We start from the raw sequence: 57,671 nt of genomic DNA, 5'->3' as shown, positions 1-57,671 counted from the left end.
AAATTATTTCCTAAAGTTCATTTGATTTTGCAACAAGCAAGCCCAACTGAAATCACTGAAATGTTACTTTTAGGCGATGCTGATATTGGTATTGCTACTGAGAATCTAACTACTGAAGAAAACTTAGCAAGTGTTCCTTTTTATAACTGGAAACACAGTATTATTACGCCTCAAGGTCATCCACTTACTCAAATAGCAGCGCGAGAGATTAGCTTAGAACATTTGGCAGAGTATCCGATTATTACCTATCACGGTGGTTTTACGGGACGTTCAAAGATTGATAAAGCCTTTGAAGACTCAGGACTTGATGTTGATTTAGTGATGTCTGCGCTTGATGCTGATGTAATCAAAACTTATGTTGAATTAGGTATGGGTGTCGGGATTGTCAACGATGTTGCCTACGATACAGAACGAGATCATCGCTTAAAACAAATTAATACTGATTTATTCGGGGTGAATACCACTTGGATTGCTGTACGTAAAGGTCATTTGTTACGTGGATACGGTTACGAGTTTATTTCGCTATGTGCACCTAGTGCTGATATCAAAGCGTTAAAACGAGTAGCTTATCCTGAAGATTAACAAGCTACAAATAATAAAGGCACCATAGCGCCTTTATTATTTGCATTAACTTGCATAAAAAAACGAGCCGAAGCTCGTTTTTTTTAATTGCATCTTACCAGTGGAAGCTCACACCCACTTTACCGACTGGAAGCCACTCATATTTGTCTTTAGATTCAATTTTCGCTTCTAAAGCTTCAGCTGCATCAGCACCAGTACCAGTACCACCAACTTCAGCTAAACCTACTGAAGTAATATTTGCAGAAGGGTTACCAGTGTAATAAGCACCTACTTCACCAAATACACCGAAGTTTTTATTGATTTTAGGAGCAAAACCAAAACCTACGTATGGAGCAAAGTCATTTTTGTATGACATTTTACCATCGATGAAACCTTGACCAGATGGAGCGTTGTAATTTTTGCCATCAATCTTAACAACATCATTTGTATTGTTTAAGCGCTTAGTAACATCGTATTCATTATCGATATATGCTACACCAGCAGCCATATATAGACCTTGAGCCCATGGATTTTGACTCGCGCCCCAAGGACGAATCTCAGCATTTAAGTATGCCAAACTATTATCCATATCTAAATCGTACTTAGTACCGTCAATAGATAAATCATCAGACCAAGAGATATCACCACCGTTGTAACCTAAAGCAAGACCAACGTATGGGTTAGCAGTCCAAAGTAATGCACCACCGTAACCAGTTGTACCAACTTCAGCACGAACACCAGTAGGGATTAATTGATTAGCTTCAAATACATTACCTGTACGTACAACTTGAGTGTCCGCCATAGCGAAGCCTGAAACAGATAATGCTGTTGTAACAGCGAGTAATTTTAACACTTTCATTTTTTTCTCCTCAAAGAAATGAGTTGTTCTTTAATCATTAATGTGTTCGACTCGGAAGCATCTTAATGGAGATTTCAAAGCTGGTTAATATTCAAATTGATGCTTTTTTGTTATTTTTTGATACAATTTTGATTTAGTTGTTGTTTTATAAATAATTTGCACTTAAGTCTTTTATTAACTTTTATTAACATACTTATAAAGAATAGTCATTATTGTCGGACATTTTTTCAGGATTAATTGTAATTTTTATAATCAATTTAGTGTAAAATCTTGGAAATTTTTTTTGGAAGAGAAGATTATGTCTCAGCTTTCGTCAATCATCGAACAAGCGTTTGAAGATCGTGCAAACTTCACAGCTACAGATTGCCCTGCTGAAATTCGCCAAGCAGTCGAGGAAGCAATTGCGGGCTTAGATAATGGTTCATTACGTGTTGCTGAAAAGATTGATGGTGAATGGGTTGTTCATCAATGGTTAAAAAAAGCTGTTCTATTGTCATTCAAACTCAATGATAATAAACCAATCGAATCATGCGATCTCCAATTCTATGACAAAGTAGACACTAAATTTACGGGTTGGACTGAAGAGCAATTTAAAGCAGCTGGTGTACGTGTTGTACCGCCTGCAGTTGCACGCAAAGGTTCTTACCAAGCTAAGAATGTTGTGCTTATGCCATCTTATGTCAATATTGGCGCTTATGTTGATGAAGGTACGATGGTTGATACATGGGCGACTGTAGGTTCTTGTGCGCAAATTGGTAAAAATGTTCACCTTTCTGGTGGTGTTGGGATTGGCGGTGTACTTGAGCCTCTTCAAGCGAACCCTACGATCATTGAAGACAATTGTTTTATCGGTGCACGTTCTGAAATCGTTGAAGGTGTAATCGTTGAAGAAGGTTCAGTGATTTCAATGGGTGTTTACATTGGTCAATCAACTAAGATTTATGACCGTGAAACTGGTGAAATTCACTACGGTCGTGTTCCAGCAGGTTCAGTGGTAGTTTCTGGTAGCCTTCCTTCTAAATGCGGTAAATACAGCTTATATGCTGCAATTATCGTAAAAAAAGTCGATGCTCAGACTCGTGCTAAAACAAGTTTGAACGACTTATTACGCGCTGACTAATTTTTTTATACTTTATAGTATTTGGAGTACACTCCACATCTCTACGGTTAGTAATAATCGTAGAGATTTTTCTTTTATATAATCTCTATTTTAGTTTGGTTTTGTCGATATGAGTAATTTGCGATCTTCCGCTATTCCTGTTTCTGATCCGTCTGCGGGTTTACGTATTACGGAGATCTTCTATTCATTACAAGGTGAAGCCAACACTTCAGGCTTACCTACAGTGTTTATACGCTTAACAGGTTGTCCACTGCGTTGTACTTATTGTGATACCACCTATTCTTTTGAAGGCGGTGAACGTCAGTCTTTAGAGGATATTATCCAGACCACGCTTGATTTTAAAACACCTTATATTTGTGTTACTGGTGGTGAACCATTAGCCCAACCCAATGCGTTACCACTCATGGAGCGTCTAGCAGATTTAGGCTGTGAAGTTTCCCTTGAAACGAGTGGAGCACTAGATGTTTCAAAAGTGGATCGTAGAGTTTCCAAAGTCCTAGATTTAAAGACACCAACTTCAGGTGAAGACTCACGTAATTTAATGAGTAATTTAGACCATTTAACTCAACATGATCAGATTAAATTTGTCATATGCAATCGTGAAGATTATGAATGGTCTAAACAACAAGTGAATCAATATGAATTGCACAAGCGTGTAAGTACCGTTTGGTTCTCACCTGCGTTTGCTGTTGAAAAAGGTGCTGCAAAGTTACCGCAACTTGCGCGTGATTTAGCACAATGGATCTTAGAGGATCACTTACCAGTTCGTTTCCAGCTTCAATTACATAAGTTGCTCTGGAATGACGAAACAGGTCGTTAAAATGTAACAAATAGCTCAAATTAAAAACAGTACAGCACTTTTTGTGCTGTTTTTTAAAGAGAAAATGATCTTTTAGTGCGCTGACACTTTAATGGTCGTGCCATTTAAATTAATCCCTTTCATTGAAATATCCCCAATCTTATTATTTATTGTTGATGCATCTCCAACGCCTACTCCCCATAACATTGCATTAAAGCCATTTTGATCTCCAAGACGATTTATTTTGAGTTCCAGTCCATCTGTACGTATCGAACCTGCAACATCGAAATCAAGATTATTGATGCCGAAACGCCCTGGTTGAGTATTTTTTAAATTAATAAATTCTATTCCGAATGCGCCACCACCATCATGATCGTGGACTTTGAAGCCCTCTAAACGTAAGCCGTCTTTAAATATTCCATTCAGTTTTAAAAGACTGCCTTGAGGTGCTGAACCGAGCTGAATATTGGTAGAGAGATTGGATACATAAAATTTCATATTATCCATTATTTTAACGGGGTCACTATAGCCTCGTCCTGTTGGACTAACTTGACCCGATTTACCCACCCAAATATCACCGGTATTAATAATAATATCTTCAGGAACAAATACACCTAAATTCAGAAAAGGGCCTGTAGTACTACTCCCTCCTTGAGCATCGATTTTTAAGGTAATACTAATATCTGCCGAACCAGAAGAAAGTGATAATGGATTCTTACTACGACCATTCGCTGTACCGAAAATTAAGGCACCTGCTTTTGTGTTTCCTTCGTTGTAATCTGGCCCGAATCCACTGTTATCGTGCCAAATCAAATCAGCTTGAATGGGTCCACCTGGTAAAAGGCTAATCGTAATACCATCTTGTGCTGCATATGTTGACAATTCTTGATCTGAAAGCTCCTCAAATGCAAAAGAATTTGTACTGATCAACGCAGCAGTGGTTAAAATTAAAGTATTAATTTGATTCATTTTCATTCCGTAAAAATTATTTTTGTAAGTTTTAATCAAGTGTTTGTTAAATTATATTTAATATTTAAACAAAAACAACAACTGTTTAAACTTTATTCGACTCAAAAGAGAGTTTTATCTCATCTTCTAAAACGAACATTTCGCGTTCTTTATAATTATCTCATTTAGTTTTGTGACTTATGCAGATCTATATATTCAAAAAATTTATACCCCATTATTCTTTATATAATCAGTTATAATTCATTTTTTATTTACTTTAATTTTTTGGAGTTCTCCTATGCGCCCTCGTGCCATTGTATTGTTATCAGGTGGTTTAGACTCAACGACTTGCTTGGCTTGGGCGCAAGCACGCTATGAATGTATCGCTTTAAGTTTTATGTATGGTCAACGCTCAACAACTGAATTGGATGCTGCACGTAAACTGACACAACAAGCAGGCGTTGAACATCGCGTGATTAATATAGATTTGGGTAATTTAGGTGGTTCTGCATTAACTGATCATTCCATTGATGTTCCTGATCAAGAACAAGAAGGGATCCCTGTCACTTATGTTCCAGCACGTAATACGATTTTCCTGTCTTATGCACTTGCAGCAGCAGAAGTGTTTGACGCAGAAGCCATCGTAATTGGAATTAATGCGGTAGATTATTCGGGTTATCCAGATTGTCGACCAGAATTTATTGAAGCATTTGCCAATATGGCAAGATTAGCGACAAAAGTAGGTGTGGAAGGAAAACCTCTTAAATTTGAAACACCTTTACTACAATTATCCAAAGCAAATATTATTCGCTTAGGCATCGAACATGGCGTAGACTACAGTCAAACGGTGTCATGCTATCAAGCAGATGACCAAGGACGAGCTTGTGGAAAATGCGACAGCTGTCGTTTGCGTAAACAAGGTTTTGCAGATGCTGGCGTTGAAGACCCAACTCGTTATATACCGTAATAACAGGGTGCCATATATGAAAAATTTAAAATCAAACATTATTCTTTCAGCGATTGTTTCTGCTGCAGCACTTTTCGGTTCTGCGGCTCAAGCAAATGAGCCGAATAATAAAATGCAGCAAGCCTACAAAAGTACTAACGTAAAATCTGCACTGATTAATGTTTGTAAGGAAGAAACTGCTAAAGGGAACAAGCTTTCTGCTACTGAAGTCAGCAAATATTGTACATGTGCAATTGAAGCAGACGGCAAGCTAACTAATGCTCAAAAATGGGAAATCCAAAGTGCGATTAACCAAAAGAAAAGCCCTTCTACTTTAGCTATCGTGAAGAAACAGAACGCTGATCTTCAAGCATGCTTCGGCCCACAGTTAACGTCTAAGCTACAGTCGTTAACAGAGGAAGCAATGAAAGCAGCACAAGCTAAAAAATAATCGCAGTTTACATAAGATAGCCACCTCGTGTGGCTATTTTTTTTGAATTCCCCTATAAATGTAGTGACAAATTTTGAGGAAAATATAATGTCTACGGAAACGATTAGTTTACCCAATCAAACATTCCCAACGACTACAGGTTCTGTGAATTTAACTGAGTTGAATACAGATTGGCTCATCATTTATTTTTATCCAAAAGATTCAACACCTGGGTGTACAACGCAAGCTGTTGGTTTTTCATGTTTGAAAGATCAGTTTGATGCGCTTCATACCACTATTTTCGGTGTTTCTAGAGACTCAGTGAAAGCCCATCAAAACTTCACCGAAAAGCAATCTTTAACAATTGATTTGATTAGCGATAAAGAAGAAGTGCTTTGCCAACACTTTGATGTGATTAAAGAGAAAAATATGTATGGAAAAAAAGTGATGGGGATTGAGCGCTCAACTTTTATTTTTCATCAAGGAAAACTCGTTAAAGAATATCGTAAAGTCAAAGCTGCAGGGCATGCTGAACAAGTGCTTGAAGATTTAAAAGCTTTGCAAAGCTAATAAAAAAACCCACGATTGACGTGGGTTTCATCTATTTATACTTCTTTTTAACTACGATTAGAAATCAAAACTTACACCAAGTTTATAAGTTCTTGATCCACCAATCAGCGCATAATTCGAGTTAAAAGCACCTTCCCAATATTTTTTATCTGTAATGTTATCAACATTAGCTAAGAACGTCGTATTCACGTCACCAAGCTTGGTCTTATAACGTGCACCTAAATCGATGACAGTATAATCTGGAAGTTCCAAGGTATTGGTATCATTTAAATACTGTTCGCTGACATAACTTGCTCTGGCATTTAAATTTAATCCTTCGAGTTGTGGGACATCATAATCCACCCCAAGCGTTGCGGTAAAATCAGGTACGCCAAAAACTTGATTTCCTTGATTCATTTGAGCTTTGGAATATTTTGCATCAATATAAGCCATACTTCCCATTAGGTTTAAATCTTCAGTAATCGCTCCAGAAAATGACCACTCAATGCCGCGTGATCGAGTTTCAGCACCATCTGTTGTAATTTGATTAATTGTTACACCATTTTCTGTATAAGGTTCAATCGACTTGCTCATCGTGCTTGGTTTTTCAATTTGATAAAGTGCCAGCGTATTCAGCCAAGTTCCATGCTGATGTTTTGCACCTAACTCATATTGCTTCGTCACAAACGGCGCAAAAGTGACTTTGTCGTTTGCATCATTGACATTATCAACGGTCGATCCTTCTGATAACCCTTCTACATAGCTTGCATATAGTGACAAGTCTTCACCAAAAGGTTTAACGATGATCCCTAAACTTGGTGAAATACGGTCTTCTTGGTAATTTTTTTTGGTCTGTAAATTATTCGTTTCAATATCTTGATAACGAGCGCCTACAATCAATTGAAGCTGATCATTCAATAATGAAATTTGATCAGTCAATGTATAACTGATGTACTTATTATCTGCTAAAGGTGCAATTTCTGGACGCTGTAAAGGCATATTGCCTTCTTTACTTGGGTCATAAAGATTGGTGTTAAAATCTAAAGGAGGAGCTCCACGTCCTTTATGTTGATCCGATTTTTTATTTAAATAATCTGCACGCAATCCAACATTATGCTGTATTCCAGCAGTATCAAATTTTCCTTCAACCCCAATGTGTGCTGTTTTATTTTTTTCATTTGCACCCACTCGGTAATATTGGGAAGAGGCATCGCCGTCCTCATTCTTTACGATCATTCGTGTACCGAATAAATGACCATCATATGATTTTTCAGCATATCCTAGACCAGCAAAGGTTTTCAAATAGGGAGAAAATTGATATTCACCTGATAAGCCAGCAAATTTACTGTCAGAATTCCCTTCTAACCACGGAAAATAGTTTTGGTCACCTTTAGGCGGTGCAATGACTTTATTAACTGTATCTTTTCCACCCAGTGCAACCATTGTTGGTGACCCACCATCGCGATTTTGCTTAATAGCATAACTATCAAAATTAATTTTAAGTTTATCCGTGGTGTAATCCGCAGCGATGGAACCAAGAACTAGGCGATCATTCATATCATTAATGATATGTTCACCATCACCATATGCACCATTGACCCGAACACCAAACTCACGGTTTGCACCAAATCGTCTTGAGACATCAATACCTGATTGATAGTAGCCGCCATCTTGGTATTGTGTTTTTAGTCTTGTCATGTCTTGGTCAGCGCGTTTAGAGTTGGCAATGACCACACCACCAACGCCTCCATTCGGTGCCATACCAGCGACAATTGCATTTGGTCCTTTCAAAACTGTCACTGATTCTAAAAATTCAGTCGGCACTTTTCCGTATGGTGCAATACCATAAAATCCATTGTAGTTCATATCCTCATGATTTAAGTCAAAACCACGAATTTTGAAGTTTTCGTTTAAATGACCTTGATTTGTCGTCAGTCGAATACTGGCATCATTTTTTAAAACATCACCTACGGTGGATGCCTGTCTTTCTCGTATTAATTGCTCCTCATATTGCATTACAGTGAATGGTGTATCGATTAATTTTTTTTCACCTAAAGCACCCAACTTAGATACATTGCTTAATTTTCCATCTGCATAAGCATTTATCGCTTCAGCTTGTGTTGTAATCGTAGGAAGTTGGTTTTGATCATTTGCCCATGTGATAGTCGCTATACCGCCACTCATCATAAGAACACTTACAGATTGAGAGAGTAATTTGGTACTGTAATTTTTCATTTTCGGAACAATTAATAATAATGAGAATCATTATTATATGATTCTCATTATTATCTTTATGTGAGTTTTTGTTCATTAAATGTTGTCATCTAATCGACGTACAAGCTTTAGAGGAATTTATCTAATCAATATTCATATAATTAAGTGATAGGCGATGTACCACATGATTAAAGCAATCAAAATATCCAAGACTTGCCATGCGCGGGGATTGTGAAAGTAAGCTGATAGATATTGCGCACCAAAACCCAAACTAAAGAAAAATAACCATGATGCCGTGATCGCACCGATAGCAAACGATAATAAGTGATCTTCAAATTGCGTCGATATTGCGCCTACAAGCACGACAGTATCTAGATACACATGGGGATTCAGCCATGTGAATGCCAAGCAAACGAGAATAATTTTAAACCATGAAACAGCCGTATGATGATCAAGACTCATCGTTTTTTTGGGCGAAAATGCTTGATAAAAATGATGGACACCATATATCACTAGAAATGCAGCGCCACCCCATTGTGCATATGTCATCACTTGTGGATGGACTGAGATAAACTGCCCAAATCCAAATACACCAGCCAAAATTAAAAGTGAGTCTGAAAAGGCGCAAATGAGGCAAATAGACAGAACATATTCTTTTTTTAAGCCCTGTTTAAGCACAAAAGCATTCTGAGCACCTATCGCCATAATCAAACTTAAACTCGTTACAAAGCCATTAAAGAGTACGGATAAAGACATAAAACACCTAATATTTATCATTAGGCGGATTATGAACAATTCAATCTTAAATTGAGTATTATTAAATTAATATTAAGTTCATTAAGTTTTATTAAATCATGATGTTCAATTATAAAGACTGTGTCGCGTTTATCACCGTGGCGGAAACTGGAAGTTTTGATCTGGCTGCTAAAAAGCTTTGTCTCTCTGCGGCTGCAATTACTTTTCGAATCCAACAATTGGAACGGCAGATTGGGCAGACATTAATCCTGAGAGAACGACCTTGTCGTGTGACACATTCAGGTGAAATATTGCTTGAACATTTATTAAGGCAAAAGCGTCAAGAAGAAAATGTTCTGCAACTTATTCAGGGGAAAAATCTAAATTCTGAGTTTTATAAAATTATCATTGGAACGAATGCAGATTCATTAGAAACTTGGCTTTTGCCCACGATTGCTAAACAATTAATAGAGCATAAAATCACAATACAACTTCGAATAGATGATCAGGATCATACGCATCAATTAATGGAATCTGGCTATGTAAATGCGTGTATAAGTGCTGAATCCCAACCTAAGACAGGTTGCCACTCAGAATTTTTGTTCACGATGCGTTATCAAATGGTATGTACGCCAGAATTCAAAATAACATGGTTTAAAAACGGACTAAATCGCGATTCCTTTCGCCGTGCGCCTGCGGTCATCTTTAATGATAAAGATCATTTACATGAAACGGTTCTATTGAATCAATTTGGATTACCGCAATCTAGTTATCCATATCATTATGTCCCCTCCTCAAAGTCATTTGTCGATGCAATCCAACTCGGCTTAGGCTATGGCATGGTGCCTGAACTGCAAATTCAACACTTACTCGATCAAGGACTATTGATTTGTTTGTTGCCTGAGGCAACACAAGACGTTGATCTATATTGGCATCATTGGAAACAGCAGTCCCTACAACTCAAACATATTACTGACATACTCATGACACTAAAAAAGCAGTGAGTGAATCACTGCTTTCTTTTCATCGATTTAGTTGGCTTTCCATTGCCCTTCAAGCTTGATATTCACTTTTTCGCCAATTCCACCAATCGCTTTGCGCATACCGAAATCACTCCGGTTGATGACTGTTGAAGATTGTACATTCAACACATTTGGATTCAATGCATTTGGAGTTAAAGTTGTATCAAATGAAACTGGGCGCGTCACACCACGCATGGTGAGTTGTCCATCAAATTTGTATTTATTATTTCCTAAAGCACGAATTTGATTACTTTGAAAGGTCACAGTTTTATATTTGCTTGCATGAAAGAAACTGTCACCAAAGACCATATCCTTTAAAGAGTTTTTGCTCAGTTTAAGGCTATTCACATCCATCACAAATTTAGCTGAACCTTGATTAGGCTGTGCCGGATCAAAACTCATCTGTGATTGATACTTTTGAAATTGCCCATTTACAATCGACATTCCTGCAGATCGGATATCAAAGCTGATCTTACTGCTAGGTGATAGTGTCCATGTTTGCGCTTGAGCAAAAACAGAAGCAGACAATAGCACTGTGGCCAAACTCATTTGTGTAATAGTACGCACGATTTCCCTCGGTTTTCTTGTGTTAAACACAATCATTCAATTGATTCACTCAAACTTGTACTGTCTTGACGTTGGTATTTAGTTTTCAGTTGTTTGTAAATTTCTAAATTTTGAAACGCTTGTAAAAATTGAATGGTTCCGTGGGGAAGTTCTTTTTCCATAATTTCCCCCCGATAGTATGCTTCACGAAGTGGTGTTGCAGAAATTGCACCTTTTAAACTATCGAGTTCCAACATCTCCCATTCTGGGAAAAATTTGAGGTAATAGGATGAGTCATCTTTAAAGTGACCGATTAAGCCGACTTGATCACTTGGCTGTACTACATCCGCCACTAAAGATTTGACCAATTTTTGCCATTTTTCATCATTATAAACATCAATGACGTGTACAAATTTGATTCTTGCCTGTTGATCAGGAGAAAAGTTAGACAAAATCATCTGTTCACGTTCAATGGCTAAAAATGGATTTTTTATATTCCGCTCTAATTGAGCAGAACCAAGCGCTAAAATAACGTTCTGGCTATGCGTCAGCGCAATTTTAATGGTTTCCATATGTGCCAAATGAAAAGGCTGAAAACGTCCGATATAAACCAAATAATCAAATTTATAATTCATCGCCAAGTCACGTTTATGAACTGATCAGTTATGTCACTCTTCGCCAGAATACGACATAATAGATTTCATAAAATCTATATTAATTGAAAGCAAGGATAGTACGATGTCATTAAGTTGTATTCAACAACCTCATGAGCATTTAAATGCAAAATTAGAAGATGGTGTGCTGACCTTGGCGATTAATCGTCCTAAAGCCAAAAATGCATTATACGGCGAATTATACCTATGGATCGCCAAAGCCCTTGATGAAGCAGACAAAGATCAAGCTGTTCGTGTGGTCATTTTACGTGGCGAAGATGCGGATTTCAGTGCTGGTAATGATATGCAAGACTTCATGAAATCTGCGGCGATGAAAGATCAAATTCGTCCAGAAGATGGTCCTCCTTTTGTGCTTTTAAAATCTGCTGCTAAATTTTCTAAACCCTTGATTGCTGCGGTACGTGGTGTCGCAATTGGTATTGGCGTAACGATCTTATTGCATTGTGACTTAGTTTATGCAGATAACACTGCTTTGTTCCAAATTCCATTTGTAAGCTTAGGTCTTTCACCTGAAGGCGCATCTAGTAAATTACTAGCACGTCAAGCAGGTCATGTGAAAGCAGCAGAACTTTTATTAACTGCTGATAAATTCGACAGTGAAAAAGCATTGGCTGCAAACTTGATCAACAGTATTGAATCTGACGTTTATGCAATTGCCGCTCAAAAAGCCACTCAACTGGCTTCACTACCACTTGCTTCTCTCGTGCAATCTAAAGCCTTAATGAAACATGATGTTGATGAGATCGTGTCCTGGATTGATCATGAAGCAGTAATCTTTATGGGGCGCGTCGGTTCTCCAGAAATGATGGAAGCTGTACAAGCTTTTATGCAAAAACGTAAACCTGATTTCACACAATTTAATTAAGCTAAAAGATCCGAGTCTCACGACTCGGTGAATACTCTCTATCTAAGGAATGGATCATGACGACTGAAAAAAAACGCTACTACGAACCTGCACCACAAGGCATTGATGTTGAAAATTTCAAAAAGGTCGTGACCAGTCGTCGATCTGTTCGGAAGTTTACAGAAAAACCTATACCGTCTGATATCCTCGATCAATGTTTAGATTTAGCACTCTTGGCCCCTAATTCATCTAACTTACAACCTTGGACTTTTTATGTTGTCCAAAATCCTGAAAAGAAACAAAAGATTGTAAAAGCGTGTCTAAATCAATGGGCTGCGCGCACAGCGGCTGAATTGATTGTCTGTGTCGCACGTACAGATCGAATTAATGAAATGGCAAAGCTGAATATTCAAGAATTTCCATTTCCTGAGATTCCTCCACTCGTCAAAAAATATTACACCTATATTCCACTGAATTATAAAACGGGTTACTTAAATGCAATTGGTAACTTTAAGAAAGTAACTTTCAAAGTAGCACGTACTTTTGACAAACAAATGCCTGTTACCGCTTTTACACCTGCGGATGCCAAACTTTGGGCAGCGAAGACAACAGCTTTAGCCTGCGAAAATCTTGTACTCGCGCTCAGAGCTTATGGATTCGACAGTTGTATGATGGAAGGTTTTGACGAACCTTTAGTATGTAAAACATTGGGGCTAAATGCTAAAGAGTTTCCAATTATGGTCATTGGTGCGGGAGAGCGTGCTGAAGATGGTGTGTTCTTCCCACAATATCGTTTCGATCGAGACTTATTTATTCAAAAAGTTTAAATGTAATATCACACATTTTTGATGACTTATTTTTCGTGTTGACACTTCAAACAATTGCTTAATGTTTGTAGTGTCAATTTTTTCTTTTATCTCGATTTATATTTTTGATTGTATTTTTCCAAAAATGATTTTAAGCCAAAATATTAATTGAGAATAAGATGAAAATTAAACTTCCCTCAAGCATTGTTAAACATATAGATTATTCATCTCTTGTAAATGGTCAAGCTTTTGATCCAAACACTGCGACACACACACCTGTCGGGAAATATACCTGTGTACACTACGGGATCATGATTCCTAATCTACCTGCCCCATTCAACTTTTTAAATATGATTGTGGTTGCAGGACAACCTCTCGTTAAAATATTCAGGTCAATTCAAAGGTCAGCATATTCAGGGTCGAGGTTATATTGAGTATATTGATCCTATAAGCAATTAAGCGCTTCAAAATAAACTTTCAATAATTAAGCCTCATGAGATGGGGCTTTGACATTTAAAGACATGTTCATTCATTCAAATTATTTCTAAACTCATTTCAACATTATAATTTCAGCATTTTAAACTGAGGATAGAGCATCCTTAGTTTTTCCAATGCATGACTTGAGTCTTGAATATCGGTATGAGCGCAAGAAAAAGTAAAATCAGAACCGATGCTGGTATTTTTCCAAGCATGGTATACGAGACACTGCAAAATATGGGCGTTGATGTGGATTTAATATTTTCGCAATTAAATGCGTTACAACATCCAATCGACTGTCCTCAACGCGATTTAAGATATGACAATCGTGTTCAAAAAAAATTCTGGGAACTCACAGAAGTTATTACACAAAATTCCAATATTGGTTTAACTGTCGGTCACCATCTCCCCACTTTTCGTGGTCAACTTTTTGAATACATTTTTTTAAGTAGTGCAAATTTTGGCGATGCATTAAAAATAGCAATGAAATACTATCAATATTTCACTACAGGATTGGATATTGAACTTCACATAGAAGATGACACCGTTACCCTAAGAGGTTTTCATCACCCTGTCCGTCATTATTTAGAATGTACGATTACCATTGTTTTATCTTTTTTTGATTATATCAGTCAGGGAAAATTTCAAGCACAAGAAATTTGGCTCAGCTACGACAATACAGAATTTCAGGACTTATATCATGAGCTATGGCATTGCCCAGTTTATTTTAATCAGCCTTATGGTTGTATAAAATTCAAAGCAGAAATTCTAGAATATGCCTCTCCGTCTGCTCAGCCTGATTTATTTCTGTTACATCAATCTATCATTGAGAAGCACATTGAACTTGTAGATAAACATGAACTAGTCATTCAAATTGAAGAGGCTTTAGGCGAACAACTAAAATTAAGACAATTCGCTCTAGAAGATATCGCAAGAATTCTTAAACTCTCCCCGCGTAAAATCCAAATTTCACTCAAAGATATTGGAACTAATTACGAGAATGTTCTAACGTCATTCAGACAAAAACTTGCTCGTCAGTTACTAGCGAAAACCGCACTCAAACATGATGAAATTGTCTATTTAACAGGGTTTTCAGAGCCATCAGCCTTTTCTCGAGCCTTCAAATATTGGACAGGAGAATCTCCATCCTCGTATCGTCAGCGCATACAAAATTCAACCGATCATGGGTCAATAGAGATAATGTGTAAGAATTCAAAAGCTGGTTCTTCATAAGGATGACTGGCTTTTAATGCACGTGCCACTTCTATGGCTTTATCTTCAGGCACAATAGTTTCTACACGCCACTCTTCAACTTGTTCAAGCTCTCCGACTTGACCTATAAATGGTTGAGCCCCATTGACAGGTTTAAATTGACCTAAGCCCTTGACCTGCCAAGCACATTGCTCATAATCACCGATCCCGCCTGCACCTGCTTCAAATACTGCCTGTTTCGTCAACTCTAGATGTGATTCTGGTACAAAATAGATCAGTTTAAGCATGAATAACCTCTTCCACTCTTTTCCGCTCTGTTGTCATTTGCATAAGGGCTTCAGTAATCATTTTCAATGCAATATTGTTTGAATGACGATGATAATTCGCATATAGACCAAGCTGTGGTAATTGCTCATCTGTTTTCACAATTTTGATATTATGATTTAAAAACTTCAGGAGGTATTCGGGAGCAAAACTAAAGCCCATTCCCAAATTAATCAGATTGATATGCTGTAATACATTAGTCACCCACAGCATTTGATCATCCATCTTTTCGAAGGGAACTAGAACATTTAATTTGTCATAGAATATTGGTGAAGCATTTTGTTCACACATAATGACTGATGAATTTTTTAATTCTTGTAGTTTCAATGTCCGTTCTGAAGGATGAAGATTGTCTGCAGCCACCAAATAAATTTGTTCTGTCAAAATATGGATATCTTCATAATCTGAATGATCCATTTTGTATCGAGTAAAACATATATCAAGTTCAGCATTTCTAAGTTTTTGTATTTGCTCAGTACAAGTCAAACTGTGTAAATGAATTTTAAGATTAGGAATATTCTTTCTTAACTGCGCCAGAATGCTAGGCATCAGTTTCAGTTCAGCCACATTCAAAAATCCAATGTGAATCTGATTATTCTTTTGCTGAGCGACCTGTCTAGCTGCAGCTACAGCTTGCTTGGCATTGTCCAGCGTTAAAGCTGCGTATTTTAAAAATGCTTCCCCCTCATCAGTCAGTTTGACTTTACGAGTGGTCCGATCAAATAAAGTAATACCGACTTCCTGTTCAAGATCTTTAATTTGCTGACTGAGTGATGGTTGTGCGGTATAGAGCTTTTCGGCAGCTTTAGTAAAGCTTTGCTCTTGAGCAACAGTCATAAAATACCGTAAATGTCGTAATTCCATATCTCAATCAGCCCATCGTGCATAAGTGCACGTTCATTACTTTGAATTTTATATAGATCGATAGTTTATATGAATACGACTATAGATCACTGCACTTTTTTTCTAGACTGACTCAATTCAAAAACTCTCCCCATGTATTCAATTCATTTAGGAAAAAGCATGTCTCAACATTTTGACACTGATGTTCTTGTCATTGGTACTGGTCCTGCTGGTTCAACTCTGGGGCTTGCCCTTGCCAATTATGGCGTCAAAGTTCAATTGTTTACCCAGTTTAATTGGTTAGCCAACAGTCCTCGTGCACATATTACTAATCAACGTGCCATGGAAGTCCTCCGTGATTTAGGTATCGAAGAACAGGTGAAGGAAATCGCAACACCTTGGGAACACATGGGTGAAAGCCTGATCACAACCAGTTTAGTCGGCGAAGAAATTGCCCGTATCAGTGCTTGGGGCACAGGTGATGAGCGTCATGGCGATTATATCAAAGGAAGTCCATGCCCTTTAGTGGATCTTATCCAACCTAAAATGGAAGCGCTGCTCGTTAAAAATGCGGCAGAGCGTGGCGCTATTTTTAACTTCAATACTGAATATTTATCTCACGTACAAGATGAACACGGCGTGACTGCAACATTCCTCAATCATATTACCAATACCGAATTTAGTTTACGTGCAAAATACTTGGTGGGAATGGACGGTGCACGTTCAAAAGTTGTCGAACAATTGGGATTACCACTTGAAGGCGTTATGGCGCGAGCTGGTACAGTGTATGTGACCTTTAAGGCGGATTTATCTAAATATGTTCAGCACCGCCCTGCGATTTTGCAATGGATAGTCAATCCTGAAGCAAGTTTTGGTGATTTAGGTATGGGGCTATTGCGTGCCATCACCCCATGGAATGAGTGGATTATGGGTTGGGGCTTCGATATTTCTAAAGGCGAGCCTCAAGTGACTGCAGAGCAAGTTCGTGCACGTTTAGATGCTTTCGTTGGTGAGCATGTTGAAGATGTTGAAATTCAAAAATTGTCTTATTGGTACGTGAACCAAACATGGGCAACTGAATATTCGAAAGGTCGTGTATTCTGTGGTGGTGATGCAGTGCATCGTCACCCACCATCAAGTGGTCTAGGCTCAAACACCTGCATGCAAGATGCCTTTAATCTCGGTTGGAAACTTGCATATGCAGTTAAAGGTTGGTCTCAACCTACGCTTCTCGATTCTTATACCGTTGAACGTGCGCCTGTAGGTAAGCAAATTGTTGCGCGAGCAAACCAATCACGATTTGATTATAAACACCTCAAAGAAGTTTTTGGTTTTGATCAAGGTGTAACAACCCAAAAGCAAATGCTGGAGCGTATTTTTGCTGAAAATGAACAAGGCGCTGAAATACGTACAAAACTCTACAATGCATTAGCAATTAAAAATTTTGAATTTAATGCTCAAGGTGTTGAACTGAATCAGCGTTATAGCTCAAATGCTGTCATCTCTGAATCAGAACCTGAAGTATTTAAACAAGATGATCAACTTTACCTACAAGCCACTACACGCCCTGGAGCAAAAGTACCGCATACTTGGCTCATCAATGCTAAAGGTCAAAAAGTTTCAACTTTAGATATTACGGGCAAAGGTCGTTTTACCTTACTCACTGGCCTGTCAGGCAAAGGCTGGAAACAAGCTGCTGAAAAACTTAATCTTGGGTATTTAGACGTCATTCAAATCGGTTCAAGAGATTATCGTGATGTCTATGGTACATGGAATACGAAGTCTGAAATTCATGAGTCTGGTGCTGTTTTAGTACGTCCAGATGGCTATGTCGCTTGGCGTTATCAAGACAGTACGAATGAATCTTTTGATTTTGAAAATACTTTGAGAGCAGTTCTAAAACAAATTCAACTTACTGTTTAAATAAAAAAAGCCACCGTAAGGTGGCTTTTTTTACGCTGTTAAGAAATAACCTGCAATTAAAAATAGGATTTGAAGACTGGCCACAAAAGCGAATAGCTTCCAGCCTTTTTGCCTCAACTCGTGTTTGTTCAGTATCATCATTGTTTTGGTCATATCGTCACCTCATACCTGAGTTAAAAACGAACCGCATTAAATTCTTACTTATTATGGTTAGCTGTATGTCCAATAAACACACTTGTCCTAACCTCTATATAAAAGCAAAAACCAAACCAAGTCCAGTGGGAGAAAGATTTTGAAACCAAATCTATAAAAGCAAAAAACCACCAAAATGGTGGCTGAATAAGCCCATGTTAGCGAATTTAAATTTATTTTTCCATAAGGTAAAATTTAACCTTTGTAATGATTAGTTTTAAATTTAAAAGCGTTATATATGCAAGCATGGTATTAGTAAAATTATTAATAACTAATAATAGCATTTTCTAATCAACGCTTAAAACCAATCATTATCTCAATCGAAAAGATCATTTCTATATTATTTAATCCTATGCAATTTATTTTTTATAACATAAAGTTTGGCATACATATCAAGTGCCTGAATAATGTCTTGTTTTTCTTTTTCGAATATAGGCTTAGGACGTCTTCCTCTGTAACTTTCTTGAATTAATTGATCATTTAAGGCAATGTATAAATATTGAGGCTGATCTTCATCAATAAACTCATCTTCGATGGCCTTAGACTTTGCATGGATAAAACTAAATTTATTATACTGAGCAACTAGTATTATTTTTAATGATTTTTCTAGGTCATCTTTTAATTCTTTTATACAATCCATTTTTTCTACTTCGTTATATATATGAATGAATTTTTCAGCTCTGCTTTCTATTTTTGATGAGCTCTCAAATCCACCCGAAAACTCTATAGTTGCTTTAACTAAAATACGAAAGAGCTCAACATGACCTTGTTTTAGATCTTCTATCATTTTTTGCGCTTCTGACCTTAACTCTTTTAATTTCACTCCATTGCCTGCAATCGAAAACTCTTGTACTTCAGCAGCAAAAAATATTATTAAACCAATAATTGAAAAACCTAATGAAAGAGTGACAAATTCTGCACCCGAAAGCTTGTTTTCAAATAGGAGCAACCACAGACCACACATCATGCCTAAAGATGCTATTACAGTAGCCCAAACTGTATTTCCCTTCAAATTTTACACCTCAATTCTGTTGAATTTTATCAATTTTTATCTAACTTAAATTATGAAAATCTATAAATATTATATTTAAAAAAACCACCCGAAGGTGGTTTTCATTTAATCTAGCATTAACCAATAAATTTACGTGCATTACGGAACATACGTAACCATGCACCATCTTGATCCCAATCTTCAGGTTTCCAAGAGTGCTGAATCGCACGGAAGTTACGCTCTGGATGAGGCATCATAATCGTTGCACGACCATCAGTTGAAGTCACACCTGTAATTGCTTCAGGTGAGCCGTTCGGGTTCAATGGGTAATGTTGAGTTGGATTACCTTGGCTATCAACATAACGTAAAGTCACTTGATTACCCGCATTCAATGCAGCAATAGAGCTGTCCGCTGCAACAACGCGACCTTCACCATGCGCCACAGCGATTGGTAAAATCGAACCTTCCATACCTTCTAAAAGTACAGATTTAGATTTTTCAACACGAACGTTTACAGCTCGCGCTTCAAACATTTCTGATACGTTACGATGGAAACGTGGCCAGTTTTCAGCACCTGGAATGAGTGGAGCCAATTGAGACAACATTTGGCAACCGTTACAGATCCCGAGTGAGAACGTTTCTTGACGGTTAAAGAATTTCTCAAATTGATCACGAAGTTTAGGATTGAACAATACTGATTTCGCCCAACCACCACCAGCGCCTAAAACGTCACCGTAAGAGAAACCACCACATGCCACTAAACCTTCAAATTCATCAAGGCTTACACGACCAGCGAGTAGGTCACTCATATGGACATCAATCGTATTGAAACCAACTTTGTCGAATGCAGCTGCCATCTCCACATGACCATTTACACCCTGCTCACGCAAGATTGCCATATTCGGACGACGTGTATTGATATACGGTGCTTCAATTTCTTCATTCAAATCGAATGTCGCTTTTGCAATAAGACCTTTATGATCTTTATTCGCAATTAGACTATATTCTTGATCTGCAGTTTCCACGTTGTCACGTAAACGTTGAATCTGATGTGACACTTCAGTCCACGCTTGTTGCAGTTCAACACGATCTAGCGTTAAACCATTGATCGTTAGCGTATCAGTAGTATTCACTGTACCAACGACACTGATCGCATCTTTTAAGCTTGATGCTGAAACTTCAGTCTGTAGTGCATCCCAATCAGCTTTAGCAATTTGTAATACTGCACCAATTTCTTCAGCAAATAAGCTTGCTACAGATTGATCTTCTAAAGCCACACCCAAACGTGAAGCGAACATCATCTCTGCAACAGTTGCGATTAAACCACCATCACCGATATCATGGTAAGCTTTAATTAAGCCACGGTTGTTCCAATCTTGCACCAATGCAAAGAATGCTTTGAAGTCATCGAAGCTATCTACATCTGGTGTAACCGAACCAATTGCTTTATACACTTGCGCAAGGATCGAACCACCAAGACGGAATTGACCTTTAGACAAATCAATACGTACAAGTACTGAATCTAAGTTTTTCAATTCTGGTGTTAATGTCTTACGCACATCAGTCACTGGTGCAAATGCTGTGATCACACCTGACATTGGAGAAGTTACAGACTTATCTTCACCTTCGTCATTCCAAGTCGTACGCATCGATAAAGAATCTTTACCTACAGGAATTGCGATGCCAAGCGCAGGACACATTTCCATACCGATGGCTTTTACACCTTCAAATAATGCTTGGTCTTCGCCTACTTGACCTGCTGCAGCCATCCAATTCGCAGACAATTTAATGTCGCTGATTTTCTCGATTTTTGCAGACATGATGTTGGTGATTGACTCAGCCACTGCTAAACGTGCAGATGCCGCAGGATTTAACAATGCTACAGGTGGACGTTCACCCATTGCCATTGCTTCGCCTGTGTAGCCCACTAAACTTGTTGTTGTTACCGCAGCATCTGCTACAGGCACTTGCCATGGACCAACCATTTGGTCACGTGCAACCATACCTGTAATTGAACGGTCACCAATGGTAATTAAGAATGATTTAGACGCAACTGTTGGGTTCTTAATCACACGGTAAATCGCATCTTTAAGATCAGTCACTTGTGCAGCATCAAAGTCATCACCGTGACGTTCGATACAGTCATACGCGCGGCTCATACGTGGCGTACCACCTAAGATCACTTGCATTGGTACATCAACTGGGTTGTTACCAAACAATGGATCTTCAACCGTTAAATGACGCGCTTCAGTCGCTTCACCTAATACGGCAAACGGACAACGTTCACGCGCACAGATTGATTCAAATAATTCTAATGAAGATGGACGGATCGCCAATACATAACGCTCTTGCGCTTCATTTGACCAAATTTCCATTGGCGCCATACCTGGCTCCAATGATGGTACTTTACGAAGATCAAGTTTTGCACCTAATTCGTGGTCATTTACCAGTTCAGGCATCGCATTTGAAATACCACCAGCACCTACGTCATGTACAGACACGATTGGGTTGTGGTCTTCCATACGCCAGCAAGTATCAATGACTTCTTGGCAACGGCGTTCCATTTCTGGGTTTTCACGTTGTACAGAAGCAAAGTCTAAGCTTTCGCCCATTGTACCGCTATCTACAGAAGAAGCAGCGCCACCACCAAGACCGATGAGCATTGCAGGACCACCAAGCACGATCAATAAATCGCCCGGTTGGATCGCATCTTTTTCAACGTGGTCAGGACGGATGTTACCGTAACCACCAGCAATCATAATTGGCTTATGGAAACCTTTTACATCACCATTTACATTTTGCTCAAATGTACGGAAGTAACCATTTAACGCAGGACGACCAAATTCGTTGTTAAATGCAGCACCACCCAATGGACCTTCAATCATAATTTGAAGTGGAGATGCCATACGAGATGGTTTACCGTAGTTTTCTTCCCATGGCTGTTCAAAGCCTGGAATATTCAAGTTAGATGTAGTGAAACCTGTTAAGCCTGCTTTTGGCTTACCACCACGACCTGTTGCACCTTCATCACGGATTTCACCGCCCGAACCTGTTGCCGCACCTGCAAATGGTGCAATCGCTGTAGGATGGTTGTGGGTTTCCACTTTCATTAAGATGTGGGCAGCTTGGCTCTTGTATTTATAAACATAATGACCATTTTCATCTTTTTTTGGATAAAAACGTTGCGTATCAAAACCAACAATCACTGAAGCATTGTCTTTATATGCTGACAATACATCTGTAGGTGATTCTTTATAGGTATTTTTAATCATTTGGAACAATGACAATGGTTGGACTTCTCCATCAATTGTCCATTCTGAACCAAAGATTTTATGACGACAATGCTCAGAGTTCGCTTGTGCAAACATCATGAGTTCAATGTCATGCGGATTGCGACCTAACTTGATAAATGCTTCAGTTAAGTAATCAATTTCTTCATCCGATAAAGCAAAACCAAATTCAGAGTTTGCTTTTACGAGCGCTTCTTTACCTTGACCTAAAATATCAATCGAGTTCAGCGGTTTTGGCTCAGTTTCAGTGAATAAAGCAGCAGCATCGTCAATTTGATTGAAAACACTTTCTGTCATTCGGTCATGCAGAATTTGCTTAATTTCATTTGAAACGTCTTTTACACCCTTCAAAGTAAACAAAACACCGCGTTCAAGACGATGAACCGGTGTGTTGCAGTTCGCGAAAATATCGGTCGCTTTTGAAGACCACGGCGAAATTGTGCCTACGCGTGGAGTGACTAAGATTTGAATCTCATCTGTGGCTGCTTGGCGTAATTCAAATGACGCACCATCATTTAGAAGCTGTAAAGCGGATTGCTGTTGTTGCTCGTTGAGCGCTTGGTCGAATAAATAAACCCATTGACTTTCTATTGATTGAACCGAACTAATTGACTGTAAACGAGTTAATAGTTGCGTTTGCTTAAAAGAAGAGTGTGCTGGTGCACCGGCCACGATAAACATGCTGATTTTGGCTCCACGGGATGGTCTTTTGAACCATGCCACAATGTGACTTGAAGAGAGCGCATATTCTACTGTGTATTGCAAAATTCAGCTAGATAGCAAAACTGCTTTAAGACATATTTTCGATCGAGTTTACGAATAAATCTTTTTTATTCAGTAAAAAAAATTGAATTGCACCCTATGATGCAATTCAAATGAGATACGCCTAAATAATTCTTCAGTCATCTCAACTATTGAGTGTTGGTGACTTTTAACAGATGTTGAATCGCCTCTAGAGCCATAATCATAGATTTTGGATCAACTAAATCCTTGGTATCACAAGCTTGGTGATAACATGGCGCAAAATCTAAAATTATCTCCCCCTCGTTTGCACCTGGACGTTCTTGTTCATTAAATAAAATGATCGATGTGACCGGCACTTTTCCTAGAAATGGTGATGTGTCGCTTGCTGTTAAAGTGGTGATGTCTTCTTTGATCGTTAAGTTCTTTGCTTTAAAGAATGATTTTAAATGTTCTTCAAGCGCAGTATCTCCTGGATGACTAGGTAAAGACTTTAAGCCATCAATCATTGGTTTATAGTCAGATTCAGATAATCCAGCAGACTTAAACTGGGCTTCTAAATCTTTTAATGAAGATTTATCTACATCAGCAACCAAAATATTCGGATTTTTTGTACCGACCATATCAACATTGATATAAGCCTTTATTCCCTTCAGCTGTTCAGGTGTCATTTTAGCAACAAAATCTTGCGAACCTCCGATACCATCTTCTTCAGAATCCCAAAATGCAAGGTAAATTGTATTTTGAGGATGATTTTCAGATTTTGAATAATGTTGTAATAGCTCTAATAGAACGGCTACACCTGTACCATTATCATTGATCCCAGGCCCTGTGGTCACAGAATCATAATGTGCACCGATTATCGTAGCTAAATCAGGATTTTTACCTTTGATTTCGATAATAATATTCTGACCTACAATCTTATTGCGATTTTCAAACGGCAACATCTGAGCGTGCAAACCAGCTTTTTTTGCCTCTTCAATAATATAGGTGGCAGTTGCCTTACCACCATCCGTTCCAACTGCGCGATTACCGCCATGAGCTGCTGCAATATCTTCTAAGGCACTAAGATGACTCATGAGACGTTGTTCGATCAAATTCGAAGTATTGATTTGCGTGGTTACTTGTTGATTTTGATTTGGTGTATGTGAGCAAGCACTCAACATAAAAATACTGGTCATTAATGCTGTTAAACAAAGTATTTTTTTCATTGTCATGTGGATATCAGTTTATTAAGAATTCCATTTTAGAGAAAAACCTTATTACATCCACAGATTTTTGTAATAAAAAAAGAGCCCGAAGACTCTTTTTATTTATGTTTCTAAATTTTTAATTAACCAAATCGACCCGTAATATATGCCTCAGTCAATTGATGATCAGGTTGAGTAAATACTTTTTCTGTCGAATTCACTTCAATCAAATCACCTAAATGGAAATAGGCAGTACGGTCTGATACACGTGCAGCTTGTTGCATTGAGTGCGTAACGATTGCAATAGTATATTGTGTTGAAAGCTCAGCGATTAACTCTTCAACTTTAGCCGTAGCAATTGGGTCAAGTGCTGAACAAGGTTCGTCCATTAGAATCACTTCTGGCGAAACTGCAATAGTTCGAGCAATACATAGACGTTGCTGTTGACCGCCTGATAAACCAGTTCCAGGCTGATTCAAACGATCCTTAACTTCATCCCACAAGCCCGCTTTACGTAAACTATTTTCAACGATCTCTTCTAAATCATATTTGTCACGTGCTAAACCATGGAGTTTAGGTCCGTATGCAACGTTTTCAAAAATTGATTTTGGGAATGGGTTTGGCTTTTGGAACACCATACCCACTTGCGCACGCAGTAATACTACGTCGAGATTAGGATCATAGATATCTTGATTATCCAACATGACTTTACCCGTTACCCGACAACTATCTATCGTGTCGTTCATACGATTTAAAGTACGTAGGAATGTTGACTTACCACATCCAGATGGACCAATAAAAGCAATCACTTCATTTTGGTAAATATTAAGATCAATGCCTTTAATCGCTTCAGATTCACCATAATAAACGTGAACATCAGTTGTGCTCAATTTTACAACATCCGATTTTGCTTCTTTTTTATTTTCGCTCTGCGTGTCAAATTGTGAAACAAACGAAGTCGACGTTTTTTGATTTGCATCTTGAGATGTAAATTGTGTTTGATCTGAATTCACTGATTGATCCTTTTTTAAGGAATTTTGAGTTACTTGCGAAGTTACTGTATTCATATTTTGCTCCGACTACCAACGGACTTCAAATTTCTTACGTAACCAGATCGCTAAACTATTTAAGCTAATCATCATCGCAAGGAGAACAATAATGGCTGCAGCAGTACGACCTTCAAAGAAGTTACGAAGTTCATTACCCTGCCACAAGAAAATCTGTACAGGCAGCGCTGTAGATTGATCGAATGGGCTTGCTGGAACACTGGCTACAAAAGCACTCATACCAATCAACAACAACGGCGCAGTCTCACCCAATGCTTGAGCCACACCAATAATCGCACCTGTTAAAATACCTGGTAATGCCAAAGGCAGGACGTGATGAAAAACTGTTTGCAGTCTTGATGCACCCAATCCTAATGCAGCTTGGCGAATCGAAGGTGGAACGGCTTTTAAAGAAGCTCGTGTCGTAATAATCACCGTTGGCAACGTCATTAAACTTAACACAAGACCACCTACCAAAGGGGCAGATAATGGTAAATGCATCCAACCAATAAAAATTGCAGCACCAAGCAAACCGAATACAATCGATGGAACAGCAGCCAAATTATTGATGTTGACTTCTACAATATCTGTAATCCAGTTCTTTGGTGCGAACTCTTCAAGATAGATCGCGGATGCAACACCGATTGGAATCGAAATAAAGATTACAATCAACATCATGAACAATGAGCCCATGAATGCACCAGCTAAACCAGATGTCGCTGGTGAACTACGAGAGTCAGGACTCGTGAAAATATTCGTGTTAAATGAATTTTCGATAACACCTTTAGCCTTGAGTTCATCGGCAATTTGACGAATCTCAGGACTAAGTTGTTGCTGTTCATCTGGCAAAGAACGATCAATATTACCTGCAAGCCACACATCAATATTTGCATCAGCAAGGACTTTTACATCCACTGTTTTACCAACCAAGCTTGGATCATTCATCACCATATCACGGATACGATATGCTTCAGAGCTCGTATAGATATAGCTTAAATCATCACGTTGGGCTTCAAGTTGAGGGTCTTGTTTGATCATGGCATTGATGATCAATGCATCCCAATCCACCATGCCAACTTCAGTCTGCCACTCAATAAAGCGTTCTTCATACTGAGCTGGATTCTCACCTTCAGCCAGTACAGGCTTTGGACCAACTTCAACAATTTTTGGATCGAAATAGATTGGCAAATTCATGCTACTTTGCCAAAAAGCAGGCAAGCCTTTCGCTAAAATACTACCGAATAGCAATACTACGAAGAATAAGCCAGCAATCACTGCTGAAAAACCGAAGAAACGGAACGTCTTTTCTTTACGATGACGTTTAGCTAAAGAATTCTGAATAGTCTTCTTACGCTTTTCTCTAAGCTGCTCAGCTGTTGCTGAATCAACTGTCTCGAGAGTATTAGGATTAGAAGTACTCATTAGTCGTATTGCTCACGGTATTTACGCACGATGTAAAGTGCAACAATGTTCAAACCTAAAGTAATCACAAACAATGTAAGTCCTAGTGCGAAAGCGACTAATGCTTGCGGACTTGCAAAGTCAGTATCACCTGTTAATTGATTAACAATCGTAATCGTTACGGTCGAAACAGCTTCTAATGGATTTGCGTGTAAAAGAGGACTGTTACCAGCTGCTAGAACTACGATCATAGTTTCGCCAATTGCACGGGAAGCAGCCAATAAAAATGCACCAATAATGCCAGGCAACGCTGCTGGAATGACCACTTTACGAATCGTTTCAGATTTGGTCGCCCCTAATCCTAAAGATCCATCACGTAATGCTCGAGGCACTTGAGTAATAATGTCATCAGATAAAGAAGACACAAAAGGAATGATCATGATTCCCATGACAAAACCTGCAGTGAGCGCACTCGTTGCGTTGATATCAATACCAACCATTGCCCCTACAGTTTTAATAAATGGGCCAATAATCATGAGTGCAAATACACCATAAACGATCGTTGGAATACCAGCTAAAACTTCAATGGTCGGTTTTGCCCAAGAACGGAAGCGAGGAGAAGCATATTCAGCCAAATAAATCGCGATCATTAAACCTACTGGTACAGCAACCAATAGTGCGATCCCACTGACCATGAGCGTACCCCACAACAATGGAAGTAAACCATAGCTTCCTTCTGCACTTCCCGAAGTACTGAAACCCGGGTTCCACTCTGTTCCAAAGAAGAAATCAAAAGGATTAACAAAGCTGAAGAAGCGCATCGCTTCTCCAAACATCGACATTACAATCCCTAGTGTTGTAAGAATCGCGACACCAGAACATAAAGCTAAGCCAACATTGATGACTTTCTCGACTTGATTACGCGCTCTAAAATCTTGGCTAATTCTTTTTTTAGCCCATACCAAACCTGCCAATGCAGCGCAAATAACAACTGCTAATTTTGCAAAAGAGCCAATAGTTGAAAATTTACTCAGTTGCTCTGCAGCTGCAACTTCATATGCCGTTGCCGTGTCACTGACACCAAATCCAGACGCAATTGATTGAACACGGTCAACAACTACGTTTAGGCTTGCTGGATCTAGACTCGCTTTTATATCCTGTGGCAAATGATTAAGCACCACCTGCTCCAAGATCGTTGGCTCAACTAAATTCCAAACAATCAAAATTAAAAATGCAGGGATACCACACCACAACGCAACTAATGCCCCATAGTAACCAGGACGTGAATGCAAAGCGGCAGAGTTATTTCCCTGACCTGCTAAGTTACGGCTTTTGCGTAATCCGATTTGATAGGCAATGGCGATGATCGCCAGTAACACACCTATAAGTAGCAGATTCATGTATTCTCCACTGTCTTTTCAATTTTCATGGTTTGAAAAAACTTTTTTCAATGAAAAAACCAATGGCAGGATAATTCCTGCCATTAGTTTGTCGTTTGATTACTTAACAGCTTTACCTGCTTTAAAGTTTGCCAAAATTGATGCGCGTTCTTTGTCAGAGAGTGAAATTAAGCCCGCTTTTTCTAACTTAGAACCTTTACCTGAAACACGCTTGTTTAAGAAATACTCAGTAAACTGTGGTAAACCTTTGATTGATTTCAAGTGTTCACCTTTTACATAGAAGAATAATGGGCGTGATACAGGGTAAGAACCATTTAAAATCGTGTTTTCAGACGGTGCCACATTGTTCACAGTTGCAACGCGTAAACGGTCACGGTTTTGATCATAGAAACCTAAACCAAACACACCAACAGCACTTGGAGAAGTCTTTAAGCGTGCAAGTGTTTCTGTATAGTCACCCGCAATTTCCACAACACGACCATCTTTACGGAACGTTGTGCAAGCTTTCTTTTTGGCATCTTTATCTAAAGCTTTAATAGCAGCATACGATTCACAACCAGCGTCCACCATTTTCTCCTGGAAGACTTCACGTGTACCATGATTCGAAGCTGGGATTACAAGCGTGATTGGCTCATTTGGTAATGATTTATCAATTTGATTCCAACGTGTATATGGGTTTTTTACCATCTTACCGTTTGAAGGCAATTCAGCTGCCAAAGCTGCAAATACATGTTGTGGACGTAATTTATAAGCTGCTTTGTTAGCATTTGAAGCAAATACGATACCGTCGTAACCGATTTTAATTTCTAATACTTGGTTAACGCCATTTTTCTTACATTCAGCCAATTCGCTCGATTTGATTGCACGAGATGAGTTAGCAATATCGATCGTATTGTCGCCAACACCATTACAAAATTGTTTTAAACCACCCGACGAACCGCCTGAACCAACTACTGGTGTTTTAAATTGAGGGAAGTTATTACCGAATTCTTCAGCCACAATACTTGCATATGGCAATACTGTAGAAGAACCCGCAATTTGAATTGTGTCACGTGCTGCATTTGCGGTTGTTGCTACAGCTGCCCCAGAAAGTGCTAATGCAATTGCAATATTTGTAAAGCGCATCATGTTATCTCTCAATTTATGCAAATTTGGAGTACGCTACTTTTTATTGAAGTATTGTACTTATTTCGATACATGCATTTTGATTTGATAATATGACAATAAGGTTACAGCTTTATTACGATTTTATTATTTTTATTACACCAACTTTCTTATTTGTTTTTTAATTATATTTCAATGATTTATAATAATTACGGTTAAATACTGATATTTTTATTACCTACTTATTCTTTAATAATTATCCCCCTAATTCTGCATAAAGATTTTTTCAATAATGATCTAAAAATATGTCAAAGTTATGAATTTTTAATATCAAAAAAGCGCTCAATTGAGCGCTTTTTTTCAAAAACAATCTATTAATCGATTGGTGGCGTATATGTACCATCAGCAATTGAAGCTTTGATGCGATCAGACTCAGCCAGTACAAGCGCAAGCAAGTTCTTCACATTGTCTAAAGTTGCTACTGGACTTAAAGTTGTCATTTTCAATGATTGAACCTGACCGACTTTAGTCACACCAATATTCGCTTCACCACGTGCAAACAATTCATCCGCAACGTTTTGGTTCAATGTATCGAGTAATTCTGTTGGGTAACCTTCAGGAATTACACGGAACAAGACTGATGCAAATTGTGGCTCAACCAATAACTCTAAACCGTCTGTTACTTTAATATAATCTGCAACATCACGCGTTAAAGTCACACCGTGGTCAATCATAGAGCCGTAAAGCTCTTCACCGAGTGCTTCAATCGTCATCCACAATTTCAACGCATCAAAACGACGTGTAGTTTGTAGAGATTTAGAAACAAGGTTTGGTACGCCATGCTCTTCATCATAAGCAGAGTTTAAGTATTCCGCTTCATAATGCATAAAGCGATAGTTCGCTTCATCTTTAAGTAAGAATGCACCACAAGAAATCGTTTGGAAGTAATGCTTATGGAAATCAAGTGTGATTGAATCAGAAAGCTCGATACCATCTAACAAATCACGGTGATTATTAGATAGGATTAAAGCACCGCCCCATGCTGCATCGATATGCATCCACGCGCCGTACTTATTGGTGATTTCACGGACTTTCTTTAAAGGATCAATTGCACCCGCATCGGTAGTACCTGCAGTTGCAACCACACATGCCACAATTTTGCCTTCATTTTGAAGGTGTACCATGGTTTTCTCTAGTGCATCCATGTCCATACGCGCATTTTCGTCGACAGGCACAGTCACTACAGATTGGAAGCCCATTCCCATCATCGCCATGTTCTTTTGCACAGAGAAGTGAGCATTTTCAGAACAAATGACTTTAACGTTACGCATCGCTTCCGCAGGTACGCCATCACGCTGAACAGACCACGGATTGCCGTTTTCGTCTTTCCAGTTTTTCGCGATACATGCATCACGTGCAAGCAATACACCCATCAAGTTTGACTGCGTACCGCCAGAGGTGAACACACCTGCTTGACCTGCACCATAACCAACTTTTTGACGAAGCCAATCGATCAACTGAACTTCCATCAATGAACCTGCAGGGCTTTGATCCCATGAGTCCATCGATTGGTTAGTTGCGTTAATGAGTACTTCTGCGATTTGGCTAGTCACCATAGTAGGACAATGCAAATGCGCCAAAGAATGAGGATGATGTACTTTTAAGCTCTTATTAAGGAATAGCTCAACCATACGCTCTAATGACTTTTCCACACCCAATCCTTCTTTAGAAGGATTAAATGCAATTGCACTGCGAAGCTCTTTAATGCTACCGCCTGTGTACATTTTGTCATTTTGTAACCAAGCTGCTACTGCTTGAGTTGCCTGATCCATTGCTGACGTATAGTCAGCAATGGATGCAGCATCATTACAGAGCAAAGCTTTACGGTGTTCTGCAAAATCTACCATGAATTAAGCGCCTCGTACCGCAACTAATGCTTCAGAAATTGCTTTCTTAAAGCGCACAATTACTTCTTCACATTCAGCTTGGTTAATAATTAATGGGCAAAGTAGACGAATCACTGTACCGTTACGTCCACCCTTTTCTAACAACAATTTGTTGTTGAAACACGCTGCTTGGATTGCAGCAGCCAATTGACCATCTGCAGGAAGTGAACCCATATGGTCAGCAGGTTTACGCTCATCAACGATTTCGATACCGATCATTAAACCGCGGCCACGTACATTACCGATACATGGGAATTCTGCAGCTAATTTCTTCAATTCAGCTTGAAGGAAATCACCGCGCTCTTGTGCGTTTTGCGCAAGATTTTGTTCTTTAATCGTTTTGATCGTAGCAAGACCAGTACCCATAGCCAATTGGTTACCACGGAAAGTACCCGTGTGACCTGCAGGCTGCCAAGCATCAAACTTACGCTTAATACCAAGTACTGCAAGTGGTAAGCTTCCACCTACTGCTTTCGACATCACTACAACATCAGGTTCGATACCCGCATGTTCAAAGGCAAACATTTTTCCTGAACGCGCGAAACCAGCTTGTACTTCATCAAGAATTAAAACGATGTTGTGCTTTTCAGTCACTTCACGAATTTTTTTCAACCATTTCACAGGTGCTGTAACCACACCGCCCTCACCTTGAATCGCTTCAAGGATAACTGCAGCAGGCTTAGTCACACCGCTTTCAACATCTTCGATGAAATTTTCAAAAAAATAAGTAAGCGCGTCAACACCCGCTTCACCACCTAAACCTAGTGGGCAACGGTATTCATGTGGATACGGCATGAATTGAACGCCTGGCATTAAACCATTAACAGCGTTTTTAGCAGACAAATTACCTGTCATTGCTAATGAGCCGTGAGTCATACCATGGTAGCCACCAGAGAAGCTGATCACAGTGCCACGGCCAGTATATGTTTTTGCAAGTTTAATTGCTGCTTCTGTACCATCTGCACCAGATGGACCACAGAACTGTAGGCAGTACTCTTCTTTACCACCCGGTAATTCAGCAAGTAAAGCTTCAGTAAAAGCATCTTTTAAAGGTGTCGTTAAATCCAAAGTATGTAATGGAAGACCACTCGCTAAAGTGTCTTGAATACTTTGAATGACCGCAGGATGATTATGGCCCAAAGCCAATGTTCCTGCCCCAGCTAAACAATCGAGGTACTCTGTACCTTCAACATCAGTAACCCAGCAACCTTGAGCTTTTGCTATCGCTAACGGCAATTTACGTGGATAGCTACGAACATTAGATTCCATCTGACTTTGGCGAGTCAAATAGTATTCGTTAGTAGAATTAGGTGCAGGATTTACAGAAGAAACGCTCATATCGAATTACCATCTCTGATATGGGTTAATAGAAATAAGTCGGGTGACTTGCGGTCCTTTGACTCGGTGCTTTATAGAGTTCTAGTTAGCCTATTGTGTAGAGTTATAACTAGAGGGCGCGATGATAACGAATTTTGAAATAAAATAAATAGATTTCTATCGTTTTCACCAGCAGATTCTAAAATATTAATGTGACAAATTGATAACTTGTATAGATTTCAAACTGTACCACTTCTATTTTAGATAAGTTTGAACTTGAGCTAAAGTAAAACAGTCCAAATTATGCAAAAAATGTTCAATTTTTTTTTGCTGATTTGAACTGACTTTTTCAGTATTCCTAAATTCGAGCTTGGGCTAAAGCATAGTTTTGTAACATTATGAATCTTATATATTCATGTAGTTGTACGTGTGTGATTAAAACCACTTTTTTTCACTCATTTTTTTAAGAATAGTTTCAAGAGTTCTCGATTAAAATACATCAGCAACCCCATCATCACAACGACAATCCCCCACAAGGCTTCATTATGAATAATTTCATTATTTAAGGATGCCCCCAAAACTAGGGCGATGACTGGCGTCATGACATTACTCAAAGACACTGTCGACGCTGCTAAGCGGCGGATTAACCAAAAATAGCACAGCATCGCAACAATTGATGACATGATCATTGTGAACAAAAAACCCACCATCGCTTGCGTACTTGGTAGCACGGTTGGGATGTGTTGCCAAATGAATGGAATGATTAAGAGTGATCCTAAAGCTGAAACGATTAATGAACCAGTCGCCTGACTCATAGGGCTTAAAGGTGCATTAATTTGTTTGACCAAAAAAATCGAACTGATATACGACACCATACTGATCAGCATCAAAACTACACCCCAAGGATTGACTCGCTCATCTGCAGATTCTGCAAAAACAAATGTGAGACCCAATACGGCAATGACCATTCCACTCCATTGTAAAATAGACAACTTATGTGTTTTTAGGATGAGATGTCCAATGAGACCTGCAATTAATGGCGAAAATCCGAAGATCAGTGCCATTAAGCCTGACGTTAAATAATTTGCTGCTAAGTAGATAAATAACTGCGCACCTATTAAATTTAGGCTACCAGCCACATAACTTTTCAGCGATACATGATCAAACGGGAGTGGATCACGCATCATTTTGAGCAAAGCCAAAGCAATTATAGATGCACCAAAGTATCGAATGATGAGCACCCACATTGGATGAATTTCTACAACACTCCATACAATGGCAAGTGGTGTTGCAGCCCATATCAATACCAATAAGGCATATATACTCGCAACGACCATTATATTTGAGGAACTAGAATTCATAATTTGCTCAAAATTAAATCAATATTTTCTTAGGCACATAAAAAACAGACCTAAGTTACCCTAGGTCTGTTGCACAATCTCACCAAGTTTACTTCACAAGTTTACGAAGGTCTTGGCTAAGATCTAAATATTTATCTGCTTCAAATGCAGCTTGTTTGCTAATCAATTTTTTAAGATGACGCATTTCTTTAGCCGCATTTACCGTAATACCACCAACAATAATACCGTCAGTCACACCGAACAATACAAATGAAGATTCTGCACGTAGCTCAGGATTGATTTCACCACGTACTAACCACTCAGCTGCTGCCATATCACCTACGAATTGGTAGTTAATGTCCAACTGATCTGTCCAGAACCATGCTGGATTAGGAGTAGGATGTTCTACACCCATCACATGGCGTGCAAAGATACCTGCTTGAAGATTGGCATTTTCCCAAGTCTCAACACGACGGTGGTTACCACAGTCACGAAGTTGAGTTGCCACATCACCTGCCGCATAAATATCAGCATTCGAGGTTTGGCAATTTTCGTTTACTTTGATCGCGAGATCAACGTCAAGACCAGCATCAACTGCCAACTGTGCATTTGGCACAATACCGATACCGTAAACCACAGCATCCGCACGAAGTTCTTCGCCATCAGCTAAAGTCACCACAATTTCTTCGCCATCAAGCTTGCAATCTGCAATTGAAGTTGAAAGACGAACATCCACACCTGCCAATTTTTGCTGTTCAAGCAAGAATTCACTCAAGATGCGTGGCGATGAACGCCCCATCACCATTGGTCCCATTTCAACGACAGTGACTTCACATTCTTTGAAACGTGCAGATGATGCAAGCTCAAGACCGATTACACCACCACCAATCAGGATGATACGTTGACCTTTTTGTAACACTGGTACAAGGGCTTGTGAATCTTCAAGATTACGCAGCGTGTAAACATGTTTGCCAAGTGCATCGAAGTTTGGAAGACGACGTGCTGCACCGCCAGTTGCAATCAGCAATTTGTCATAAGCAACAACATCACCATTTTGAAGTTCGACAGTTTTGGCTTCAGCGTTGATTTTCACGACACCATTACCGCGAATTGCTGTCACACCAAGATCTGCTAATTTTTCTTCAGATAAAATTTCAATCTTGGTTTCTTCAGGTTTTAAAATCACGTCTTTAGACAGTGGTGGACGCTCATAAGGAAGATGCGTTTCATCACCAATTAATGTGATTTTACCTTCATATTTGTTTGCACGAAGCTCAAGGATCGCACTTGCGCCTGCTTGACCCGCACCAACGATGACGATGTTGTTTACATTGCTCATGGGATTAACCTTTTAATTCCGCAGATACGATACCGAAGCCCGCAATCCACTCACTAATATCTTCATAGCAGTGAGTTGTCATTTCATACTCACCAACTTCGCTCAGTGCAGCAAATGCTGCCATCCAGCAACGCACTTCTTGACCACCACGACCACCTTCGACACGAATTTCTGCCTCAGTCATCGCTTCCATTGCAGCAAAATCTGCTTGTTTGAATTTCTCAAGCAATGCAATATCCCACTCAGGACTCAGCGGTACTGCAACTGATGTATCTCCAGCAGCGAGTTTCTGACCAACTGCAATAATTTTCGCTTGACGCGCATTACGTGCTTCTTCAGTTGGATTACGACCAGCAATTAAAAACTCTTCAACTTCTGGTGGCACTGAACCCATTTGTGGTGTAGGTGGATCATGAGACAAACCACCTGTACCCAATACAAGTACACGCTCATTTTCAAGATTAAGTGACTTGATAAACTGACCTACCGCACGACCTAAAGCGATTGTACGTTTAGTTGTTGGCATTGGTGCGGCAGCGCCATTTATAAATATTGGAATCGTTTTATAACGATCAAGTTTTCCATCACAAAGGAAGTGTAATGGTTGAGTCACACCATGGTCAGCCTGCATACGATATGAGTATGCAACATCAACACCTTCATCTAGAACTTGACGCACAAGTGCCAAAGCCTTGTCTTCAGGAACATCGATTTTATTGTCAATTTTACCGTAATCCCAGTCACCAGCAGCCGTAGCACGGATACCGACACAGAAACTTGGCATAAGGTCGTAGAAAAAACCGTTAAAATGGTCTGGACCAAAAGTAATGATCAGTGTTGGATCGTAAGCTTTTACTTCAGCAGATAATTGTTCAAAAGCAGCACGTACTTTTTGCTCTTTTGACTGATCTTGAGGTGAAGCAAATTCCATTAAAGGACTGTGCGAAGCACAAATAAGTTTAACGGCCATGAGAGACTCCTTAAAAGGAAGGCAGCCTTAGAACAGGCTGCCGATAAGTCCATTTTTTAGACTAGATTTTATTCGTCAAAGAAACCAGCACGTGGTTGACGTAGACCACGAATACCCAAACCACATTCTGCATTGATCAGAACACCAGTTAAAGGTCGGTTATTTTGACGAGATGCCAAGAGCACATAAGAACCTGTCATTTCTTCAGGCTCAGGTAAGAAGTTCAACGGCATACCACGCGCGATTTTCTCAGGATCACGCGCATCTAAAAGACCTAGATTTTCTTGGCCTAATGATGCAGCACCTTTAATGTTTACATTCATACCTGACGGCGCAACAGCATTCACACGAACTTTGGGTGCAAGCTCATACGCCAATTCCTTCATGATGCCTACGCCAGCATGCTTAGATGCTGTGTAAACTGGACCACCACCCGCAGAATATAATGCTGAGTTAGATAGTGTGAAGATTATCGAACCTTCAGATTTTACTAACTCATCAAGTGCAGCTTTAGCACCTAGAATTAATGCTTTCGTATTAATTCCCATGATTTCGTCAAACGCTTTATCAAGTTGCTCACCTGAAGTATTGACGATATCTGCGTAGTGATCCCAGATTCCTGCATTACCAATAAAGCAATCAAGCTTACCAAAACGCTCAACAGTTGCTTTTACAGCACGGACATTGTCTTCATAGTTGGCAACATCACCAGCGATTGCAACAATTTGATCACCAAAGCGTTCTTTTAAAGCATCGACTTTAGATTGTGAACGTTGTAACACAACAACGTGTGCACCTTCTTCAAGGAAGCGTTCAACTAAAGCCCAACCTAAACCAGAACCACCACCTGTGATCAGTGCAACTTCGCCTTTAAGCCAACCCATGATTACTCTCCTGCCATCTCAACGTATAACGCACCATCTTCAACAATCACTGGGAAAGTTTGAATTGGATCTGTCGCTGGTAAACATAATGCTTGACCGGTTTTTAAACAGAAGCGAGCTGAATGCAATGGGCATTCGACAGTGCCATCGTCTTCAAGATAACCTTCTGACATTGAAGCATTACCATGAGAACAACGGTCATTCATTGCGAAGAACTCACCACCATTGTTAAACACTGCAAGCGCATCGATACCGTTAACGCCGCAATCTACTTTCAACGCTTCGCCTTCGTCTAATTCGTCAACTTGGCAAACAAAAATCTTATTCATTAGAAGAATACACTCAGGTTGTGAGAGTTATAGGTAACTTGATCAAGCGTGATCTTACGGTTGAAAATTTGGAAGCCTAAGCCACCTTCAACTTTACGGATCTTGTCATGACGTTTACCACAGTAAATCGTGACATCTTTCTCTTTTTGTGTACGGTACAAAAGATATGTAACGTATACATCGTATTCGCCTTCAACTTCAGTAGCTTCTACGATCACGTTACTCACCATATGAGTTGTACGTGATGGAGGCTCTTCAGCCCACGCCATACCTGTTTCAAGACGAGCAACACGACGCTCTAAAAGATCTTTCGTATCATTGAACACCCAAGTTGTAGGTGGTTCAATTGAACGACGACGGTCACGCGTTTGAGCATTTGGTGTTGTACGTAGCGTGTAAGAAATATCTTCAGCTAACGTATCTAACCAGTCGCGAAATTTCCAATCGTCAAGCAATTTCGCTTCACGATAGAGGAATTGGCTAATTTGATGGTGAAGTTCTAAACTCACTTGACTCATTTCATAAGCTCCTTCTCATATTCGTCAGCTGCTTTCTCAACATCTTCCCATTTTTCATGGATTAGCAAGTCTGCCCAACGACGGTACATGCCGCGTGCCGCAGTTTCTGAGAAAATGTAGTTGGTGATCCCAGGGATACCATCTTCACGAATTTTCTCGTTGCCAAGACCCATTTCCATAATGAGTTTGTTTTGACGCGCTTTGTAACCACGTAAGACTTTTTGAATTTCGATCCAGTTTTCAGAGTCATCTTGCTCTAAGAAACCAGCTGGACCAAATGCACGTGTCGCAGAACGTTCAAACGCTTCTTTCACTTCTTGTGACGCTTCAGCATCCGCAATACAGAACGCCCATACTTCAGTTTTGTTTGGACCACGTGGGTGCCATACGCGAAGTGTTGCTGTACCGTTTAACCAAGACAATGTTGGGAACATCGTGTTGTGACCAGCAAGACGTAACGCACGAATTTCACCAAGACGCTCTTTAACTTCTTCGTAAGTTTCGCGGAAATAGTTTGCTACTTCACCATCAACCCATACGTTTGCATCTGGTTTCTCTGTAAAGAAGAAGCCTGAACCGTGACCACGTGAACCATATTGGATCGCGTCTTTCGCAGTTTCCCATACCGGACGTGCAGTTTGCGCAGCACCTAATTTCTTAGTAGATTCGTCATCAGGTTTAGCACCTAATACTTGAATCGCAGATGCGTGAGAGAACAATGCATGATATTGGTCAGATGCAAACTGTTCAGCCGCAAATTTCCAGTTACATTCGATTTCCCACTTATGAACACCACCGATGATCTCAGTACCACCTGGACGACGATCTAATACGCCATCTAAGTACCAAGCGATATCACCCATGTATTCTTCAAGGTCTGGAGTTGTTTCATCCCAACAACCGAAGATTAAGCCTTTATAAGACTTCACACGGTTTACTTCGATCAAACTCCACTTCTCTTTACATGCGCCTTGAGGGAATGCACGATCTTCAAGAGGAATATCTTTAAGAGAGCCGTCTACGCCATAAGACCAACCGTGGTATGGACATGTAAATGCACGAGTGTTACCGCAGTCAGCAAAGCTCACGCGCATTGAACGGTGACGACATTGGTTTAACAATGCTTTGATTGAACCGTCTTTTTGACGTACCACGATGATCGGATCTTCACCCATATAGGTATTGAAGAAATCACCAGCCTTTGGAATTTGGCTTTCATGGCAAAGGAATAACCATGTACGACCGAACACACGTTCAAGTTCTAGTTCATAGATATCTGGATCTGTATAAATAGATGGCGTGATACGTCCATTTTGTGCATCGACTAAAGCATCGATTTCGCGCACATCAATTTTCCCACTCATGAAAAGCTCTCCTGTGACTAAATTAGACACAAACTAATAGACTCAACTTTGCAGAGATAATGAGTTTTGAACGAGTTTTGGGGAAATATTTTTTTTGTTTGAATCAAGATGTTTTATCGATAAATTGATCAATCGCTCAATACGTGAATTTTACCATATTTTAATAATAACGTTGATATTTCAATATGCTCAGCCCCACTTCACCGAATATCCATTTGTGAACTATACTCGCACTTGATCATATTTAGACATTATATGAATCAATCTTTGGATGATTTTTTTATGGAACTACGACACCTACGATATTTCATTGCTGTGGCAGAAGAACTCAACTTCACCAAAGCAGCCTTGCGCCTTTATACTGCTCAGCCATCATTGAGCCAGCAGATTAAAGATCTTGAAGATGAAATTGGCGTCCCTTTGCTTTATCGTACAAAACGTAAGGTAGAACTCACTGAGGAGGGTCAAGTCTTCCTTGAACAAGCTCGCCTCACGATAGCCCAAGCAGACAAAGCAGTCGCAATGACTCGTCAGATTGCCAAATCTAAACAGCAATTGTTACGTATCGGCTTTGTTCCTGTAGTTGAAATGAAAATTTTTCCTTACGTTCTCCCTAATCTTCGTGTTCAAAACCGGGATTTAAAGATTGAATTGTTAAGCTTAAACAACTCCGATCAGTCAAAAATGTTAAAAAAAGGCGAAATTGATATCGCTTTTACTCGTCAAAATCTATTTAGTGATGAAATCGAAAGTCAATTTGTTTTACGAGAACCTTTGATTTTCTTACTCCCCAAAGATCATCCACTCGCTAAATACGATCGCATTCCAGTAAAAGAGCTCGATGGAATCGATTTCATTATTCCTTCTGAACAGCAATCTCAAACCCTAAATAAGATCATTCTAGATTTTGCAAAATACCATCAAATCAATTTAAATATTGTTCAAACTGCAGACAATATCCTCTTTAACATTAATTCTATTGGCATGAACCTGGGCTGTACTTTTCTACCTGGATATATCGCACCACTGACGATGAACAACACCGTGATTCGCCCGCTAGACGTGGAATTACCTTCAATCGATTTATTTGCAAGCTATAGAAAAAGTACTAACTCAGAAGGAGTCAAAAAATTTATGGACTTACTGAGCTCTGTTTTTTACCTTGATATTAATCGTAATTAATTAATTTTTTTTTCAAATTAATGATCACCGTTAAACATAGCGGTGATTTTTATTTTTTATTTCAACCAACAGTCTTAGACTTTAGTCTAATAAAGTTTTACGAATATCATCATAAATTCTATGAATTCAGGCTTTAGATTAGACTATTTTTTAAACAACCCATTAACTAACTAGACTTGATCTACCACTTAAGTCTAATGCATTAAAACAGATCAATGCTCAATATTGATTATCAATATGCAGATTTAAATGTATTAAACACATGTTCTGTATTTTAAGTTTTAAAAAAGAGGATGATTAAATCATCCTCTTTTTTAGTTTTTTAGGATCTTAAATTATTTAACGCCATGAACTGCTAGATAATTTTTGATCACCGTATTAAATTCTTCTGCTTTTTCAACTTGCGACCAGTGACCGCACTGACTGAAAATATGTGCATCAGCATTAGGAACGATATTTAAAATGTCCCAAGTACGAGACACAGGAATCACCACATCTTGAGTACCATGAATCAATAATACAGGAACTGTAATATCTTTCATTTTTTCAAAGTCTAATGGGAACTCGAAACGATCACGGTCACGCGCACCCACAACATCCATTAAACGATCAGATGCGTAGTCATTCGCCGCAGAATCAAAACGTACTTTTACCAGCTCATCTGTAATTAAGTCTTTATTTACAACGAACATTGAAAGTGTCTTACGAATACCTTCTTCTGTTAAAACTGGGTTTGCATGTGCTTTTAGGGCTGCAGTTTGTTTTGCACCACCTGTACCCATTGAAACAATACCGAGTACACGCTCTGGATAATCAAGTGCCAATTGGAATGCTAACCAACCACCTAGAGAATTACCTACTAACCATGTTTTTTCAATACCAAGTGCATCAAGAGTACGAATTGCATGATCAACCCATGCACGGATACCGTATTGAGTTCCTGGTGCAACGACAGTTTGACCATAACCAATGGTATCAATTGCGATACAACGCGCTTGCTCACCAATTGCAGGTAAATTCAACCACCAGTTAGCAGCTGCTGATACACCAGTACCAGAACCATGAAGGAATAAAATAGGCGTGCCTTCACCAATTTCATGATAATGGGTTAACTCACCTTCAGCAGTTTCGATCCATTTATCTTCTAAACCAAAGAATGAATCCGTTTTATATTCTGGAATTTGAACAGTGCTCATCATAGTCCTCTAACTGTCTATAACTGATCATATATTTGTGAAACAATCATCAGTTGATGTTTACAAATGATAGTTTTACAGGCTTATATTAACTGCTCTGTACCTTTCAACTGATACAAATTTACGATTGCATCCATCTTTTTACCAATTAAATAAATTACTGTTTTTACTTATTTTTTTAAAATCAATATTCACCCTCTGAATATGACTTGATAAGATCTCGATATGATCCTTGCTCATCATATCGAGATCAATTTCATTTTAGAATTTATAACTATAACTTAACGCCACACGATGCTCTTCTAAATCACTCAAAGTACCTGGAACATTGATGTTGTTATAATTAGTATCAATGAACATATAGTTGAAACCAAGACCTTTATACTTACCTTCTGGCACAACATAGTTCACGATGATGTTATTTTCATTCTCGCGACCTCGACCTGGTGTTGCCGTATCAATATTCCAACCTTGGAAATGACGTACAGTGGCAGATAATCCTGGTACACCCATTTCTTTAAAATTATAGGTATAACCTACACTCCAAGATTTCTCATCCTTACGGATAAAACTCGCGACTGACCAGTTATCTAAATAAGGTTGTGGCACCCAACCACCCAATGTTGGGAATAGTGTCGCTTCATCTCCATGCTCGCCAAACATCTCTTGATAACCCAATTGAACAGTATGCATACCATGATTGACTTTCGCCCCCATAGAAATTGCTTGGCTATCAATTTCACCAAAAAGTTTATCGCCAGTTTCACTGTTATCGAAGTAACGAATATGTGCATCTAAATTCGTTTTTTCATCAAGTTTAGTTTTATAGCTTGCAGCAACATAATGTTGCTTGAAGATGTCAGTTAAATCAGCGAACCAATAACTACCACCAATCTTTGATGTAAACTGGTGATCAACACCAACAATATACATTCCATCATCAGTTGTGAGACCTTGAGCTTCTGCCTTCGCAAAATCATTGTTTGGGAATAAGGTCAAATCTTGATACTGATTATCGTAACGCGAATTAATACCATCAATATAAGCTAAGGTTAATTTAGTATCCTGAATATCTTTCGACTCTAACCATGCACCACTATAAGTAGTTAATAATTGGCGTGATGGATCGAAGAAAATAACTGGTGACATCGGCAATAAATCACCTACTTTAAGTTCAGTTTCAGAAACTTTAACTTTTAAAGTCGCACCGAATTTAGCATTATCGCGTTCTGTACGACCTTGACTGTTATCATATGGCATATGAATGTCATTTACAGAATCACGCGATTTCAATCCAATTGCATATTGAGCCAAGAGATCTGCACCAACTTGAATGCCTGCACCAATATCGTGATAACCCGATTTAGCATCTAAAGTGATTGCTTGCGTCCAGTTACCATAATCTAGATTTGGTGCTGTATCGTAATTACGTTCTAAATAGAAATTTTTAAATTTAAGCTGAACATTTGAATCAGCCACAAAATTCGCGTGAGCAGCAGTTGTCCCTAGAGTTGTTGCAGCAATCATTGCTAGCCATAATTTTTGATGACGCATGGCTTCATCCTATACTCAAATCAGCGTTGATGAGCATATTGCTAAATTGTGCACTCTGAAGAAATCAGACTAGAGTCTAAAAAAAATTTAGACTTTTCCGATGAAAAACAATACTTTAAAAACTCTCATTGTTATAAACAATTAATAATAGCTCAGTAACTAAGCAAATTAACTTTTACTATGGATAATTTATTATATTTTAATATCTTACAAATTAACCCAGAAGCATTTTGCCATTTTATTTAATAGTTTTTAAGTTTAACAATCACGATACGCTCTACACCAAATCACTCAATATAAGCACCCAAACATCTCACGCAATTGTTTTTTTATATGTATCTTTTCTAAATTCATAAAAAAAGCACTCCTAAGAGTGCTCTTTCAAATCACTTTTAAATTATGCGTTAAGTTCTTTTGCTTTAGCCATAGTCAAAGCTAGATCTTCAATCATGTCTTCCTGACCACCAACAGTACCACGGCGACCAAGCTCCATTAAGATTTCACGCGCAGATACGCCATATTTCGCTTCAGCACGTTTAGCGAACAATAGGAATGAAGAGTAAACACCCGCATAACCTAAAGTAGCTGCATCACGGTCTGCACGAATTGGGTTGTGCATCATTGGAATCACAAGATCTTCAGCAACATCTTGTACTTTGAACAAGTCAACGCCTGTGTCCATACCCATACGATTTGCAACAGCGATGAACAATTCAAGTGGTGTGTTACCTGCACCCGCACCGAGACCTGCAGATGCCAAGTCAACACGTACCGCGCCTGCTTCAACAGCAGCAACAGTATTTGATACACCCATACCTAAGTTGTGGTGACCGTGGAAACCCAACTCAATGCTTGGGTCCAAGTGTTGACGTAAGTGTCCAACGCGATCAATTACATCTTGAGGAAGCATGTAACCTGCTGAGTCAGTCACATAAATACAGTTTGCACCGTAAGACACCATCTTCTTCGCTTCTTCTAAAAGACGCTCTGGAGATGCCATGTGAGCCAACATTAAGAAGCCCACTGTGTCCATTTCTAATTTACGCGCAGCGGTGATGTGCTGTTCAGAACAGTCAGCTTCAGTACAGTGAGTTGCAACACGAATCGTTGATACACCGATTTCATGTGCCATTTTCAAGTGGTCAACCGTACCGATACCAGGAAGAAGAAGTGCAGAAACTTTTGCATTCTTCATACGCGGTACAACAGCAGACAAGTATTCTTCGTCAGTCGCAGCAGCAAAACCGTAGTTTACTGATGAACCACCAAGGCCGTCACCGTGAGTGACTTCAATTAATGGTACGCCTGCATCATCAAGTGCTGTTGAAATTGCAATCATTTGCTCAACAGTCGTTTGATGGCGCTGCGGATGCATACCATCACGTAAAGTCATATCATGAACAATAATCTTAGACATGCGGTTGCTCCTTAAGCTTCTTCTTTGTTGAATACGTGTTCAGCAAACATTTCTGCTGTACGAGCAGCTGCAGCTGTCATAATGTCGAGGTTACCTGCATATTTCGGCAAGAAATCACCCAAACCTTCTACTTCCAAGAAGATAGAAACACGGTTACCATCAAAAATTGGACCATTTACAAGTTTGTAACCTGGTACATATTTTTGCACTTCTTTAATCATCGCGTGAACTGATTCAGTGATCGCAGCTTGATCTGGCTCACCTTCAACAAGACAGTGTACTGTGTCACGCATCATAAGTGGTGGCTCAGCAGGGTTAATGATGATGATCGCTTTACCTTTTTTCGCACCACCAACTTTCTCAATAGCACCCGCAGTTGTACGTGTGAATTCGTCGATGTTTTTACGTGTACCAGGACCTACAGATTTTGTAGACACAGTCGCGATGATCTCACCATATTCAACAGGTTGAACACGTGAAACTGCTGCAACCATAGGAATTGTCGCCTGACCACCACACGTTACCATATTCACGTTAGGCACTTCACCTTCTGCAAGTAAAGCTTCTAAGTTCACAGGTGGAACACAGAAAGGACCAATTGCAGCAGGTGTTAAGTCAATCATCAGTACACCAAGTTCATTTAACTTGCGGCTGTTTTCAGCATGTACATATGCAGACGTTGCATCAAAAGCAATTTTAATATCATCTTCAATGACGTGAGGAAGAAGACCATCAACCCCTTCTGCAGTGGTTTTTAAACCCATTTTCGCAGCACGAGCAAGACCTTCAGAAGTAGGATCGATACCCACCATCCAAACTGGCTCTAACCATTCGCTACGTTGAAGTTTGTAAAGCAAATCAGTACCAATGTTACCTGGTCCGATCATTGCACATTTAATCTTTTTCATTAACGTACTCTCTCAAAATTCCGACTTATTCAGCAGCGAAAGCAGCAGTCACTGAACCAAAGCCTTCAATCTCAACTTTGAATTCATCACCTGGGTTTGCTACAACCATAGGGCCTAATGCACCTGTTAAAATAATGTCACCAGCTAACAATGGACGACCACGACGTACCATTTCATCAGCAAGCCAGACAGCTGCATTTAAAGGGTTTGCTAAGCAAGCCTTACCAACACCTTGAGACACGACTTCTTCACCACGTGTCATGATCATTTTACAATTCACTAGATCAAGGTTATCGAGTTTTACAGGACGTGACCCCAATACAAATGCAGCTGAAGATGCATTATCTGCGACAGTGTCAATCAAACTGATCTTCCAGTTTTCAATTCGACTATCCACCACCTCTACAGCAGGAAGTGCATAATCAGTCGCGCTGATAATGTCAGCATAAGTGTGTTTTTCTTTCGTTAAATCTTGTTTGATCACCAAAGCGATTTCCGCTTCTACTTTAGGTTGGATCAATAGACCTGCAGGAATCGCCTCTCCATCACCATAAGCCATGTCTGCAAACAGCATACCGAAGTCAGGTTGATCTACACCGAGTTGTGCTTGAACCACTTTTGATGTCAAACCGATTTTACGTCCAACTAAACGACGACCTTCTGATAAGGCACGCGCTGTATTCACTTCTTGTACAGCGTAAGCGATATCTACATCAGCAGCTTCACCACCCAACGTTGGGCGAATTGGTGCGATTGCACTTTGTGATAATTCAGCAGTTCGTAACGCTTGTGCTACTGATTCAACTACAGCAGAATTAGACATCAAGACTTCCTTCAACTTCATTCGATGATCTATTTGACCTTAGGAAAATTGCTTGAAAACAACCTTCTGAGGGACAAATTCTTTTAGAGAGATACCTGCATCTCTGATGATAGCTAGAATGGAAAAATCTTGACCTATATGCCAATACTTATTTTCTTTATGACAATAGTTTCAGACTATAAATAATTTATCAAATCAAGACTCTATCTTATTGTTTTACATGTTTTTAAAATTTTATTATTTAAATATACAGAATGTTTAATCTATTTCTAATACTACTTATTAGACCATTGATAATAGAATTATCTATGGATTACAAATTATTAATCACTAATCCAAAGACAAGTTATATTCTTTTATTGTTCAACTACAATTCAATTAAAATTCATTTTAAAAACTTTGTTAAGGCGACTTAAGTCGTAAAATCGGTGTTGAATATTACAATTGCTACTATCTCATCACCAAATAATCACATTTTCTCTCCATCAAAAAAGATTAGAATATTCTGTAGAATATTCATCAGGTGAAGATACAGAGATAACAATGAAATTATTAAAACTGCCACTATTGATCTTAGCTACTGGCATTAGCTTTTCGGTACTTGCTGACACAGAACCTAAAACTAATATTATTAATCTTCAAGCAGATGCCTCTAAACAAGTCTCTAATGATGAAATGCACGCCATTTTATTTATTGAAAAAAGTAATAAGCAGCCTGCACAACTTTCAACACAAATGACCCAATTGATGAATCAGGCCATCAGCATCAGTAAAAAATACCCCCAAGTAAAGGTCGAAACGGGTTCTCAGACCACTTACCCTGTCTATGACAACAACAATTCAACAAAACTGAAGGAATGGCGCGGCCGCGCTGAAGTGAATATTGAAAGCAAAGATTTTAAAGCAGCGAGCCAGTTAATTAGCGAGTTACAACAAGATTTTCAAACACAATCGATTAATTTCACTGTTTCCACTGAAAAACGAAAGCAGGTTGAAAATGAGTTATTGACAGAAGCCACGCAAAATTTCCAACAGCGCGCTCAGGTTCTCACTAAAGCTTGGAATCGTTCTAGCTATAACTTGGTTAACTTGAATATGAACACCAATAATTATTCACCAAGACCATTAGCCATGGCACGTGCCGCAATGGTTGTAGAGAGTGCACCCGCTGCAGACTCACAAAATATGGCTGCTGGAGAATCAACAATCACAGTCAATGCAAATGGATCAATTCAATTAAAATAGTTCGCTATTAAAGTTCAAAAAGCCACTCAATAAGTGGCTTTTTTTGTTTCTTACTTTTTAAATGGGAAGGCATATTTCACAATACGTCCCAAAACCTGACCATATTGTTTAAATAAACTCGCATTATTGTAATTCAAGCCGTATTTTTCACACACCGCTTTCACTTTAGGCCCCATTTGACGGTAACGTCGAGCAGGAATATCTGGATAAAGATGATGCTCAATCTGATGACTCAAATGCCCCGTCAAAATATGGAATCCTTCAGAACCTGTCAGGTTAGAAGACCCACGAATTTGACGCATATACCAATGGCCACGGCTTTCATTTTCTAAAACTGACTTCGGAAAAACTTCCACATCTTTGGTGAAGTGACCGCAGAAAATGATACTGAATGTCCAAATATTACGAATACCATTAGCGACTAAATTACCTGTGAAAACGGGTAATGCTGCAGGACCTGCAATGAGTGGGAAGAAAACATAATCTTTAAATAACTGTTTCCCCATTTTCTTTTTCATCGGGTTCAAACGTTGTTGAAATTCTTCTTTGGTCATGCGCCCTTTTAAGCGCTTACCAATTTCTAAGTTCTGAATCGCTACACCCCACTGGAATAACAAACAGAATGGAATACTGTAAAGTGGTTGTAATAAATATCCTTTTTTCCAGCGTTGCTCTGGGAACAAACGAAGAATTCCATAACCAATATCATCATCCATACCTTTAATATTGGTATAGGTATGGTGTTTGTAGTTGTGGGTTTGGCGCCAATCATCAGATGTGCCGACGATATCCCATTCGTAAGTTGTCCCTTTAAATTTAGGGTCGTTCATCCAATCATATTGACCATGCATCACATTATGGCCCAACTCCATGTTTTCCATGATTTTGGCAAAACCAAGCAAGCCTGTGCCTAAAAGCCATGCTGGAGGAAACCAGCCAGCAAATAAGCATGCACGTCCAAGGATTGAACTGTAGCGAATCGCTGCATACACTCGCTTAATATACTTTTCGTCTTTTTCACCTAAATCATCAAGAACTTCCTGCTTAATTGCATCAAGTTCACGTGCGAGTTCATCAAGTTGTGCATCAGTGAGTTCACGATTTTTTGGGTTTTTGAAATATTGTGCTTGAACTGGCATATTCATGATTATTCTCGCTTATAGGTCGATAGTGAGATCAGACTGAGCTGAATTGATACAGATTTTGAGCAGATTTCCAGGCTCAGTATTTTCTGCACCATTGACGAGGTTTTTAGTTGCACCTTGCGCTTTATGGCATGCACATTTATTACATACCCCCATGCGGCAACCGTGCTGTGGGCGAATATTTTGTTGCTCTAAACTTGCAAGTATTGATTGTCCCTTTGGAATCGTGACGACCTTATTTGATTTCGTAAGTGTGACCTGAACAAAACCAGTTTCATCACTAATGAATGGTTCAACACTGAATGCTTCACCTTTAAATTTATGAACACGAGTATCAGTTAGTTGTTCAGCAACTTGCACAAATCCTGCTGGACCGCATGCATAAACCGTATATTGATCTAAGGATTCGATAGCAGTTAAATGAGAATCTTCTAAACGGGAATCAGCCACTTCATCTTGAGTGGTAAAAAATTCAACATTAAAATTTGAGTGTTGATTCGCCAAAGCAATCAACTCTGTTTGAAATGCTAAATCTTCTGTTTTTTTTGCCCAGTACATCAATTTAACTGGCTGAACTAATTTTTTTTGTTGCTGCAATAATGCCTTGATCAAGCTGTACATTGGAGTAATACCACTCCCTGCGGCCAGCATTAATAGAGGTGTATTTACACTTCCAAGTGTCATATCTCCATAGGGTGCACCAAACTCAACAATATCGCCTACCTCAGCAATATCGTTAATCCAAGAACTGACTACACCCTGATCGACTTTCTTAGCAGTCAACAATACATGTTGAGTGTCGATTTTGGTCAAACTATAGGTACGTTCAAAACAACGACCTCGTGTCGTGACAATAACTGGATGATGTTGCCCTGCTTCACCAAACTGAAATTTTCGATTAACCGCAATTTTTAAGCTGACCGTATCATTTGCAACTTGTGTACGTTCAACAATTTTGCCTAATGATTGATTCACCGACCAAATTGGATCGATCTTTTGCAACCAAAAATTGGCAGCATTCGGATCAAATACAGCATTTACTGCGGATCTAATCAAATTTTTAGGTTGCTTAACTGCTTGCATTATGGGCTCATCACAGTGGGTTTAGAATTATTATACACATGTATATATATTTGTATAGACACTTGTATATCATCTATTGATTTCCATATCCTGACACAGAGCGATATAATGCAACTCTAACTGTAAACTTCTGATATTTATGAGCAGCTCTACGATTACTCTTTCTCCTCTACATGCCAGTGAATCCGCATCCATTTTGGAGCATCCAACTGCACGTACAGTCGGAAGAAAAGCCACAATCACGAAAGAAGAATTATTCCAAGCTGCTCTCAACCTTATCGGACCTCAAAAAAGCATCGCATCTTTAAGCTTGCGCGAAGTTGCCCGTGAAGCAGGAATTGCGCCAAACAGTTTTTATAGACATTTTAAAGATATCGACGAACTTGCCATTGAATTGATTGATCGCTCAGGTATTGTTTTACGTCAAATCTTGCATCAAGCTCGCTTAAAAGCAGTTCGCAATTCAAGTATTGTGCGTAGTTCAGTTGAAGTATTTATTGAACAGTTAGATGCTGACGAAGGTAATCTGAGCCTGTTGTTACGTGAAGGTTATACTGGTTCTGCCTCTTATAAAGAGGCGGTTGAAAAACAGCTCAATTACTTTCAGCAAGAACTCATGGATGATCTTGTTCGTCTCGAGCAAAATAACTCTCATAAAATCAAGCATCCAGAATTGGCTGCAAAAGCGATTACTCAATTGGTATTCACTATGGGTGCTAAATTAATCAACATGCCACACGATGAAAGAAAAGTTGTAGCTGAACAAACGATGACGATGATCCGAATGATTTTAGAAGGCGCACGTCATCTGAAAGAATAAATACTGAGTGTAAAAAAAGCCCTTCAGTTGAAGGGCTTTTTTATTACTTTTCCCAAATAACTTCTTTATTTTGAGCAACCCAAGTTGGAATAAGGGCTTCGTACTTCGCCTCAATTTTATTACGCTTAATCTTCATAGTCGGCGTCAACATATCGTTATCCATCGTCCACAAATCCATAATGACCACAAAGAATGCAATTTTTTCATGTGGCTCAAGCTTTTCATTAATTTCATTCTTCAACTCAATTAATTTTGCTTCGATATCATCACGTTTATTATCTTGTTGCAATTTATTGCGAATTTCTTCTGCCAACATCACAAAGCCGATCGGCTGTTTATGGCTTGCACCACCAACACAGACAGATTCAATCATTTGGTTATTACCAATCTTTTGTTCAATTGGTACAGGCATCACATACTTACCTTTCTGAGTTTTAAAGATGTCCTTTACACGTCCAGTAATTTTTAGACGGCCAGTCGCATCAATTTCACCCATGTCTCCTGTTCTTAAATAACCATCCTCAGTCAAATCTTCAGCTGTTTTTTCTGGGTTCTTGTAATAACCCAACATTGTTCCTGGGCTTCTGACTAAAATCTCACCATTCTCATCAATCTTGCAGTCTACTCGTGCTTGAACATGTCCGACATATCCACTCATATATTCACCCATACGTGTGATATGCGAGTATCCACAGTTTTCTGTCATTCCATAAACTTCAAGCAACTCTAAGCCCAAATTACGATACCATTTAATAATATCTACGGGTAAAGGTGCAGAACCCGTTAAAGCATAACGAACATGATTCAAACCCAATTTTGCCAAGAGTTTTTGCTTAATCTTATTGCCCAAGAATGGGAGTTTAAACAACACGTTTTGTACATTAAGTGGAATTTTTTCATTAATCCCCAAATAAAATTTAGTCCATAAACGTGGCACAGAAAAGAAGATCGTTGGTTTTGCACGATTAAGATCTTCAATAAATGTATCTAATGAATTGGCAAAATAAACGGTAAAACCACAAATCATCACGGATGATTGAATAAATACACGCTCTGCAACATGAGCTAGCGGCAAGTAAGATAAAGCACGATCTTTTTCTGAAACACCAAACGTAGATTTCAGCTCACTCGCAGGTGAGAGCAAGGTCTTATAACTTTGCATAACGCCCTTAGGTAGACCTGTACTGCCCGAGGTATAAATAATGGTCGCAAGCTCATCCTCGTTTGGAAAATAAGGCTCACTGGTTGGTGCTGTTTTTGCAGTGATTTCATCCCATGTCGGCGCATTATAGTCAGGCGCCAATGGCAATTTAATACAATGCATATCTTGCGGGATGATTTGTTTTACATCGTTCCAACTATCTCCAATGCCATCCAACTTACCGATAAACAGAGCCTTAGTTTCACTATGATCTAGAACATATTTGGTGCCTTCACCATTGAGAGTCGTATATAAGGGAACCGACACGTGCCCTGCCATCCAAATGGCAAGATCTGCCATGATCCAGTGCGCACTATTTTTACCAAAAATTGCAATCTGTGAGCGGCCTGGCAAATTCAGAGATTGTAAATAAGCAGCCATTTTTTTGACTTGACTGGCCACTTCTCCCCAAGTGTATTTAATCACCTGACCATTTGGTAAAGGCTGAACCAAGAAATCTTGGTCTGGCGATTTATTTTCCCAATACATTAAGTAGTGAATATGAGTTGGTAAAAACTCAAATTGGTTGTTGTGCTGATTTACTTCCATGTGAAATGACTCCCAATAACGCATCATTGTTGTTATGTAATGACTCATAACCGAAAGCTGATTTAATCGTTTTAAACTCGTCCTGAGTCCCTGATTGCCGAGTAAAAACTACAGCTTTACGATTTAAATTTTCGAATTATTTTCTATTTTCTATCATGAATTCTGATCAAAATCCAACCATTATTTTGCTCAGTTTAATTGCGCTATATTTTTGATAAAATTGTAATTTAAGACCAATGTGTTGATGATTATCGCCAATGTACTTGGACAATGATTATCCTATAACTAAATCAAACTCATGGATAGAGATTGATCATTATGGCTCAGATTGCCACTATTTTACGTGCAAAAACTCAACTCATGGCTGTCAAAGCCCTCACCCTTGCAATTCCAGTATCACATCCTCTCGTATTTGCAGGTGAAGATTCATCAATGCAATTGTGTGGCAATATTGCTCAGCTCGGCATGAAAAAAGTGATGATTGTGACTGATGCAGTATTAGTCAAATTAGGTGTCATACAACCCATTCAAGATCAATTACAGCACAATGGGATTGAAGTTGTTATTTTCTCTGATGTAAAACCTGATCCAACTTGTGAAATTGTCGAAAAATCTCTAGCACTGTTTAAAAATACCGGATGCGATAGCGTATTGGGTATAGGGGGTGGTTCGACGATTGATACAGCAAAAGTATTAGCACTCGCAGCCGCAAACCATAAATCGCCTAAACAACTTTTTGGAATTTTAAAAAGCCGTAAACCTGCATATCCATTGTTCGTGATTCCAACCACCGCAGGTACAGGTTCTGAAGTTACCATTGCCGCAGTTATTTCAGACAGTGAAACTCATATTAAAGGCTTAGTTATTGATCCCAAAGTCGTTCCATTAGCAACTGCTTTAGATCCCGTCATCATGAAAGGCATGCCACCTGCTATCACTGCTGACACTGGTATTGATGCCCTTACTCATGCAATTGAATCGTGGGTAAGCGGATTCGCCAACAAACAATCAGATTATTACGCCAGTGCAGCCATGAAATTGATCATGGAAAATTTAAAAACTGCATTTGAAGATGGTCAGAATATTGCAGCACGTGAAGCAATGGCGCTCGGTTCTCATTATGCTGGTTTGGCAATGAATAGTGCTGGAATTGGCTATGTACATGCTTTGGCGCATCAATTAGGGACTCAATATCAAATCCCACACGGACGCGCTAATGCCATTATCTTGCCTCATGTTATAGAATTTAATCGTAAAGCATCAGAAAAACGCTTAGCACTAGCAGCGAAGAAAATTGGTTTAAGCTCGTCACACACTTCGGATGAACAAGCCGCAAATATATTCATTCAAAGCGTAAAGCAATTACTCAAAGATTTGAAAATCAATACTGAGATTCCGAATTTAAAAAAGCAAGATTTCCCAGAGATGATTAAATCTGCTTTTACTGAAGCCCATGGAATTTATGCCGTACCAAAATACATGAATTATTCAGATGCTGAGCAAATTTTAAACCGACTTTAATGCCAATAAGGCACGAATAAAAGCTCAGTATACAATCGTGTCTACTGAGCTTTTTTAATTTGCGACAAGGAATGCCGCCATGTTAAAAAATTTAGATTCACTCAACCCTTTTATTCATGTCACGATTGAGAATAGAATCCTGACCATCAAAATTGATCACCCCGAGCAAAAAAATGCTTTAACTGGGGAAATGTACAATGACATTGCAAAAATATTGGATGCGGCAGATCAATCTCAACAAGTGAATGTTGTGATTTTACAGGGTAATGAACAGGATTTTACCGCAGGAAATGATCTGAAAGATTTTATGTCTGCCGCTCAAAAATATGTTGGTTTAGCCGCTGATGCTACACCACCCTTTGTCTTCCTAAAAGCGATCGCAAGATTTTCTAAACCTATTATTGCTGCGGTACGTGGCTGCACTATAGGCGTTGGCGTCACTATGCTATTTCACTGTGACATGGTATACGCCCACCCCGATACAGAATTTCAAATTCCATTTGTAAGTTTGGGATTATCTGTAGAAGGTGGCACCAGCCTTCTTTTCACTGAGTTGGCTGGTTATCATATGGCTGCCGAATTATTGCTCACAGGTCGAAAATTTTCAGCGGAAGAAGCGCTAAAATGTCGAATCATCAATCAGATTTGCGAGCAACCTGAACAATTAGCTTTACAGCGGGCTCAACAGATGAGTCAACTGCCAATGACCACGCTAAAAATTATTAAAAAACAAATTCGACCCGAGCAAGATCAAATTCAGAATTGTATTGTTCAGGAAGCTGAGGTTGTTGCAGAACGTTTAACATCGCCTGAAATGATTGAAGCCGTGATGGCTTTCTTACAAAAAAGAAAACCTGACTTTAATCAATTTCTACAGTCCTAAAAAAGCACCCTAGGGTGCTTTTTTTTATTTTATGGCTTTACCACCACCAAGACTCGAATCGCTTCAGGCGTTACAGCTAAACCTTCTAAAAGGCTTAAGCCTTCTTTTTGAAGCTTCTGCAAACGTGCAATTTCATCTTCGCGAATACTTGGGTTAAATTGTTTCAAATAACTTAAACGATCAATTTCATATTGCCATTTATTGCTATAAATTTCTTTCGCTTGCTGTTTTAATTCAGGCAAAGCACCTTTTGCAATGTCTAAAGCTTGTGCATAACGTTGTTCAACGACATCACGACGTGCTTTCACCACTTGGCGACAACTATTACCGTCAAGATGATGTAAGTATGGTTTCAAAATATCTGGTGCAATTTTAGCTGATAAATCTTGGCCCTTTTCACTTAATAACACACGAATCAATTGTGTTGGTAAACTCGCTGGCAAGTTCAATGCTTTCGGTGCAATCACATCCACTTTGAACCACACCTCAACTAAAACTGAACCTTGTGGTAAAGCTGCAGACTTCAATAACGCCACATTGGTACTACCAAACGATTGCGTATTGATCATTTCCATGACACTTTCAGTGAAAGGATGCTCAAGCGTTATGTATTGCGCATCTTCACGGATCTGAGCCTGATCACGATAGAACGTCACGGTCATGCCTTCCTCATCCAAAGTCAGACCTTGGACTTGCATTTGATCAGTAGGCTTGATAATCACCGTGCCATTACTTTGCTCATCAAAATCAATATTGGTTGATGCCATGAAGCGTTTCATAAACATTGGCAAAGTCGTATTATCATCATACTCTTCAAGTGCTTGCACAATTTCTTGCGCAACCATTGGACGACAAGAATTGTATTCCAATAAACGATCACGTCCTGCTTGTAGCTCTTGCTCTAAGGCTTCACGTTGCACACTTACAGCTTCAAGAAGATCTTCAAACGCTTGACCTTTATCAGCCAACAAGCAATCTTTAAGATCAACAATAAAGTTCTCTTGTAAGGTTTGCGCAGTTGGAGAAATATTGCTGAAAATATTTAATGCTTCATTGTACCAACGGAACATGCGCTCTTGTGCAGTGCCCACTAAATATGGCACATGAATCTGAATACGGTTTTCTTGACCAATACGATCAAGTCGACCGATACGCTGTTCAAGCACATCAGGGTTCGCTGGCAAATCAAATAGGATTAAATCTGAAGCAAACTGGAAGTTACGACCTTCTGAACCAATTTCTGAACACAATAAAATCTGAGCACCATAAGAATCTTCCGCAAAATAAGCAGCTGCTTGGTCACGCTCTAATAGACTCATGCCTTCATGGAACATTGCTGTACGGATCCCTGCATGGATACGTAATTCATTTTCTAAAGCTTCAACTACAGGCCCACTACGCGCAATGAGTAAGACTTTTTTATGCTTTAACTGAGTACGGAGCATTTCCATAATCCACGTTACACGCGGATCAGTTTCCATCCAAGCCCCGTCCAATTGCGCTTCTTCTGGCCACATTTGTTCACGAAGTTTACCATCCATCGACCATCCTTCTGGCGCAGGTAATGGTGCAGGCTGACAATCACGACCAGGGAAGCCTTGAATCGCTTCACGTGTATTACGGAATAGTACACGTCCCGTACCGTGACGATCTAACAATTCATGAATTGCACGGAAACGCTGTTCTGGCTCATCTTCAATCTTGTGACCCAGTAACTGCTCAATTGCTTGGAAATGATCAGCTTCAAGGGGTTGATCCGACATCAGCACTTCCGCAATTTGAGCAGTTTGCTGATATTTTTCTTCTTCATCTAAGAAACGATCAAGTGAACTAAAACGTTGCGGATCGAGTAAACGTAAACGAGCAAAATGGGACTCAACACCTAACTGTTCCGGCGTTGCAGTCAGCAAAAGTACCCCTGCTGTTTTTTCAGCAAATTCTTCAACAAGGTCATAGCGGTCATTACCACCTTCTTCTTCTGACCACATCAAGTGATGTGCTTCATCCACCACAAGCAAATCAAAACCTGCTTCGAGCGCTTGCTCACGTAAATCTTCATGGTCGATCATGAGATCAACAGATGCAATGATGCACTGTTCAGTTAAGAACGGATTCAATTCTGGATCATGTTCTTTGATCGAAGCAGTACGCGTTAAATCAAATAGCGAGAAATTCAAATTGAAACGGCGACGCATTTCAATCATCCACTGATATTGCAGCGAATCAGGTACTAAAACGAGGATGCGTTCAGAACGTCCTGTTTTAAGTTGCTGGTGTATGATTAAACCTGCTTCAATGGTTTTACCTAGACCAACTTCATCCGCCAATAAGACACGTGGAGCAAAGCGCTTACCTACTTCATGCGCGATATAAAATTGGTGAGGAATCAATCCAACACGAGCACCCACCATGCCACGTAATGGACTATTTTGCATATTAGCTTGCATTTGTAATGCTTCAATACGCAGGTCATACCATTCTTTATAATCAATTTGGCTTGCCAATAAACGATCAAGTGGTTTAGACAATTGAATCGTCGCGCCAACACGGGTTTCATTTAATGATTTGCGTTCATCAGTACCATCTTGTAACTGACGAATGACGTTGTAACGAATAACGCCACCACGCTCTTCTAATGATTCGACTTTCCAGACGATGCCCTCTTGGTCTTGAAGCTCATCATTCACATTGAACACAATTCGAGATAAAGGTGCGTTACTACGTGCATAGACACGGGTTTCGTCACTTTTAGGAAAGAGGATACTAATTGATCGTTCATTTACATCAATCAAAACCCCTAAACCTAACTCTGTCTCTGTGTCTGATAACCAACGTTGACCAATAGCAAACTGCTGCAATTTTTCCACCTTATCTCAAGTTAGGACTGAAAACTTATGCTCAAACAGGAGATGATTTGAGCAAAATTTAACGTCTATAAGCAATATATTTT

51 protein-coding genes (1 of these 51 cut by a window edge) are annotated in these 57,671 nt (G+C 39.2%); 17 read left to right on the top strand and 34 right to left on the bottom strand.

Going from position 1 to position 57,671, the window contains the following annotated elements:
• On the top strand, positions 1–582 hold the 3' portion of the coding sequence (locus AC1M83_RS06775; protein ID WP_481590298.1) for a CysB family HTH-type transcriptional regulator. Its footprint begins 348 nt before the window's first position; 582 of the gene's 930 nt are visible here — the last part of the coding sequence; the start codon falls outside the window, past its left edge; its stop codon occupies positions 580–582.
• 94 nt (positions 583–676) lie between these two features.
• Here the strand turns inward: AC1M83_RS06775 and carO are convergent, their stop codons facing one another.
• Complete coding sequence (gene carO / locus AC1M83_RS06770; protein WP_179997890.1) at positions 677–1,420, bottom strand: ornithine uptake porin CarO; 744 nt, start codon at positions 1,418–1,420, stop codon at positions 677–679.
• Between the two features lie 298 nt (positions 1,421–1,718).
• Between carO and dapD the strand changes: the two genes are divergently transcribed.
• Both dapD and queE read left to right on the top strand, forming a co-directional pair.
• Complete coding sequence (gene dapD, locus AC1M83_RS06765; RefSeq protein ID WP_179997889.1) at positions 1,719–2,540, top strand: 2,3,4,5-tetrahydropyridine-2,6-dicarboxylate N-succinyltransferase; 822 nt, start codon at positions 1,719–1,721, stop codon at positions 2,538–2,540.
• 109 nt (positions 2,541–2,649) lie between these two features.
• Entirely contained in the window at positions 2,650–3,360 is a 711-nt protein-coding gene (gene queE / locus AC1M83_RS06760) for a 7-carboxy-7-deazaguanine synthase QueE (protein ID WP_092767073.1), read from the top strand.
• 72 nt (positions 3,361–3,432) lie between these two features.
• On the opposite strand, the gene filA is transcribed toward queE, so the two are convergent.
• Complete coding sequence (filA, locus tag AC1M83_RS06755) at positions 3,433–4,308, bottom strand: putative pilus system protein FilA (protein ID WP_481587782.1); 876 nt, start codon at positions 4,306–4,308, stop codon at positions 3,433–3,435.
• 277 nt (positions 4,309–4,585) lie between these two features.
• On the opposite strand from filA, the gene queC reads away from it, so the two are divergent.
• From queC to AC1M83_RS06740, 3 genes are all read left to right on the top strand, one after another.
• Complete coding sequence (queC, locus tag AC1M83_RS06750) at positions 4,586–5,254, top strand: 7-cyano-7-deazaguanine synthase QueC (protein WP_180028449.1); 669 nt, start codon at positions 4,586–4,588, stop codon at positions 5,252–5,254.
• A gap of 16 nt (positions 5,255–5,270) precedes the next feature.
• Positions 5,271–5,684, top strand: a complete 414-nt coding sequence (locus AC1M83_RS06745) for a hypothetical protein (RefSeq protein WP_481590297.1) — start codon at positions 5,271–5,273, stop codon at positions 5,682–5,684.
• 87 nt (positions 5,685–5,771) lie between these two features.
• Positions 5,772–6,233, top strand: coding sequence for a peroxiredoxin (locus AC1M83_RS06740; protein WP_481590296.1), 462 nt, complete (start codon positions 5,772–5,774; stop codon positions 6,231–6,233).
• Positions 6,234–6,290: 57 nt separating this feature from the next.
• On the opposite strand, the gene AC1M83_RS06735 is transcribed toward AC1M83_RS06740, so the two are convergent.
• Together AC1M83_RS06735 and AC1M83_RS06730 are read right to left on the bottom strand one after the other, a co-directional pair.
• Positions 6,291–8,447 (bottom strand): TonB-dependent receptor, encoded by a 2,157-nt coding sequence (locus AC1M83_RS06735; RefSeq protein ID WP_481590295.1) that lies wholly within the window; start codon positions 8,445–8,447, stop codon positions 6,291–6,293.
• A gap of 132 nt (positions 8,448–8,579) precedes the next feature.
• The gene (locus tag AC1M83_RS06730) at positions 8,580–9,182 is read right to left on the bottom strand and encodes a LysE/ArgO family amino acid transporter (RefSeq protein ID WP_481589021.1); all 603 of its coding nucleotides are present in this window, start codon (positions 9,180–9,182) and stop codon (positions 8,580–8,582) included.
• Between the two features lie 101 nt (positions 9,183–9,283).
• On the opposite strand from AC1M83_RS06730, the gene AC1M83_RS06725 reads away from it, so the two are divergent.
• The gene (locus tag AC1M83_RS06725) at positions 9,284–10,165 is read left to right on the top strand and encodes a LysR family transcriptional regulator ArgP (protein WP_481590334.1); all 882 of its coding nucleotides are present in this window, start codon (positions 9,284–9,286) and stop codon (positions 10,163–10,165) included.
• A gap of 27 nt (positions 10,166–10,192) precedes the next feature.
• Here the strand turns inward: AC1M83_RS06725 and AC1M83_RS06720 are convergent, their stop codons facing one another.
• Positions 10,193–10,750: a YceI family protein gene (locus AC1M83_RS06720; RefSeq protein WP_481589020.1), complete on the bottom strand. Its 558-nt coding sequence runs from the start codon at positions 10,748–10,750 to the stop codon at positions 10,193–10,195.
• Positions 10,751–10,782: 32 nt separating this feature from the next.
• Complete coding sequence (locus AC1M83_RS06715) at positions 10,783–11,364, bottom strand: nicotinate-nicotinamide nucleotide adenylyltransferase (RefSeq protein ID WP_481589019.1); 582 nt, start codon at positions 11,362–11,364, stop codon at positions 10,783–10,785.
• Positions 11,365–11,467: 103 nt separating this feature from the next.
• Here AC1M83_RS06715 and AC1M83_RS06710 point away from each other — a divergent pair, with 103 nt between their 5' ends.
• The 4 genes from AC1M83_RS06710 (at position 11,468) to AC1M83_RS06695 (ending at position 14,763) form a co-directional block, all read left to right on the top strand.
• The gene (locus AC1M83_RS06710) at positions 11,468–12,268 is read left to right on the top strand and encodes an enoyl-CoA hydratase-related protein (protein WP_180028453.1); all 801 of its coding nucleotides are present in this window, start codon (positions 11,468–11,470) and stop codon (positions 12,266–12,268) included.
• Positions 12,269–12,324: 56 nt separating this feature from the next.
• Entirely contained in the window at positions 12,325–13,074 is a 750-nt protein-coding gene (locus AC1M83_RS06705) for a nitroreductase family protein (RefSeq protein WP_481589018.1), read from the top strand.
• A 158-nt stretch (positions 13,075–13,232) separates the two neighbouring features.
• Positions 13,233–13,487 (top strand): hypothetical protein, encoded by a 255-nt coding sequence (locus tag AC1M83_RS06700; protein ID WP_481590294.1) that lies wholly within the window; start codon positions 13,233–13,235, stop codon positions 13,485–13,487.
• Between the two features lie 193 nt (positions 13,488–13,680).
• The gene (locus AC1M83_RS06695; RefSeq protein WP_481590293.1) at positions 13,681–14,763 is read left to right on the top strand and encodes a helix-turn-helix domain-containing protein; all 1,083 of its coding nucleotides are present in this window, start codon (positions 13,681–13,683) and stop codon (positions 14,761–14,763) included.
• Here the strand turns inward: AC1M83_RS06695 and AC1M83_RS06690 are convergent.
• Positions 14,712–15,029, bottom strand: coding sequence for a YqfO family protein (locus tag AC1M83_RS06690; protein ID WP_092767083.1), 318 nt, complete (start codon positions 15,027–15,029; stop codon positions 14,712–14,714). The genes AC1M83_RS06695 and AC1M83_RS06690 overlap by 52 nt on opposite strands.
• On the bottom strand, positions 15,022–15,930 hold the full coding sequence (locus tag AC1M83_RS06685) for a LysR family transcriptional regulator (RefSeq protein WP_481590292.1): 909 nt from the start codon (positions 15,928–15,930) through the stop codon (positions 15,022–15,024). The genes AC1M83_RS06690 and AC1M83_RS06685 overlap by 8 nt, the downstream gene beginning before the upstream one ends.
• Before the next feature lie 159 nt (positions 15,931–16,089).
• On the opposite strand from AC1M83_RS06685, the gene AC1M83_RS06680 reads away from it, so the two are divergent.
• Positions 16,090–17,832 carry an FAD-dependent monooxygenase gene (locus AC1M83_RS06680; RefSeq protein ID WP_481590291.1) on the top strand — a complete coding sequence of 581 codons (1,743 nt, stop codon included), beginning with the start codon at positions 16,090–16,092 and terminating at the stop codon, positions 17,830–17,832.
• Between the two features lie 30 nt (positions 17,833–17,862).
• Here AC1M83_RS06680 and AC1M83_RS06675 read toward each other — a convergent pair whose 3' ends face one another.
• From AC1M83_RS06675 to hcaE, 17 genes are all read right to left on the bottom strand, one after another.
• A complete protein-coding gene (locus AC1M83_RS06675) occupies positions 17,863–17,970 on the bottom strand; it encodes a KGW motif small protein (RefSeq protein WP_373687177.1) in 108 nt (35 codons plus the stop codon).
• Positions 17,971–18,364: 394 nt separating this feature from the next.
• Positions 18,365–19,036 (bottom strand): hypothetical protein, encoded by a 672-nt coding sequence (locus AC1M83_RS06670; RefSeq protein ID WP_481590290.1) that lies wholly within the window; start codon positions 19,034–19,036, stop codon positions 18,365–18,367.
• 116 nt (positions 19,037–19,152) lie between these two features.
• The gene (gene purL, locus AC1M83_RS06665) at positions 19,153–22,986 is read right to left on the bottom strand and encodes a phosphoribosylformylglycinamidine synthase (protein WP_180028459.1); all 3,834 of its coding nucleotides are present in this window, start codon (positions 22,984–22,986) and stop codon (positions 19,153–19,155) included.
• A 230-nt stretch (positions 22,987–23,216) separates the two neighbouring features.
• Positions 23,217–24,263, bottom strand: a complete 1,047-nt coding sequence (locus AC1M83_RS06660) for a M20/M25/M40 family metallo-hydrolase (protein ID WP_481590289.1) — start codon at positions 24,261–24,263, stop codon at positions 23,217–23,219.
• Between the two features lie 116 nt (positions 24,264–24,379).
• Positions 24,380–25,303 (bottom strand): phosphate ABC transporter ATP-binding protein PstB, encoded by a 924-nt coding sequence (pstB, locus tag AC1M83_RS06655; protein WP_035267112.1) that lies wholly within the window; start codon positions 25,301–25,303, stop codon positions 24,380–24,382.
• Between the two features lie 12 nt (positions 25,304–25,315).
• Positions 25,316–26,704, bottom strand: coding sequence for a phosphate ABC transporter permease PstA (gene pstA / locus AC1M83_RS06650; protein WP_092767090.1), 1,389 nt, complete (start codon positions 26,702–26,704; stop codon positions 25,316–25,318).
• The gene (pstC, locus tag AC1M83_RS06645; protein WP_481590288.1) at positions 26,704–28,083 is read right to left on the bottom strand and encodes a phosphate ABC transporter permease subunit PstC; all 1,380 of its coding nucleotides are present in this window, start codon (positions 28,081–28,083) and stop codon (positions 26,704–26,706) included. The genes pstA and pstC overlap by 1 nt, the downstream gene beginning before the upstream one ends.
• A 99-nt stretch (positions 28,084–28,182) precedes the next feature.
• Positions 28,183–29,208: a substrate-binding domain-containing protein gene (locus AC1M83_RS06640; protein ID WP_179997953.1), complete on the bottom strand. Its 1,026-nt coding sequence runs from the start codon at positions 29,206–29,208 to the stop codon at positions 28,183–28,185.
• A gap of 353 nt (positions 29,209–29,561) precedes the next feature.
• On the bottom strand, positions 29,562–31,094 hold the full coding sequence (locus AC1M83_RS06635) for a pyridoxal phosphate-dependent decarboxylase family protein (RefSeq protein WP_481590287.1): 1,533 nt from the start codon (positions 31,092–31,094) through the stop codon (positions 29,562–29,564).
• Positions 31,095–31,097: 3 nt separating this feature from the next.
• Positions 31,098–32,471: a diaminobutyrate--2-oxoglutarate transaminase gene (locus AC1M83_RS06630; protein ID WP_035267118.1), complete on the bottom strand. Its 1,374-nt coding sequence runs from the start codon at positions 32,469–32,471 to the stop codon at positions 31,098–31,100.
• Positions 32,472–32,905: 434 nt separating this feature from the next.
• Entirely contained in the window at positions 32,906–33,811 is a 906-nt protein-coding gene (locus tag AC1M83_RS06625) for a DMT family transporter (RefSeq protein ID WP_180028840.1), read from the bottom strand.
• 88 nt (positions 33,812–33,899) lie between these two features.
• Positions 33,900–35,129 (bottom strand): 3-phenylpropionate/cinnamic acid dioxygenase ferredoxin--NAD(+) reductase subunit, encoded by a 1,230-nt coding sequence (hcaD, locus tag AC1M83_RS06620; protein ID WP_180028839.1) that lies wholly within the window; start codon positions 35,127–35,129, stop codon positions 33,900–33,902.
• A 4-nt stretch (positions 35,130–35,133) separates the two neighbouring features.
• A complete protein-coding gene (locus AC1M83_RS06615) occupies positions 35,134–36,099 on the bottom strand; it encodes a 3-carboxyethylcatechol 2,3-dioxygenase (protein WP_180028838.1) in 966 nt (321 codons plus the stop codon).
• Between the two features lie 68 nt (positions 36,100–36,167).
• Entirely contained in the window at positions 36,168–36,983 is an 816-nt protein-coding gene (gene hcaB, locus AC1M83_RS06610; RefSeq protein WP_481590286.1) for a 3-phenylpropionate-dihydrodiol/cinnamic acid-dihydrodiol dehydrogenase, read from the bottom strand.
• 2 nt (positions 36,984–36,985) lie between these two features.
• Complete coding sequence (gene hcaC / locus AC1M83_RS06605) at positions 36,986–37,312, bottom strand: 3-phenylpropionate/cinnamic acid dioxygenase ferredoxin subunit (protein WP_005181999.1); 327 nt, start codon at positions 37,310–37,312, stop codon at positions 36,986–36,988.
• Positions 37,312–37,830 carry a 3-phenylpropionate/cinnamic acid dioxygenase subunit beta gene (gene hcaF / locus AC1M83_RS06600; protein WP_035267127.1) on the bottom strand — a complete coding sequence of 173 codons (519 nt, stop codon included), beginning with the start codon at positions 37,828–37,830 and terminating at the stop codon, positions 37,312–37,314. The genes hcaC and hcaF overlap by 1 nt, the downstream gene beginning before the upstream one ends.
• Positions 37,827–39,194 carry a 3-phenylpropionate/cinnamic acid dioxygenase subunit alpha gene (gene hcaE, locus AC1M83_RS06595; protein ID WP_092767097.1) on the bottom strand — a complete coding sequence of 456 codons (1,368 nt, stop codon included), beginning with the start codon at positions 39,192–39,194 and terminating at the stop codon, positions 37,827–37,829. The genes hcaF and hcaE overlap by 4 nt, the downstream gene beginning before the upstream one ends.
• A gap of 282 nt (positions 39,195–39,476) precedes the next feature.
• Between hcaE and hcaR the strand changes: the two genes are divergently transcribed.
• The gene (hcaR, locus tag AC1M83_RS06590) at positions 39,477–40,376 is read left to right on the top strand and encodes a DNA-binding transcriptional regulator HcaR (RefSeq protein ID WP_035267131.1); all 900 of its coding nucleotides are present in this window, start codon (positions 39,477–39,479) and stop codon (positions 40,374–40,376) included.
• A 335-nt stretch (positions 40,377–40,711) separates the two neighbouring features.
• Here hcaR and AC1M83_RS06585 read toward each other — a convergent pair whose 3' ends face one another.
• The 5 genes from AC1M83_RS06585 to AC1M83_RS06565 all read right to left on the bottom strand — a co-directional run bounded on the left by AC1M83_RS06585 (position 40,712) and on the right by AC1M83_RS06565 (position 46,274).
• The gene (locus AC1M83_RS06585; RefSeq protein WP_035267132.1) at positions 40,712–41,572 is read right to left on the bottom strand and encodes an alpha/beta fold hydrolase; all 861 of its coding nucleotides are present in this window, start codon (positions 41,570–41,572) and stop codon (positions 40,712–40,714) included.
• 261 nt (positions 41,573–41,833) lie between these two features.
• Complete coding sequence (locus AC1M83_RS06580; protein ID WP_481590285.1) at positions 41,834–43,126, bottom strand: OprD family outer membrane porin; 1,293 nt, start codon at positions 43,124–43,126, stop codon at positions 41,834–41,836.
• A gap of 397 nt (positions 43,127–43,523) precedes the next feature.
• The gene (gene dmpG / locus AC1M83_RS06575; protein ID WP_092767099.1) at positions 43,524–44,543 is read right to left on the bottom strand and encodes a 4-hydroxy-2-oxovalerate aldolase; all 1,020 of its coding nucleotides are present in this window, start codon (positions 44,541–44,543) and stop codon (positions 43,524–43,526) included.
• Positions 44,544–44,554: 11 nt separating this feature from the next.
• Complete coding sequence (locus tag AC1M83_RS06570) at positions 44,555–45,451, bottom strand: acetaldehyde dehydrogenase (acetylating) (protein WP_035267137.1); 897 nt, start codon at positions 45,449–45,451, stop codon at positions 44,555–44,557.
• A gap of 25 nt (positions 45,452–45,476) precedes the next feature.
• Positions 45,477–46,274, bottom strand: a complete 798-nt coding sequence (locus AC1M83_RS06565) for a 2-keto-4-pentenoate hydratase (RefSeq protein ID WP_180028836.1) — start codon at positions 46,272–46,274, stop codon at positions 45,477–45,479.
• A 543-nt stretch (positions 46,275–46,817) separates the two neighbouring features.
• Here AC1M83_RS06565 and AC1M83_RS06560 point away from each other — a divergent pair.
• Complete coding sequence (locus AC1M83_RS06560; protein ID WP_092767100.1) at positions 46,818–47,519, top strand: SIMPL domain-containing protein; 702 nt, start codon at positions 46,818–46,820, stop codon at positions 47,517–47,519.
• A 50-nt stretch (positions 47,520–47,569) separates the two neighbouring features.
• Here the strand turns inward: AC1M83_RS06560 and AC1M83_RS06555 are convergent, their stop codons facing one another.
• Together AC1M83_RS06555 and AC1M83_RS06550 are read right to left on the bottom strand one after the other, a co-directional pair.
• Positions 47,570–48,664, bottom strand: a complete 1,095-nt coding sequence (locus AC1M83_RS06555; protein WP_035267144.1) for a fatty acid desaturase family protein — start codon at positions 48,662–48,664, stop codon at positions 47,570–47,572.
• Between the two features lie 12 nt (positions 48,665–48,676).
• The gene (locus AC1M83_RS06550; protein ID WP_481590284.1) at positions 48,677–49,747 is read right to left on the bottom strand and encodes a flavin reductase family protein; all 1,071 of its coding nucleotides are present in this window, start codon (positions 49,745–49,747) and stop codon (positions 48,677–48,679) included.
• A gap of 139 nt (positions 49,748–49,886) precedes the next feature.
• Here AC1M83_RS06550 and fabR point away from each other — a divergent pair, with 139 nt between their 5' ends.
• Positions 49,887–50,567 (top strand): HTH-type transcriptional repressor FabR, encoded by a 681-nt coding sequence (fabR, locus tag AC1M83_RS06545; RefSeq protein ID WP_092767102.1) that lies wholly within the window; start codon positions 49,887–49,889, stop codon positions 50,565–50,567.
• A 43-nt stretch (positions 50,568–50,610) separates the two neighbouring features.
• Here the strand turns inward: fabR and AC1M83_RS06540 are convergent, their stop codons facing one another.
• The gene (locus AC1M83_RS06540) at positions 50,611–52,317 is read right to left on the bottom strand and encodes an AMP-binding protein (protein WP_481590283.1); all 1,707 of its coding nucleotides are present in this window, start codon (positions 52,315–52,317) and stop codon (positions 50,611–50,613) included.
• Between the two features lie 318 nt (positions 52,318–52,635).
• Between AC1M83_RS06540 and AC1M83_RS06535 the strand changes: the two genes are divergently transcribed.
• Together AC1M83_RS06535 and AC1M83_RS06530 are read left to right on the top strand one after the other, a co-directional pair.
• On the top strand, positions 52,636–53,838 hold the full coding sequence (locus tag AC1M83_RS06535; RefSeq protein WP_481590282.1) for an iron-containing alcohol dehydrogenase: 1,203 nt from the start codon (positions 52,636–52,638) through the stop codon (positions 53,836–53,838).
• A gap of 79 nt (positions 53,839–53,917) precedes the next feature.
• Complete coding sequence (locus tag AC1M83_RS06530; RefSeq protein WP_035267153.1) at positions 53,918–54,721, top strand: enoyl-CoA hydratase-related protein; 804 nt, start codon at positions 53,918–53,920, stop codon at positions 54,719–54,721.
• A 29-nt stretch (positions 54,722–54,750) separates the two neighbouring features.
• On the opposite strand, the gene rapA is transcribed toward AC1M83_RS06530, so the two are convergent.
• On the bottom strand, positions 54,751–57,588 hold the full coding sequence (rapA, locus tag AC1M83_RS06525) for an RNA polymerase-associated protein RapA (RefSeq protein WP_481590281.1): 2,838 nt from the start codon (positions 57,586–57,588) through the stop codon (positions 54,751–54,753).
• Between the last annotated feature and the right edge of the window lie 83 nt (positions 57,589–57,671).

It is taken from the genome of Acinetobacter sp. 25-47-130 (genome assembly GCF_056779705.1).
Note: the sequence above shows the minus strand (reverse complement) of the source record. Positions and strands in the feature narration are given on the sequence as shown.

What these genes read in the sequence shown, in the direction of transcription:
- carO (WP_179997890.1), bottom strand. Translation starts at nt 1,420, where the DNA reads ATGAAAGTGTTAAAATTACTCGCTGTTACAACAGCATTATCTGTTTCA.
- dapD (WP_179997889.1), top strand. Translation starts at nt 1,719, where the DNA reads ATGTCTCAGCTTTCGTCAATCATCGAACAAGCGTTTGAAGATCGTGCA.
- queE (WP_092767073.1), top strand. Translation starts at nt 2,650, where the DNA reads ATGAGTAATTTGCGATCTTCCGCTATTCCTGTTTCTGATCCGTCTGCG.
- filA (WP_481587782.1), bottom strand. Translation starts at nt 4,308, where the DNA reads ATGAATCAAATTAATACTTTAATTTTAACCACTGCTGCGTTGATCAGT.
- queC (WP_180028449.1), top strand. Translation starts at nt 4,586, where the DNA reads ATGCGCCCTCGTGCCATTGTATTGTTATCAGGTGGTTTAGACTCAACG.
- AC1M83_RS06745 (WP_481590297.1), top strand. Translation starts at nt 5,271, where the DNA reads ATGAAAAATTTAAAATCAAACATTATTCTTTCAGCGATTGTTTCTGCT.
- AC1M83_RS06740 (WP_481590296.1), top strand. Translation starts at nt 5,772, where the DNA reads ATGTCTACGGAAACGATTAGTTTACCCAATCAAACATTCCCAACGACT.
- AC1M83_RS06735 (WP_481590295.1), bottom strand. Translation starts at nt 8,447, where the DNA reads ATGAAAAATTACAGTACCAAATTACTCTCTCAATCTGTAAGTGTTCTT.
- AC1M83_RS06730 (WP_481589021.1), bottom strand. Translation starts at nt 9,182, where the DNA reads ATGTCTTTATCCGTACTCTTTAATGGCTTTGTAACGAGTTTAAGTTTG.
- AC1M83_RS06725 (WP_481590334.1), top strand. Translation starts at nt 9,284, where the DNA reads ATGTTCAATTATAAAGACTGTGTCGCGTTTATCACCGTGGCGGAAACT.
- AC1M83_RS06715 (WP_481589019.1), bottom strand. Translation starts at nt 11,364, where the DNA reads ATGAATTATAAATTTGATTATTTGGTTTATATCGGACGTTTTCAGCCT.
- AC1M83_RS06710 (WP_180028453.1), top strand. Translation starts at nt 11,468, where the DNA reads ATGTCATTAAGTTGTATTCAACAACCTCATGAGCATTTAAATGCAAAA.
- AC1M83_RS06705 (WP_481589018.1), top strand. Translation starts at nt 12,325, where the DNA reads ATGACGACTGAAAAAAAACGCTACTACGAACCTGCACCACAAGGCATT.
- AC1M83_RS06700 (WP_481590294.1), top strand. Translation starts at nt 13,233, where the DNA reads ATGAAAATTAAACTTCCCTCAAGCATTGTTAAACATATAGATTATTCA.
- AC1M83_RS06690 (WP_092767083.1), bottom strand. Translation starts at nt 15,029, where the DNA reads ATGCTTAAACTGATCTATTTTGTACCAGAATCACATCTAGAGTTGACG.
- AC1M83_RS06685 (WP_481590292.1), bottom strand. Translation starts at nt 15,930, where the DNA reads ATGGAATTACGACATTTACGGTATTTTATGACTGTTGCTCAAGAGCAA.
- AC1M83_RS06680 (WP_481590291.1), top strand. Translation starts at nt 16,090, where the DNA reads ATGTCTCAACATTTTGACACTGATGTTCTTGTCATTGGTACTGGTCCT.
- AC1M83_RS06675 (WP_373687177.1), bottom strand. Translation starts at nt 17,970, where the DNA reads ATGATACTGAACAAACACGAGTTGAGGCAAAAAGGCTGGAAGCTATTC.
- purL (WP_180028459.1), bottom strand. Translation starts at nt 22,986, where the DNA reads ATGTTTATCGTGGCCGGTGCACCAGCACACTCTTCTTTTAAGCAAACG.
- AC1M83_RS06660 (WP_481590289.1), bottom strand. Translation starts at nt 24,263, where the DNA reads ATGACAATGAAAAAAATACTTTGTTTAACAGCATTAATGACCAGTATT.
- pstB (WP_035267112.1), bottom strand. Translation starts at nt 25,303, where the DNA reads ATGAATACAGTAACTTCGCAAGTAACTCAAAATTCCTTAAAAAAGGAT.
- pstA (WP_092767090.1), bottom strand. Translation starts at nt 26,704, where the DNA reads ATGAGTACTTCTAATCCTAATACTCTCGAGACAGTTGATTCAGCAACA.
- pstC (WP_481590288.1), bottom strand. Translation starts at nt 28,083, where the DNA reads ATGAATCTGCTACTTATAGGTGTGTTACTGGCGATCATCGCCATTGCC.
- AC1M83_RS06640 (WP_179997953.1), bottom strand. Translation starts at nt 29,208, where the DNA reads ATGCGCTTTACAAATATTGCAATTGCATTAGCACTTTCTGGGGCAGCT.
- AC1M83_RS06635 (WP_481590287.1), bottom strand. Translation starts at nt 31,094, where the DNA reads ATGGTAGATTTTGCAGAACACCGTAAAGCTTTGCTCTGTAATGATGCT.
- AC1M83_RS06630 (WP_035267118.1), bottom strand. Translation starts at nt 32,471, where the DNA reads ATGAGCGTTTCTTCTGTAAATCCTGCACCTAATTCTACTAACGAATAC.
- AC1M83_RS06625 (WP_180028840.1), bottom strand. Translation starts at nt 33,811, where the DNA reads ATGAATTCTAGTTCCTCAAATATAATGGTCGTTGCGAGTATATATGCC.
- hcaD (WP_180028839.1), bottom strand. Translation starts at nt 35,129, where the DNA reads ATGAGCAATGTAAACAACATCGTCATCGTTGGTGCGGGTCAAGCAGGC.
- AC1M83_RS06615 (WP_180028838.1), bottom strand. Translation starts at nt 36,099, where the DNA reads ATGGCCGTTAAACTTATTTGTGCTTCGCACAGTCCTTTAATGGAATTT.
- hcaB (WP_481590286.1), bottom strand. Translation starts at nt 36,983, where the DNA reads ATGGGTTGGCTTAAAGGCGAAGTTGCACTGATCACAGGTGGTGGTTCT.
- hcaC (WP_005181999.1), bottom strand. Translation starts at nt 37,312, where the DNA reads ATGAATAAGATTTTTGTTTGCCAAGTTGACGAATTAGACGAAGGCGAA.
- hcaF (WP_035267127.1), bottom strand. Translation starts at nt 37,830, where the DNA reads ATGAGTCAAGTGAGTTTAGAACTTCACCATCAAATTAGCCAATTCCTC.
- hcaE (WP_092767097.1), bottom strand. Translation starts at nt 39,194, where the DNA reads ATGAGTGGGAAAATTGATGTGCGCGAAATCGATGCTTTAGTCGATGCA.
- hcaR (WP_035267131.1), top strand. Translation starts at nt 39,477, where the DNA reads ATGGAACTACGACACCTACGATATTTCATTGCTGTGGCAGAAGAACTC.
- AC1M83_RS06585 (WP_035267132.1), bottom strand. Translation starts at nt 41,572, where the DNA reads ATGAGCACTGTTCAAATTCCAGAATATAAAACGGATTCATTCTTTGGT.
- AC1M83_RS06580 (WP_481590285.1), bottom strand. Translation starts at nt 43,126, where the DNA reads ATGCGTCATCAAAAATTATGGCTAGCAATGATTGCTGCAACAACTCTA.
- dmpG (WP_092767099.1), bottom strand. Translation starts at nt 44,543, where the DNA reads ATGTCTAAGATTATTGTTCATGATATGACTTTACGTGATGGTATGCAT.
- AC1M83_RS06570 (WP_035267137.1), bottom strand. Translation starts at nt 45,451, where the DNA reads ATGAAAAAGATTAAATGTGCAATGATCGGACCAGGTAACATTGGTACT.
- AC1M83_RS06565 (WP_180028836.1), bottom strand. Translation starts at nt 46,274, where the DNA reads ATGTCTAATTCTGCTGTAGTTGAATCAGTAGCACAAGCGTTACGAACT.
- AC1M83_RS06560 (WP_092767100.1), top strand. Translation starts at nt 46,818, where the DNA reads ATGAAATTATTAAAACTGCCACTATTGATCTTAGCTACTGGCATTAGC.
- AC1M83_RS06555 (WP_035267144.1), bottom strand. Translation starts at nt 48,664, where the DNA reads ATGAATATGCCAGTTCAAGCACAATATTTCAAAAACCCAAAAAATCGT.
- AC1M83_RS06550 (WP_481590284.1), bottom strand. Translation starts at nt 49,747, where the DNA reads ATGCAAGCAGTTAAGCAACCTAAAAATTTGATTAGATCCGCAGTAAAT.
- fabR (WP_092767102.1), top strand. Translation starts at nt 49,887, where the DNA reads ATGAGCAGCTCTACGATTACTCTTTCTCCTCTACATGCCAGTGAATCC.
- AC1M83_RS06540 (WP_481590283.1), bottom strand. Translation starts at nt 52,317, where the DNA reads ATGGAAGTAAATCAGCACAACAACCAATTTGAGTTTTTACCAACTCAT.
- AC1M83_RS06535 (WP_481590282.1), top strand. Translation starts at nt 52,636, where the DNA reads ATGGCTCAGATTGCCACTATTTTACGTGCAAAAACTCAACTCATGGCT.
- AC1M83_RS06530 (WP_035267153.1), top strand. Translation starts at nt 53,918, where the DNA reads ATGTTAAAAAATTTAGATTCACTCAACCCTTTTATTCATGTCACGATT.